57 protein-coding genes and 1 other RNA gene (1 of these 58 cut by a window edge) are annotated in these 56,635 nt (G+C 59.1%); 33 read left to right on the top strand and 25 right to left on the bottom strand.

The features are described from left to right. Together rapZ and npr are read left to right on the top strand one after the other, a co-directional pair. Positions 1-265 carry the 3' portion of an RNase adapter RapZ gene (rapZ, locus tag AB5Z02_RS11285; RefSeq protein ID WP_236295907.1) on the top strand. It extends 602 nt beyond the left edge of the window, so the window shows 265 of its 867 coding nt (coding positions 603-867); the start codon falls outside the window, past its left edge; it ends in the stop codon at positions 263-265. Positions 266-285: 20 nt separating this feature from the next. After that, the gene (gene npr, locus AB5Z02_RS11280; protein ID WP_005336318.1) at positions 286-558 is read left to right on the top strand and encodes a PTS phosphocarrier protein NPr; all 273 of its coding nucleotides are present in this window, start codon (positions 286-288) and stop codon (positions 556-558) included. A 17-nt stretch (positions 559-575) separates the two neighbouring features. Here the strand turns inward: npr and AB5Z02_RS11275 are convergent, their stop codons facing one another. The 12 genes from AB5Z02_RS11275 to AB5Z02_RS11220 form a co-directional block, all read right to left on the bottom strand. After that, positions 576-2,480 carry a transcription antiterminator gene (locus AB5Z02_RS11275; protein WP_368216010.1) on the bottom strand — a complete coding sequence of 635 codons (1,905 nt, stop codon included), beginning with the start codon at positions 2,478-2,480 and terminating at the stop codon, positions 576-578. 107 nt (positions 2,481-2,587) lie between these two features. Continuing rightward, positions 2,588-3,328, bottom strand: a complete 741-nt coding sequence (locus tag AB5Z02_RS11270) for a KDGP aldolase family protein (protein ID WP_157161838.1) — start codon at positions 3,326-3,328, stop codon at positions 2,588-2,590. Further along, complete coding sequence (locus tag AB5Z02_RS11265) at positions 3,328-4,443, bottom strand: DgaE family pyridoxal phosphate-dependent ammonia lyase (protein ID WP_368216009.1); 1,116 nt, start codon at positions 4,441-4,443, stop codon at positions 3,328-3,330. Before AB5Z02_RS11265 ends, AB5Z02_RS11270 begins: the two co-directional genes overlap by 1 nt. Beyond that, positions 4,427-5,566: an amidohydrolase/deacetylase family metallohydrolase gene (locus AB5Z02_RS11260; protein ID WP_368216008.1), complete on the bottom strand. Its 1,140-nt coding sequence runs from the start codon at positions 5,564-5,566 to the stop codon at positions 4,427-4,429. Before AB5Z02_RS11260 ends, AB5Z02_RS11265 begins: the two co-directional genes overlap by 17 nt. A gap of 42 nt (positions 5,567-5,608) precedes the next feature. Further along, a complete protein-coding gene (locus tag AB5Z02_RS11255; protein ID WP_005355144.1) occupies positions 5,609-6,259 on the bottom strand; it encodes a DUF4310 family protein in 651 nt (216 codons plus the stop codon). 11 nt (positions 6,260-6,270) lie between these two features. Continuing rightward, complete coding sequence (locus tag AB5Z02_RS11250) at positions 6,271-7,047, bottom strand: DUF4311 domain-containing protein (RefSeq protein ID WP_005341754.1); 777 nt, start codon at positions 7,045-7,047, stop codon at positions 6,271-6,273. A 39-nt stretch (positions 7,048-7,086) separates the two neighbouring features. Beyond that, complete coding sequence (locus AB5Z02_RS11245) at positions 7,087-7,383, bottom strand: DUF4312 family protein (protein ID WP_227272907.1); 297 nt, start codon at positions 7,381-7,383, stop codon at positions 7,087-7,089. Continuing rightward, on the bottom strand, positions 7,383-7,748 hold the full coding sequence (locus AB5Z02_RS11240) for an SFCGS family glycine-rich protein (protein ID WP_368216007.1): 366 nt from the start codon (positions 7,746-7,748) through the stop codon (positions 7,383-7,385). The genes AB5Z02_RS11245 and AB5Z02_RS11240 overlap by 1 nt, the downstream gene beginning before the upstream one ends. Positions 7,749-7,765: 17 nt before the next feature. After that, the gene (locus AB5Z02_RS11235) at positions 7,766-8,125 is read right to left on the bottom strand and encodes a transcriptional regulator (RefSeq protein WP_005355140.1); all 360 of its coding nucleotides are present in this window, start codon (positions 8,123-8,125) and stop codon (positions 7,766-7,768) included. A 315-nt stretch (positions 8,126-8,440) separates the two neighbouring features. Continuing rightward, positions 8,441-9,565, bottom strand: a complete 1,125-nt coding sequence (degS, locus tag AB5Z02_RS11230) for an outer membrane-stress sensor serine endopeptidase DegS (protein ID WP_231719996.1) — start codon at positions 9,563-9,565, stop codon at positions 8,441-8,443. A gap of 109 nt (positions 9,566-9,674) precedes the next feature. Then, complete coding sequence (locus AB5Z02_RS11225) at positions 9,675-11,036, bottom strand: Do family serine endopeptidase (RefSeq protein WP_005336295.1); 1,362 nt, start codon at positions 11,034-11,036, stop codon at positions 9,675-9,677. An 81-nt stretch (positions 11,037-11,117) separates the two neighbouring features. Beyond that, positions 11,118-11,498 (bottom strand): YhcB family protein, encoded by a 381-nt coding sequence (locus tag AB5Z02_RS11220; protein ID WP_005355138.1) that lies wholly within the window; start codon positions 11,496-11,498, stop codon positions 11,118-11,120. A 140-nt stretch (positions 11,499-11,638) separates the two neighbouring features. Between AB5Z02_RS11220 and zapE the strand changes: the two genes are divergently transcribed. The 8 genes from zapE to AB5Z02_RS11180 all read left to right on the top strand — a co-directional run bounded on the left by zapE (position 11,639) and on the right by AB5Z02_RS11180 (position 17,812). Further along, entirely contained in the window at positions 11,639-12,733 is a 1,095-nt protein-coding gene (zapE, locus tag AB5Z02_RS11215) for a cell division protein ZapE (RefSeq protein WP_368216006.1), read from the top strand. Between the two features lie 266 nt (positions 12,734-12,999). Continuing rightward, positions 13,000-13,428 carry a 50S ribosomal protein L13 gene (rplM, locus tag AB5Z02_RS11210; RefSeq protein ID WP_005336289.1) on the top strand — a complete coding sequence of 143 codons (429 nt, stop codon included), beginning with the start codon at positions 13,000-13,002 and terminating at the stop codon, positions 13,426-13,428. Positions 13,429-13,443: 15 nt separating this feature from the next. Continuing rightward, the gene (gene rpsI, locus AB5Z02_RS11205) at positions 13,444-13,836 is read left to right on the top strand and encodes a 30S ribosomal protein S9 (RefSeq protein WP_005336286.1); all 393 of its coding nucleotides are present in this window, start codon (positions 13,444-13,446) and stop codon (positions 13,834-13,836) included. 295 nt (positions 13,837-14,131) lie between these two features. Next, complete coding sequence (gene petA, locus AB5Z02_RS11200; RefSeq protein ID WP_005336284.1) at positions 14,132-14,722, top strand: ubiquinol-cytochrome c reductase iron-sulfur subunit; 591 nt, start codon at positions 14,132-14,134, stop codon at positions 14,720-14,722. 2 nt (positions 14,723-14,724) lie between these two features. Beyond that, complete coding sequence (locus tag AB5Z02_RS11195) at positions 14,725-15,942, top strand: cytochrome bc complex cytochrome b subunit (protein ID WP_019444835.1); 1,218 nt, start codon at positions 14,725-14,727, stop codon at positions 15,940-15,942. Then, entirely contained in the window at positions 15,939-16,673 is a 735-nt protein-coding gene (locus tag AB5Z02_RS11190) for a cytochrome c1 (protein ID WP_368216005.1), read from the top strand. Before AB5Z02_RS11195 ends, AB5Z02_RS11190 begins: the two co-directional genes overlap by 4 nt. Positions 16,674-16,760: 87 nt before the next feature. Then, the gene (sspA, locus tag AB5Z02_RS11185) at positions 16,761-17,390 is read left to right on the top strand and encodes a stringent starvation protein SspA (protein ID WP_005336279.1); all 630 of its coding nucleotides are present in this window, start codon (positions 16,761-16,763) and stop codon (positions 17,388-17,390) included. Beyond that, positions 17,387-17,812, top strand: a complete 426-nt coding sequence (locus tag AB5Z02_RS11180; protein ID WP_005336278.1) for a ClpXP protease specificity-enhancing factor — start codon at positions 17,387-17,389, stop codon at positions 17,810-17,812. The genes sspA and AB5Z02_RS11180 overlap by 4 nt, the downstream gene beginning before the upstream one ends. Before the next feature lie 45 nt (positions 17,813-17,857). Here AB5Z02_RS11180 and dolP read toward each other — a convergent pair whose 3' ends face one another. From dolP to AB5Z02_RS11160, 4 genes are read right to left on the bottom strand one after another with little or no spacing between them, the layout of a single operon-like run. Beyond that, positions 17,858-18,436: a division/outer membrane stress-associated lipid-binding lipoprotein gene (gene dolP / locus AB5Z02_RS11175; protein ID WP_005336277.1), complete on the bottom strand. Its 579-nt coding sequence runs from the start codon at positions 18,434-18,436 to the stop codon at positions 17,858-17,860. A gap of 4 nt (positions 18,437-18,440) precedes the next feature. Beyond that, a complete protein-coding gene (locus tag AB5Z02_RS11170; RefSeq protein ID WP_005336275.1) occupies positions 18,441-19,031 on the bottom strand; it encodes an SIS domain-containing protein in 591 nt (196 codons plus the stop codon). 9 nt (positions 19,032-19,040) lie between these two features. Further along, positions 19,041-19,412 (bottom strand): YraN family protein, encoded by a 372-nt coding sequence (locus tag AB5Z02_RS11165; RefSeq protein ID WP_005341723.1) that lies wholly within the window; start codon positions 19,410-19,412, stop codon positions 19,041-19,043. After that, on the bottom strand, positions 19,354-21,141 hold the full coding sequence (locus tag AB5Z02_RS11160) for a penicillin-binding protein activator (protein ID WP_231719993.1): 1,788 nt from the start codon (positions 21,139-21,141) through the stop codon (positions 19,354-19,356). Before AB5Z02_RS11160 ends, AB5Z02_RS11165 begins: the two co-directional genes overlap by 59 nt. 199 nt (positions 21,142-21,340) lie before the next feature. Here AB5Z02_RS11160 and rsmI point away from each other — a divergent pair, with 199 nt between their 5' ends. From rsmI to mutT, 20 genes are all read left to right on the top strand, one after another. Next, a complete protein-coding gene (gene rsmI / locus AB5Z02_RS11155) occupies positions 21,341-22,174 on the top strand; it encodes a 16S rRNA (cytidine(1402)-2'-O)-methyltransferase (RefSeq protein ID WP_047438714.1) in 834 nt (277 codons plus the stop codon). 157 nt (positions 22,175-22,331) lie between these two features. Continuing rightward, positions 22,332-22,718, top strand: an RNA gene (gene rnpB / locus AB5Z02_RS11150) — RNase P RNA component class A. Positions 22,719-23,160: 442 nt separating this feature from the next. After that, a complete protein-coding gene (mraZ, locus tag AB5Z02_RS11145) occupies positions 23,161-23,619 on the top strand; it encodes a division/cell wall cluster transcriptional repressor MraZ (protein WP_167571402.1) in 459 nt (152 codons plus the stop codon). Next, positions 23,620-24,558, top strand: a complete 939-nt coding sequence (rsmH, locus tag AB5Z02_RS11140) for a 16S rRNA (cytosine(1402)-N(4))-methyltransferase RsmH (RefSeq protein WP_005336168.1) — start codon at positions 23,620-23,622, stop codon at positions 24,556-24,558. A gap of 3 nt (positions 24,559-24,561) precedes the next feature. Then, a complete protein-coding gene (gene ftsL, locus AB5Z02_RS11135) occupies positions 24,562-24,876 on the top strand; it encodes a cell division protein FtsL (RefSeq protein ID WP_005336166.1) in 315 nt (104 codons plus the stop codon). Then, positions 24,873-26,627 carry a peptidoglycan glycosyltransferase FtsI gene (locus AB5Z02_RS11130; RefSeq protein ID WP_005336163.1) on the top strand — a complete coding sequence of 585 codons (1,755 nt, stop codon included), beginning with the start codon at positions 24,873-24,875 and terminating at the stop codon, positions 26,625-26,627. Before ftsL ends, AB5Z02_RS11130 begins: the two co-directional genes overlap by 4 nt. Beyond that, positions 26,560-28,092, top strand: coding sequence for a UDP-N-acetylmuramoyl-L-alanyl-D-glutamate--2,6-diaminopimelate ligase (gene murE / locus AB5Z02_RS11125; protein WP_236322457.1), 1,533 nt, complete (start codon positions 26,560-26,562; stop codon positions 28,090-28,092). The genes AB5Z02_RS11130 and murE overlap by 68 nt, the downstream gene beginning before the upstream one ends. Beyond that, positions 28,089-29,444 (top strand): UDP-N-acetylmuramoyl-tripeptide--D-alanyl-D-alanine ligase, encoded by a 1,356-nt coding sequence (gene murF, locus AB5Z02_RS11120; protein ID WP_323915167.1) that lies wholly within the window; start codon positions 28,089-28,091, stop codon positions 29,442-29,444. The genes murE and murF overlap by 4 nt, the downstream gene beginning before the upstream one ends. Beyond that, positions 29,438-30,520, top strand: coding sequence for a phospho-N-acetylmuramoyl-pentapeptide-transferase (gene mraY, locus AB5Z02_RS11115; RefSeq protein WP_005356635.1), 1,083 nt, complete (start codon positions 29,438-29,440; stop codon positions 30,518-30,520). Before murF ends, mraY begins: the two co-directional genes overlap by 7 nt. A 4-nt stretch (positions 30,521-30,524) precedes the next feature. Beyond that, positions 30,525-31,808, top strand: a complete 1,284-nt coding sequence (murD, locus tag AB5Z02_RS11110; RefSeq protein WP_202004356.1) for a UDP-N-acetylmuramoyl-L-alanine--D-glutamate ligase — start codon at positions 30,525-30,527, stop codon at positions 31,806-31,808. After that, on the top strand, positions 31,805-32,986 hold the full coding sequence (gene ftsW, locus AB5Z02_RS11105; protein ID WP_005336154.1) for a cell division protein FtsW: 1,182 nt from the start codon (positions 31,805-31,807) through the stop codon (positions 32,984-32,986). The genes murD and ftsW overlap by 4 nt, the downstream gene beginning before the upstream one ends. After that, a complete protein-coding gene (gene murG / locus AB5Z02_RS11100) occupies positions 32,986-34,068 on the top strand; it encodes an undecaprenyldiphospho-muramoylpentapeptide beta-N-acetylglucosaminyltransferase (protein ID WP_043821958.1) in 1,083 nt (360 codons plus the stop codon). Before ftsW ends, murG begins: the two co-directional genes overlap by 1 nt. Positions 34,069-34,179: 111 nt before the next feature. Beyond that, the gene (gene murC, locus AB5Z02_RS11095; protein WP_368216004.1) at positions 34,180-35,634 is read left to right on the top strand and encodes a UDP-N-acetylmuramate--L-alanine ligase; all 1,455 of its coding nucleotides are present in this window, start codon (positions 34,180-34,182) and stop codon (positions 35,632-35,634) included. Between the two features lie 97 nt (positions 35,635-35,731). Continuing rightward, positions 35,732-36,484, top strand: coding sequence for a cell division protein FtsQ/DivIB (locus tag AB5Z02_RS11090; protein WP_005336149.1), 753 nt, complete (start codon positions 35,732-35,734; stop codon positions 36,482-36,484). Then, positions 36,465-37,724 (top strand): cell division protein FtsA, encoded by a 1,260-nt coding sequence (ftsA, locus tag AB5Z02_RS11085; RefSeq protein ID WP_005336148.1) that lies wholly within the window; start codon positions 36,465-36,467, stop codon positions 37,722-37,724. The genes AB5Z02_RS11090 and ftsA overlap by 20 nt, the downstream gene beginning before the upstream one ends. 39 nt (positions 37,725-37,763) lie before the next feature. Then, positions 37,764-38,915, top strand: a complete 1,152-nt coding sequence (gene ftsZ / locus AB5Z02_RS11080; protein ID WP_005336147.1) for a cell division protein FtsZ — start codon at positions 37,764-37,766, stop codon at positions 38,913-38,915. 99 nt (positions 38,916-39,014) lie between these two features. Then, positions 39,015-39,938: a UDP-3-O-acyl-N-acetylglucosamine deacetylase gene (gene lpxC / locus AB5Z02_RS11075; protein ID WP_005336146.1), complete on the top strand. Its 924-nt coding sequence runs from the start codon at positions 39,015-39,017 to the stop codon at positions 39,936-39,938. A gap of 140 nt (positions 39,939-40,078) precedes the next feature. Beyond that, positions 40,079-40,984 carry a M23 family metallopeptidase gene (locus tag AB5Z02_RS11070; RefSeq protein ID WP_005355107.1) on the top strand — a complete coding sequence of 302 codons (906 nt, stop codon included), beginning with the start codon at positions 40,079-40,081 and terminating at the stop codon, positions 40,982-40,984. 58 nt (positions 40,985-41,042) lie between these two features. Continuing rightward, the gene (gene secA / locus AB5Z02_RS11065) at positions 41,043-43,763 is read left to right on the top strand and encodes a preprotein translocase subunit SecA (RefSeq protein ID WP_005336144.1); all 2,721 of its coding nucleotides are present in this window, start codon (positions 41,043-41,045) and stop codon (positions 43,761-43,763) included. A 75-nt stretch (positions 43,764-43,838) separates the two neighbouring features. Then, a complete protein-coding gene (gene mutT, locus AB5Z02_RS11060) occupies positions 43,839-44,243 on the top strand; it encodes an 8-oxo-dGTP diphosphatase MutT (protein ID WP_042079685.1) in 405 nt (134 codons plus the stop codon). 77 nt (positions 44,244-44,320) lie between these two features. Here the strand turns inward: mutT and yacG are convergent, their stop codons facing one another. The 9 genes from yacG to AB5Z02_RS11015 all read right to left on the bottom strand — a co-directional run bounded on the left by yacG (position 44,321) and on the right by AB5Z02_RS11015 (position 52,125). Beyond that, entirely contained in the window at positions 44,321-44,515 is a 195-nt protein-coding gene (gene yacG, locus AB5Z02_RS11055) for a DNA gyrase inhibitor YacG (RefSeq protein WP_005336142.1), read from the bottom strand. Positions 44,516-44,524: 9 nt separating this feature from the next. After that, entirely contained in the window at positions 44,525-45,247 is a 723-nt protein-coding gene (zapD, locus tag AB5Z02_RS11050) for a cell division protein ZapD (RefSeq protein ID WP_005336141.1), read from the bottom strand. A gap of 37 nt (positions 45,248-45,284) precedes the next feature. Beyond that, a complete protein-coding gene (gene coaE, locus AB5Z02_RS11045; protein ID WP_201952893.1) occupies positions 45,285-45,899 on the bottom strand; it encodes a dephospho-CoA kinase in 615 nt (204 codons plus the stop codon). 13 nt (positions 45,900-45,912) lie between these two features. Beyond that, positions 45,913-46,785: an A24 family peptidase gene (locus AB5Z02_RS11040; RefSeq protein WP_236317102.1), complete on the bottom strand. Its 873-nt coding sequence runs from the start codon at positions 46,783-46,785 to the stop codon at positions 45,913-45,915. A 61-nt stretch (positions 46,786-46,846) separates the two neighbouring features. Next, positions 46,847-48,088, bottom strand: a complete 1,242-nt coding sequence (locus AB5Z02_RS11035) for a type II secretion system F family protein (RefSeq protein ID WP_005336136.1) — start codon at positions 48,086-48,088, stop codon at positions 46,847-46,849. 239 nt (positions 48,089-48,327) lie between these two features. Beyond that, positions 48,328-50,034, bottom strand: coding sequence for a PilB family type IVa pilus assembly ATPase TapB (gene tapB, locus AB5Z02_RS11030; protein WP_368216003.1), 1,707 nt, complete (start codon positions 50,032-50,034; stop codon positions 48,328-48,330). Between the two features lie 6 nt (positions 50,035-50,040). Continuing rightward, a complete protein-coding gene (locus AB5Z02_RS11025; protein ID WP_368216002.1) occupies positions 50,041-50,472 on the bottom strand; it encodes a prepilin-type N-terminal cleavage/methylation domain-containing protein in 432 nt (143 codons plus the stop codon). A 315-nt stretch (positions 50,473-50,787) separates the two neighbouring features. Continuing rightward, entirely contained in the window at positions 50,788-51,651 is an 864-nt protein-coding gene (gene nadC, locus AB5Z02_RS11020; RefSeq protein ID WP_202004376.1) for a carboxylating nicotinate-nucleotide diphosphorylase, read from the bottom strand. A gap of 3 nt (positions 51,652-51,654) precedes the next feature. Then, positions 51,655-52,125, bottom strand: coding sequence for a TIGR02281 family clan AA aspartic protease (locus AB5Z02_RS11015; protein ID WP_158113353.1), 471 nt, complete (start codon positions 52,123-52,125; stop codon positions 51,655-51,657). 130 nt (positions 52,126-52,255) lie between these two features. Here AB5Z02_RS11015 and ampD point away from each other — a divergent pair, with 130 nt between their 5' ends. From ampD to aceE, 3 genes are all read left to right on the top strand, one after another. Beyond that, the gene (ampD, locus tag AB5Z02_RS11010; protein ID WP_069554218.1) at positions 52,256-52,831 is read left to right on the top strand and encodes a 1,6-anhydro-N-acetylmuramyl-L-alanine amidase AmpD; all 576 of its coding nucleotides are present in this window, start codon (positions 52,256-52,258) and stop codon (positions 52,829-52,831) included. A gap of 277 nt (positions 52,832-53,108) precedes the next feature. After that, complete coding sequence (pdhR, locus tag AB5Z02_RS11005; protein WP_005336127.1) at positions 53,109-53,873, top strand: pyruvate dehydrogenase complex transcriptional repressor PdhR; 765 nt, start codon at positions 53,109-53,111, stop codon at positions 53,871-53,873. 79 nt (positions 53,874-53,952) lie between these two features. Continuing rightward, positions 53,953-56,613, top strand: coding sequence for a pyruvate dehydrogenase (acetyl-transferring), homodimeric type (gene aceE, locus AB5Z02_RS11000; protein ID WP_040068936.1), 2,661 nt, complete (start codon positions 53,953-53,955; stop codon positions 56,611-56,613). The last annotated feature ends 22 nt before the right edge of the window (positions 56,614-56,635 follow it).

Below are 56,635 nucleotides of genomic sequence, written 5' to 3'. Positions count from 1 at the left end.
CGGCAAGGATGAGCCGGTCGCCAACTACCTCTCGGCGCAGGCTGACGTGATGCTGTTTACCCAGCAGATCGAAAACATGCTGGCGACCTGGTTGCCCCATCTGGAGCGCAACAATCGCAGCTACCTCACGGTCGGCATCGGTTGCACGGGTGGTCAGCACCGCTCGGTCTTTATTGCAGAGCGGCTGGCCAGTGCATTCCGTTTGCTTGGCAAGAACGTGCAGATCCGCCACCGCACACTCGACAAGAGTGCCTCCCAATCCTGACGGACCAATAGGACGACCCGATGACTGTTTCCGCCTCGGTTGAAGTGAAAAACAAACTGGGTATTCATGCCAGACCAGCCATGATGCTGTTCGAGCTGGTGCAGGGTTTCGATGCTCACGTGCTGCTGCGCAATGAAGATGGTGTGGAGGCCGATGCTGACAGCATCATCGGCCTGCTGATGCTGGATTCGGCGCAAGGGCGGCAGGTGGAAGTACAGGTTGAGGGGCCCGAAGAGGTCGAGGCCCTGGCCGCCGTGGTGGAGCTGTTCACCTCCGGCTTCAACGAGGAGTAGTCACTCCTCGTTTTATGTTATGAACCGGTACGCGCCAGTGCTTTGAAGCTGGCAAAATCCTGACAAGCCAGCAGATTCCTGCTGGCTTTTTCGTTCATCAGTGCCAGAAACAGGTCGTAGAGACCCATCGCCTCCTCGTAGTCGGCCTTGCTGATGGCCAGCACGAAGATGAGCGTCGCGATTTCACCATTCCCCCAGTCAATCCCCTGCGGGGCCAGCACGGTGTAAACCAGAGTGCGGCGCGCCAGCAGACCGAGGGAGTGGGGCAGGGCGATCCCTTCTCCCAACATGGTGGATACGATCCGCTCCCGCTCCTGCAGTGAGGCTCTGAAGCCGCTCTCCACCAGATCTTCCGCCTCCAGCTGATCACAGATGCGGGCAAACAGTTCGGCCTGGGTAAGGGGTTCTGTGACCACCATGAAGTGGTCGGCATCGAAATATTTGTCGAGCATGTAGGGGCGGGTGCGGTCGATCAGCACCAGCTTGCCAAGCTGCTCCAGCTGGTATTGGGTCGGGAAGGGGGCAACGAGTACCACGGGGGCGTTTTTTTCGTTCACCTTGACGGTACTGATGACAAAGTCCTGCGCGATCTGCGCCAGACCTTCGTAATCCCGCACCGACTCAAGCGTGGTCAGCTGCAACTGGGGATACTCCCGCTTGATGCGTGCTTCCAGCACCCGGAAGGTGGCGTTGCCCGCATCGCAAAGCAATAGCGCCTGCGGGCGGCGGGTATAGCCGATGTCGTAATGGCGCTCCAGCCCGACCCCGATATGGATCACCAGATAGCCGATCTCGTGATGGGTCAGTCGGTAGGGGGTCTGCTTGATCCACTCCGAAATGGCCGCCAGCGTGATGTCGTAGGCGAGGGGGTAGTACTGCTTGATATGATCTGCCAGCGGGTTGTGGTTGCCAATCTGGTATTTGACCCGTAGCAGCATGGCGCTGATATGGGTTTGCAGGTCGGCCCGCAGCTGTTGGTCGCCTCGCAGGTCGTAAGGGTAGTGTTGATGAATGTAGGTCAGCAGATGCTCCACCAACTGCTCGCTCTCGGCGGCCATTGCCGGGCTGAGCTGGGGAGTATCGGCAATCAGGCGCGCCTGGATCTGGATAGCGAGACCGGCGATCTCGTCCTCTACGGGGGGTATCAAGGTTGGCAATACCGCATATATATCGCGAGATACTGCCAGCAGCGGCAGAGTCAGATCCTCGCTGGCGAAGTGGCGCAACTCGTGACCGGATGCCTGACGCAGCAGGGCAACGGCGCAGTAGATGGTGAGCTGCTGCAGGCTCTCGTCAGCGAGACGCAGCTGATGTCGGGCAAGCTGGGCATGGATATGATTGCCCACTACCTCCATCGTCTTGCTGGGGCAGAGGTTGGGTAGCAGGGTTTGCAACTGGTTGTTGTGCAGCAACTCCTGATAGAGCAGTTGGGTCAAACAGGCCCGGATCGCCGTCTCCTCCCCCTGAATGCGCATCCCCAGGCGGGGTTTGCTCTCAACGCTGAGCCTGAAGTGGCTGAGCTGCTCGCGGACTTCCGCCATATCCCCCTGCAGTGCCGCCCGGCTCAGATACCAGGTATCAGCCAGCTCATCGAGCTTGATCCCCTGCTCTGCCGTCAATAGCAGGATCTGCAGGTGCAGAACCCGCTCGCGGCTGGTGCGTGGCAGGCCGCTATCCTGACCCTGGGCAGCCAGCAGGGCGTCGAACAGTCCCTGATTGTAGATCTTGAGCTGGTAGCCGCTGCCACGTTGGTGGATCAGGTGAGCGCCGTGCGTGGCAATCAGTTCGTTGAGGGTCGCCACATCGGTGCGCACCGTGCGAGTGGAGACATTGAGGCGGCGAGCCAGTTCCTCCTGTGGCAGTGGTTCGGCATGGAGCTGGATCAGCAGTTGATGGAGCCTGGGGTGTGGCAGCTTGATCATAGGGGGTATGCAAGACTCCTGTTGCGAGATAAAGGGTCGATGTTAACAAGTGGGTCATCAACAAGCCAGGCACCGGTCAGTGATTAAACCGGCGCCCGTGACTGCCATCAGGCCAACAGTCGTTTCACTATGGCCAGCAGAGTGCGCACATCCTCGGGGCGAGTGTGCCCGCTCGCGCTGTCGATGATGGAGCTGTAGACGTGCGGGATCACCTTCTCGACTCCGGCATCCAGCGCAATCCGCACTATCTCCTCGAAGTTCTCCAGATCGATGCCGCCGGTGGGCTCCAGCCAGAAGCCGTGGCGGGCACAAGCCTCGGCAACTGCCTGATACTCGTCGCGGCAGGCCAGCCCACCCATGGGGAAGAACTTGACCGAGCTGCCGCCCATGTCCTTGAGCAGGGCGATGGCGGTATCGATGGGCACGATGCCATCCGGCTGCCCGGCGCTGAGCGGGCCGGTGGAGATCTTCACCATGCCCGGCATGCCGGTAGGGGAGATCAGGCCGTTGATCAGTGTCTCTGACTGACCGAGCAGCGCCCGGCTGGCGCCGACACCGGTGAACACCTGATTGACGTGTTGGGGCTGCAGCTGGCAGGCCAGTTCGGCCACCATGGCGGATTGGCGCGGATCGCCGGCGCCCAGCCCGATGGAGAGGGCGTTGTCGATAAGCTTGGCGTACTCCTTCATATCGGCAACTGCGGAGGGAATATCCGGGTAGTTTTTGGAGAGCACACCGACCAGCACGTGGCCTTCGGCTGCGTCGTACACCTCGACGGCATTCTCCTTGGATCCAGCCAATACGTTGAGACAGACCCGATCACGGTAGTAGTTGGGGGTAAGGGACATCAGCGATTCTCCTGAACGAGGTTGGCAATGGCGGTGTGGATTTGGTCGAGCTGGGGCACGGTGACGCTGCGCACATCGATCTCGATGTGCCCCTCGTTGGCCTTGTAGCCGCGGCAGTAGATGGCAGGCGTGCCCTGCTGCAGACGGGTGACGATCTGCACTGTGGTCATGCCGATCTGCTGGTGGTCGAAGGCGATGTCGGTACGGGCGATGTCGCGCCCCGCGCTGTCCCACACCACCTTGGCGCTGACGCCGGGCAACTGGTTGAGGCGCTCGATGAAGGGGGTCATCTTGGCGACCATGGCGGCGCCGCTCTCCTTCTCTTTGGCCAGGTAGCGCTCGATGGCGTGGGTCAGGCCGAGGATCCCCTCCTTGCCCACCTTCATGGCGCGACCGATGCCATTGGCTTGCTGCTTGACCCACTCCACGTACTGACGCTTGCCAACTACCAGCCCGCTGGTGGGGCCTTCAATGGCCTTGGCGCCGCTGTAGATGACCAGATCCGCTCCCTGGTTGTAGTAGAGGCGCAGATCCTCTTCGGCAGCCGCATCGACGATGAGCGGGAGCCCGTGGGTCTTGGCGACCTCGGCGGCCTCTGCCACCGACAGAATGCTCTTCTGCACGCAGTGGTGGGACTTGATATAGAGGATCGCAGCGGTGTTGGCATTGATGGCGGCTGCCAGCTGGGAAGGGGAGCACTCGTTGGCGTAACCGGCTTCCACTACTTTGCCGCCACCCAGATTGACCATGGTACCGACCGGGGCGCCGAAGTTGACGTTATGCCCCTTGGGCAGCACGATTTCACTCGGCACCTCATGGTGATGGGCATGCAGGTGCTCGAGGCGGTAGGGATCGCCGCGTACTATCATGGCGGCGACTGACTGGGCGATGCCGGCACTGGCGCAGGAGACCACCACCGCATCTTCCACATCCAGTAAACCAGCCAGATAGGCGCCGGTCTTGTTGACCAGATCCTTGATCTCGAAGTAGTGGCCCAGGCCAAAATTGACCGCATCGACCACCTCCTGCTCGGGGGTGGAGACGCCGAGAATGGTCATGCGCCCGGAGGCGTTGATCACCGGTTTGAGCTGATATTTCTCATAAACAGAAGGCATGGTGTGATTTCCCATAGTGAGTCAGAACCAGTTCGCCACCGACCAGGGCGGCGAGAGGTTGCAGTTGTTGGTCACCGCTGCGGGACTGGGCTTCGGTATCCATAAACAGGGTCGGGCCGCTGGTGACCTCGAACAGGGTCAGATCGGCATCGGCGCCCACCTCGAGCCGCCCCTTGCCGGAAAGGCGCAGGGCATCGGCGGCCTGATGGGTGACGCAGGCAATCACCTGCTCCAGCGTCATGCCGATGGCGAGAAACTTCGACATCACGTGGGCCAGACTGTAGACCGGCCCCTTGATGCGGTTCTTGCAGTAGATGTCGGAGCTGATGGTGCGGGGCAGGATCCCCTGTCGGATAGCCAGCTCCGCCACCTCGAAGCTGAAGCTGGCGCCGCCGTGGCCGATGTCGAGCAACAGGCCCCGTTTCATCGCCTCGCGCACCGCGACCCGCAGCTCGCCAGCCGGAGTCAGGATGCGGTTCGGTTTGCCGTTGAAGCAGTGGGTCAGCAGATCGCCATCCCCCAGCAGGGCGACGATCTCGTCCAGATCCGGCGGTGTGTTACCCACGTGCACCATCAGCGGTAGCTGGCCGTGGGTCTGTTGCAGCGCCTTGGCCATGCGCAGCGGTTGCAGACCGTTTTCTCCGACCACGCTGCCGCTCATCCGCGCCTTGATGCCGACAATAAAGTCGGGGTGGCGGCGAATGGCTGCCGAGGCGAGATCCATATCGAGGTCCCGGCTATCCGCCAGCTCGTTCTGGCGCAGCAGACCGATACGGGAGATGTTGAGCAGGGCATGTACCCGGGTCTTGCAGCCCGCAGCGATCTGCTGGAAGTCATCCACATCGTCGGCCCCGGTGCTGCCGGCGTCGATGACGGTGGTGACGCCTGATTCGACCCCGACCTTGTCCGGCTCATCGTGATAGATAGGGGAGGCGGGGTAGCAGTGGGTGTGGCCGTCGATCCAGCCTGCGCTCACATGCACCTGGCCGCCGAGATCCAGGATCTGCCGCGCCGCTGCCGTCCCCGGCAGGGAGCCGATGGCGGCGATTTTGCCCTCCCTGATGGCGATATCGACGAGCTGGCCATCTCCCTGGCGCCCCGCTTTGATGATGATGTCGTACATGCTGAGAACCTCTGGCGAGCCGCCCCGCAGGGCGGCTGGTACTTACACAAGGGCGACCGGGAAGAAGGTACCCAGCAGCATGGCTCCCAGAATGGCACCGCCGGTGATGGGCTTGCCCCACACGTAGAACAGCAGCGCACCCAGCAGGGAACCGATACCGATGGGAATGGAGGCGCCCATGGCGGAGAGGATGATGAGGGGGCCGAGGAAGCGGCCAGAGCTGTTGCCAGCACCCATCATCACGTCAGCACCATAAGTGGAGTTGCTCTGGTTGATGGTGAACTTGCGCGCCAGAATGATGACGTAGCCGATGGCCAGACCAATCCCCATGCCTGTTGCCAGCGAGGCACCGAAGTTCTCCACCGGATAGACGATGCCGGCCCCCAACAGCAGGGCGGGAACGCCCAGTCCGACCCCGGTCTGGATGGCACCGCCGATATCCAGGATCCCCACCAGGGATCCCTCGATGATGCGGGCGAACAGGAAGCTGGCACCGAACGCGGCTACCGCGCCGTAGGCACCCGTGTCCATTCCGGCTTTCAGCATGGCGACGAAGGCTACCTCGTTGAAGGCACCGACCCCGTACAGATAGAACATGTGGGTACCAGCAAAGACCCCGGCCGAGAGCAGGCCGACGAAGATAGGGAATGACCAGTCGGCATACCAGAAGTTGTTTTTCAGTTTCTCATCCATGGTGTGACCCCTTATTTGCCGCTCAGCAGGTTATGGACGTTTTCCAGCCACAGGGGGACGCCCATATGGAAGGATTCAATCAGTTTCATGTCGAAGCCGCGGAAGAAGCCGCTCAGCACGAACAGCAGGACGATGGCTGCCATCATCACCTTGGTGACATGGTTCCAACCGCTCTCTTCCACACCCTTGCCGATCAGGATGCCGAGCACCAGACCCGGTACCGCGTTGCCCATGATGAGCTGTGCCAGACCGCCGAAGATGGTGGCCCAGAAACCGGATTTCTTGCCCGCCTCGATGGCGGCCAGCCAGAAGATCACCGGCATAACGGTGTTGACCAGCAGGTTGGCGGCCGGTACCAGCACCTTGACCGCAGTGACCTGCAATGCTGCAGGGACGGCTGCGGCCGTGCTGTTGAGGAAGGCAACCACGATGGCACCTATGATGCCGCCGGCGATGGCCATCTTTTTCGGGTCGTGCAGGGTGGTGGCGAGATCCCGATTTTTGAACAGCAGTGCCGCCGTGGCCCAGTGCGGGATGATGCGGTGATCCACATCCTGGGTGAAGGCGCCTGCCGCCACAGTCGAGGCCCAGGCGTTGAAGAAGAAGCCCAGACCAAACGAGAAGTGGGAAGCGGGATCCCCTTCGCAGGAGTTAAGTTCGCCCAGGGTGCGGAAGGCACCCATGCCCTGTACGGTCGGGGCGTGGAACATCCGCGCCGCGCCGGCCCCCACCCCGACGCCAACCAGGCCGCCAATGATGAGTGACTTGATAAAAATGATTAGAAACATCCAACGTATCCTTCTTGTGGGGTTGTGCCTGCGCAGGCATCACACCTGGGTGAATGTCACCTTGGCGACATCCAGACTGGTGACCTGAACCGTGATCTCCAGCTGGACGCGGTATTCGCGGCGCTGGCGCGGCAGGAAGAAGAACAGGAACTTCTCCACCCGGACCGACTCCTCGGCTTTGAGCACCTGTACATCGACCGGCTCAATGCGCAGCAGTACCTGCTGGTTGTCCTTGAGCAGTGTGGGTTGCACCTGGCTGAGGGCGGAGGCAAACGCCTGCTGGCGTGTCGTCCCCTTGCCGTTGACGATGACCTGGGTGGTGAAGTTCTCTTTCATCAGACGCGTCCGTGCTTCTTGGCGAAGGCTTCGACCAGCTTCTGGCCCAACTCTTCCTTGTCCATGAAACCGAAGCCCAGCACCACGCACCCTTCGTTGATGGCGGTGACGCCCTCTTCAACAGAGCGCATGCCGTAGCGGCACTTGTAGCCGTATTTGGTCTGGGCGGTGATCGCCCCGGCGCCGCCGCTGCCGCAGAAGGAGATGCCGAGATCCGCCTGTTCCTTGTTCATCACATCGCCGAGCTTCATGTCAGCGGCCATGCCTGGGATGATGGTCACGTTGGCTCCGGCGGCTTCCGCGCCTGCGCCCACTTTCTGACCCTTGCCGAGACGGTCTCCAATCACGAGTTTGATGGTTGTCATATCGATTTCTCCTTGAGTTACGGGTTCTGCACCGAGCTGAGTTCGTTTTCTTTGGCGACTTCAAAATGGACGGACAAGAGATGTGCCTCCTCATAAGCAAGCTGATCCAGCCAGCTGACGACCTGTTCGGCGAGACGCAGTGAGAGGGGGGAGATCTCTTCAAACAGGCTGAGGTCAACCTCTGGCAGGGGCTCGCCGCTGTGGGAGCGCCACACCATGGCTTTGACATGGGAGGCCAGCATCTGCCGTTGTACCTCGTTGGGGATGATGCCCTGTTCGGCCAGCAGGGGATAAATGCGCGCGAGGATATGATCGGTCTGGCGCAGCAACTCCGGGCTGTTCGGGGTCAGGGTCTGGTCGTGAGTCTCTGTTTGCAATGTCTGCTCTCCAAGGCTGGCAGAAGGTATGGCGTTACCCTAAGCCTGCGCGTCGATGTGGAGGAGGCAGTGTTTTTCCGATTCGAAGCGGAAATTCCTGAGGAAATGGCCCCGAAGTAATCGTTTGGATACTGAAAAGGTAAAAAAGAGTGCTTATTGGGACCGGTTTTGTGTGATCGGTAGCGCACAAATCGGGGGGCGGGGGCAGGGCAAGCGTTGCGGGAAACTGTGAGTCATCTCACGGTAAGAGACGTTGCCGAGAGGGCAGATATGGAAAAGGGCGGTTTCCCGCCCTTCTCATAACAAGGAGTGACGCTAGCTGGCCGATGCGGCGCTCGAGCTGGCTGTTCTCTGCTGATAGCGCAGGTCTTCTTCTATGGTGACCACCACTTCCAGCGGTTTGCCGGAGCGGAATACCGAGATGGTCAGCTTGGTGCCGGGGCGGCTTTCGACAATCTTGTCCATGGCGCTGCGTACGCCACTGATGGCCTCTCCGTTGATCTTGAGCAGCACATCCCCTCGCTGCAAACCACCTTTGGCCGCCGGGCCGTTGGGATCCAGACTCTCCACCACCAGACCACGCAGGTCGCCGAGGTTCATCATCCGCGCGACTATGGGGTTGATCTCGACGCTGGAGATCCCGAGGTAGCCGCGGATCACCCGGCCGTTGGCGATCAGTTCATCCATGATCCGTTTTGCCAGCCGGTAGGGGATGGCGAAGCTGATGCCGTAGCTCTCCTGATTGCCGTTGAGGTGATAGGTAGCGGTGTTGATACCCACCAGATCGCCACGGCCGTTGACCAGTGCTCCCCCCGAGTTGCCCTCGTTGATGGCGGCATCGGTCTGCAGCAGATCCTGACGGCCATTGCTGTCGGGCCCCATGCTGGAGAGGCCGGTACGGCCGGTCGCGCTGATAATGCCCTGGGTGATGGTCTGGCCGACGTTGTAGGGGTTGCCGATGGCGAGCACCACATCCCCCACTTCTGGCAGTCGCTCGGGATCCTGAGGGATCACCGGCAGGTTGTCTGACTCGATATAGAGCACGGCGAGGTCGGTGAGCTGATCGGTTCCGACCAGCTCGGCACTGAAGACCCGACCATCCTGCAACGCAACGATGATCTGGTCGGCATCGGCGATGACATGGTAGTTGGTCAGCACATAGCCGCGCTGATTCATGATGACGCCGGAACCCAGCCCTTGCGGGCGCAGTTCCCCCTGATTGCCCTGATTGGGGGCAAAGCTGCGGGTGTAGATGTTGACGACGGCAGGGCCTGCCCGATGGGCGGCATAGGAGAAACTCAGTTCACGGGCATTGCTGATGATGCCGGGCAGTTGGGCACCACCGCGAAAATGGGGAAACAGCAGCAACAGCAGCGCCGCGACGGTCAATCCAAAACCGACAGACTTGCCCAAGTAACTGACTAAAGGGGGGATTTTCATGTCATTCTCATCCGTACAGGCTGCGCGCAGAGAATAACACTATCGATGGATAAAAATCACCCGCGGTGAAGGCCGCGGGTGATGGATGGGCTGGCGAACAACTTGAGCGTTAGCGGATCACCAGATAGAGCGAGGAGTCGCCGCGCTGGATGTTGAGCGCCAGCACGTCAGGCTTGTTCTTGAGCGCCTTGGTCAGCTCGCCCAGGGTGTTGATGCGCAGGCGGTTGACCCCGATGATGATGTCACCCTTCTGCAGACCGGAAGCCGCTGCCGGAGAGCGAGGATCAATATCGGCCACCGCGACACCGGAGACCGGGTCGGTAGTGGTGCTCAGCTTGGCCCCTTCCAGTGCCGGATGCAGCGCGCTGGCGCGTACTTCGCTGTCATCGGCCTGCTTCAGGGTCACCTTGGCAGTTTGTGACTTGCCATCGCGGATCAGCCCCAGTTCGACCTGCTTGCCAGCGCCCATGGTGGCGATCTTGGCACGCAGCTCGCCGAAGGAGCGAACCGGTTTGCCATCGATGCTGACAATGATATCGCCGGCCTTGATGCCCGCCTTGTCGGCCGCCGAATCAGGCATGACCTGATTGACGAAGGCACCATCCTTCTTGTTGTAGCCGAAGGTTTTGGCGATGTCGGAGGTGAGCTCGGTGCCGGTAATACCCAGCTGGCCGCGACGCACTTCACCGTACTTGACGATCTGCTCGGTCAGATCCCGCACCATGTTGGAGGGGATGGCAAAGCCGATGCCGATGTTGCCGCCATTCGGGCCCAGAATCGCGGTGTTGATACCGATCAGCTCGCCACGCAGGTTGAGCAGGGCGCCGCCGGAGTTACCGGAGTTGATGGCCGCATCGGTCTGGATGAAGTTCTCCAGATTCTCGATGTTGAGGCCGCTGCGACCCAGCGCACTGACAATACCGGAGGTGACGGTCTGACCCAGACCAAACGGGTTGCCGATGGCCAGCGCATAGTCACCCACCCGCAGCTCATCTGAGTCGGCGAACTTGATCTGCACCAGATCCTCGGCCTTGATTTGCAGCAGAGCGATGTCGGACTGCTTGTCTTCACCAATCTTCTTGGCCGCATATTCACGACCATCCTTCAGGTTGACCTTGATCTCGTCCGCCTCGTGAACCACGTGGGCGTTGGTGATCACGTAACCCTTCTTGGCATCGACGATGACACCGGAGCCGAGCGCCTGGAATGGCTGCTCGCTCACCTGTTCATCGGGCATGTTGGGGCCGAAGAAGAACTTGAACTGTTCCGGCAGACGCTGACGGGTAATTTTTTTGCCAGAAACCGAGATATTGACCACCGCCGGGGTGACCTGTTCGAGAACAGGCGCCAGGCTTGGCATCTCCTGATTTGAACCTAACAGGGAAGGCAGTGCAGCCTGAGCAGGGGCCGCAGACATGGCGATACCGACACTGAGGGCTAGCACACTGAGCATGGAAAGAGGTTTACGCATATGAAAAACAGCTCCCAGAAAAAGTTGCATTGCAATCGTCAAGGTCAGACCACGGGACTGGCCAATTAGTTCCGCGAGGAACTAGTTTGGTTGCTTGAGCAGTCCGGAAGAGGCGCCAGCATAGTCGCGAGGCGGAACGCCCGGCTCTTCTGCCACATTGGCTGGGGCTTCTTCTACCAATGACTCGCGGAACAGCGGTTCCTGCGCCTTGGCCAGGAATTTGCTCTGCTCGGCCATGTGGCGATAGAGGGTCTGATACTGCTCGGCCAGTTGCTCCATCAGGGCGGCGCTGTCGGCGAAGTGGGTGTTGATCTGGCCCTGATAACTCTCGAGCTCCTTGTGGGCCTTCTTCAGTTCCTGTTCGAGACGGCCAGCATCGCGGCTACGCACCGAAAAACGGCCGAGAACGACACCGATAATCAAGGCCGCGACAGCCAGCAGGATCCCAGTTAACAGACTCATAGATGCTCCTTGTTACAGCTAAAACAGAGTGGGTTTATGCGGTCGTCATAACCGCCATGCCTTGATGGCACTATACCGTGCGTCCTGAGGCCGTGATACCATTTTGTCCTCGATTCAGGGACTTGGAGAGGCGCTCAAGGATGACACCGCAGCAAAAATACCAGCAGGATCTGCTGCGCCCCGGCTTTGTGGCCGACCCCGCGCAGGGGATGGCCATTAGCAGGCTGGAGCGACTGTATCAGGATTTGCTACGGCGCCCGACTCCGACCAGATCTCGAGGGCTGCTGGGTTGGCTGCAAAAGCCCAAGCCGCCGGAGCCTGTCCTCGGTATCTATATGTGGGGCGGAGTGGGCCGAGGCAAGACCTGGCTGATGGATACTTTTTTCGACAGCCTGCCTGGGACGCGCAAGATGCGCAGCCATTTCCACCGCTTCATGCACCGCATTCACGATGAGCTGCAGGGGCTGAGCGGGCAGTCCGACCCCCTCAAGCTGGTGGCCAGCAAGCTTGCCAGTGAAACAGACATCATCTGTTTCGACGAATTTTTTGTCTCCGACATCACCGATGCCATGTTGTTGGGCACGCTGTTTCAGGAGCTGTTTGGTCACGGTGTCGTGCTGGTCGCCACTTCAAATATTCCACCGCATGATCTTTATCGCAACGGGTTGCAGCGAGCCCGTTTTCTGCCTGCTATCGAGCTGATCGAGCGCCATTGTGAGGTACTTAACGTGGATGGTGGTATCGACTATCGCCTGCGTACGCTAGAACAAGCCGAGATTTATCACTGCCCGCTGGATTTGCAGGCAAAAGCCAATCTTGACCACTATTTTCAGCAATTAACCGGCGGACACACGGCTTACGAGGGGACGTTCGAGGTCAATCATCGTCAGCTGACGTCGCTCGGGATGGGGGAAGGGGTGCTCTATATGGAGTTTGAGCAACTTTGCTGTACTCCCCGCTCCCAGAACGACTATATCGAGCTGGCCAGACTGTTCCATACCGTTCTGCTGGCCAATGTGCAGCCAATGGGTACAGGCACGGATGACGCGGCTCGTCGCTTCATTGCCATGGTTGATGAGTTTTACGAACGGCACGTCAAACTCATCATGTCGGCGGCGGTTCCCATGACAGAACTTTACGGCGAAGGGCTGCTGAATTTCGAATTCAAACGCTGTCTTTCGCGGCTTCAGGAAATGCAATCGCACGAATACCTTGCCAGAGTGCACCTTCCTTAGTCACAATACCGCGCCTGCCAGTCGGATGGGCATCTGCGGCAGGTAGGGCCGGGCGACATTTGCTGGTTTCATGGCAGTGAAATTAGCAGGTGATATTTAAGGCAACTTCACTTATAATCGCCCGGCCCACGTTACAGCTGTCGATAAGACAGCAACACTTTAAGCTTTACTTGTATTCGAAGGGGTACAGGTAGGCCATCGTTTGTTGTTTGTGGGAGAGCCCCCATAAGCAATTGGGTCTGTAACAGGTAATTGGGTTTAACTTAATGAAAACTTTCGTTGCCAAGCCAGAAACCGTAAAACGTGACTGGTACATTGTGGACGCAGAAGGTAAAACTCTGGGTCGTATCGCAACCGAGATCGCTGCTCGTCTGCGTGGTAAGCACAAAGCTGAGTACACTCCGCACGTTGACACCGGTGATTACATCATCGTTGTAAACGCTGAGAAGGTACACGTAACCGGTAAGAAATTTACCGACAAAATGTACCACGCTCACTCCGGTTTCCCGGGTGGTATCAAGTCAATCAGCTTCGACAAGCTGATTCAGCGTAAACCGGAAATGGTAATCGAAGCAGCCGTCAAAGGCATGCTGCCGAAAGGTCCTCTGGGCCGTGCCATGTTCCGTAAACTGAAAGTTTACGCAGGCGCCGAGCATGCTCATGCTGCTCAGCAACCTCAAGTACTGGATATCTAATCGGGAACTGGCAACATGGCAGAAAATCAATACTACGGTACCGGCCGTCGCAAAAGCTCCACTGCTCGCGTATTTATCAAAGCGGGTAGCGGCAAGATCGTAATCAACCAGCGCTCTCTGGAGCAGTACTTCGGCCGTCCGACTGCCCGCATGGTAGTTCGTCAGCCGCTGGAACTGGTTGAGATGACCGAGAAACTGGACCTGTACATCACCGTTAACGGTGGTGGCATCTCCGGTCAAGCTGGTGCGATCCGCCACGGTATCACTCGTGCTCTGATGCAGTACGACGAAACCCTGCGTTCCGAACTGCGTAAAGCTGGCTTTGTTACTCGTGATGCCCGTAAGGTTGAGCGTAAGAAAGTTGGTCTGCACAAAGCTCGTAAGCGTCCGCAGTACTCCAAGCGTTAATTCGCTTTTGGTACTCACTCTTTCGAGTGTCAAAAAAGCCTGGCGGTTGCCAGGCTTTTTTTATTGGTAATATTACCGACATCAATGCTAACCACGCGTCACAAAAGACAAAAAATTGTTTCTTTATTGTTTTCATTGCTCACCGCTCTTTCTTGTCAAGTTGTTATCTTTTCTTTAAAATTTCCCCTGTTTTCTGTGGCAATTGTAAATCCAGCTTCCGCCGCTGTTGTCACGGGAAAAATGGGGAACAGGGACACTATAAGAATGTGCGGAGTCCACATGGGAGAGTTTTTGGATGAGCAATGCGCCAGTTGATACCGGTCGCCGCAGATTTCTTACCTGGTCAACGGTTGCCGTTGGTGGGGTAGGAGCTGCGTTTACCGCAGTGCCGTTTATAAAGTCATGGAATCCGAGCGCCAAGGCCAAAGCAGCCGGTGCGCCGGTTGAAGTCGATATCAGCAAGTTGGAACCGGGTCAGCTCATCCGTGTCGAGTGGCGAGGCAAGCCTGTCTGGGTGGTGAAACGCACCAAACAGACGCTGGATGCCTTGGCCGCGCATGATGACAAGCTGCGGGATCCCTCATCTGAAGAGCCGCAGCAGCCTGACTATGCCCATAACGGGTACAGATCGATCAAGCCCGAAATTTTTGTCGCGGTCGGTATTTGCACCCACTTGGGGTGTTCACCTTCCTATCTGCCTGATAGCTTTGGCGAGCAGGTGCAGGGCGTTACGTCCGGCTTCTTCTGCCCGTGCCATGGCTCCAAGTTCGACATGGCCGGCCGTGTGTTCCAGGGGGTGCCTGCACCGCTGAACCTGGTCATTCCGCCCTATCAATTCATTAATGACACCACCATCCAGGTCGGTGCCGATGGCAAGGAGGCCTGACCATGTTGAGTAAACTGATGGGCTGGATCGATTATCGATTCCCGCTCACGGCCATGTACAACGACCACATGGCCAAGTATCCGGCACCGAAGAACCTGAACTTCTGGTACTTCTTCGGCTCGCTGGCCATGCTGGTGCTGGTCAATCAGATCATCACCGGTATCTGGCTGACCATGAACTACAACCCCTCCGCGGAAGGTGCGTTTGCCTCCGTGGAGTACATCATGCGCGATGTGGAGTACGGCTGGTTGCTGCGTTACATGCACTCAACCGGTGCGTCTGCATTCTTCATTGTGGTCTACATGCACATGTTCCGCGGCATGATCTATGGCTCTTATCAGAAGCCTCGTGAGCTGCTGTGGATCTTCGGCATGCTGATCTTCCTAGTGCTGATGGCGGAAGCCTTTATGGGCTACTTGTTGCCCTGGGGCCAGATGTCATTCTGGGGTGCTCAGGTTATCATCTCGCTGTTTGGCGCCATTCCGGTCATCGGTGACGATTTGACCCTGTGGATCCGCGGTGACTACGTGATTTCCGGTGCGACCCTTAACCGCTTCTTTGCGCTGCACGTCATCGCGTTGCCGCTGGTGCTGGTGATGCTGGTTGCCATGCACATTCTGGCGCTGCACGAAGTAGGCTCCAACAACCCGGACGGTATCGACATCAAGAAGCACAAGGACGAAAACGGCTGGCCGCTGGATGCGGTGGCGTTCCACCCTTACTTCACCGTCAAGGATATGATCGGTGTGGCTGGCTTCCTGTTCTTCTTCTGCGCCATCATTTTCTTCAAGCCGGATATGTGGGGTTACTTCCTCGAGAAGCCGAACTTTGAAGTGGCCAACGGCCTGAAGACTCCTGCTCACATCGCGCCTGTGTGGTACTTCACGCCGTTCTACGCCATTTTGCGGGCGGTGCCGGACAAGCTGCTTGGCGTCATCATGATGGGTCTCTCCATCGTGGTGCTGTTCCTGCTGCCGTGGCTGGATCGTTGCAAGGTGCGCTCGGTGCGCTATCGTAGCAAGCTGCACAAGCTGAACATTGCCCAGTTTGTGGTGTGCTTTGTTATTCTGGGGATCCTCGGGGTGCTGCCGTCGACGCCGACTCTGACGCTGATTGCCCAAATTTGTACCTTGGGTTATTTCGGGTTCTTCGTCCTGCTGTTCTTCTATAGCAAGAATGAAAGCACCAAGCCGCTGCCGGAGAGGGTGACATTTAAATGAAAAGAATAATATTTGCAGTGCTGACCCTGCTGCCGTCACTGGTGTTTGCCAATGCCGGAGCCGTGCATCTGGACAAGGCCAACTATGACCTGAGCGACAAGGCTTCTCTGCAGCGTGGCGCAGCCACCTTCATGAACTACTGCTTTGGTTGCCACAGCACCCAGTACCAGCGTTACAACCGGGTGGCAGAGGATCTGGGGATCCCGGTCGATCTGATGGCTGACAATCTGATCGTCAACGGTGCCAAGATTGGTGACCTGATGGAAAACTCGGTCTCGGAGAAGGATGCCGCCAAGTGGTTTGGTGCGCCGCCCCCCGATCTTACTCTGGTTGCCCGGGTGCGCGGTGCAGACTGGATCTACACCTATCTGCGCTCCTTCTACGTGGATGAGACCCGTCCGTTCGGGGTGAACAACGCCGTGTTCCCGTCCGTGGGCATGCCCCATGTGCTGGAGCCGTTGCAGGGAACCCCCCGTGCCGAGTTCGCTACTCACACGGTCGACGGAGTGGAAACCCAGCAGGTTGTCAGCATCAAATCTGACGGTAATGGTGAAATGGATGACGAAGAGTATGATCAGACGGTACTGGATCTGGTAAACTTCTTGGTCTACTCGGCTGAACCGGTACAACAGGAGCGTGAACGCATGGGCTTCTGGGTGCTTGGTTTCATCGTGATCTTCTTCATCTTCACTGTGCTGTTGAAGAAGGAATTCTGGCGCGACGTTCACTAAGCGACCAGATCCGGGTAATATAATGCACGGCAATGAAGACCAAGATGCTTCATTGCCGTTTCTGCTTTTTAATGACGGGAGGGTTCAATGGCTGTAGCTGCCAATAAGCGTTCGGTAATGACGCTGTTTTCCGGTGCCAACGATATGTTCAGCCATCAGGTGCGTATTGTCCTGGCGGAGAAGGGTGTTAGCGTGGATATCTGCCAGGTTGATCCAGCCAATCTGCCGGATGAGCTGGCCGAGCTGAACCCGTACAACTCTGTACCGACCTTGGTTGATCGTGAGCTGGCACTCTACACCTCGCGCATCATCATGGAGTATCTGGACGAGCGCTTCCCGCATCCGCCCCTGATGCCTGTTTACCCGGTTGCCCGTGGTAACAGCCGTCTGATGATGCACCGCATTGAGCTGGACTGGTACTCCCTGGCCGACAAGATCATGGCCGGTACCGATGCTGAAGCTGCACGCAACGAACTGCGTGACAACCTGCTGGCCATCGCGCCGATCTTCGGTGAAATGCCCTATTTCATGAGCGAAGAGTTCGGTCTGGTGGATTGCTACATGGCACCGCTGTTGTGGCGTCTGCCGAGCCTTGGCATCGACCTGACCGGTCGTGGCGCCAAAGAACTGAAGGCCTACATGGTTCGTCTGTTCGAGCGTGAGTCCTTCCAGGCTTCCCTGACCGAAGCCGAACGCGAGATCCGTGCTGGCGTATGAGCATGGAACCGACAATGACACCGAGCCGCCCGTACTTGTTACGGGCATTCTTTGACTGGTTGCTGGACAACGATCTGACCCCTCATCTGGTGGTCAACGTCAACATTCCCCATGTGATGGTGCCGATGCAGTTTGCTCAGGACGGGCAAATTGTACTGAACATCGCGCCCCGAGCCGTGATGCAATTTCACATGGATAACGAGGCTATCAGCTTCAGTGCCCGTTTTGGCGGGGTCTCCCAGCAGGTTTACATCCCGATGGCGGCAGTGTTGGCTATCCATGCCCGGGAGAACGGTGTGGGCACCATGTTCCCGCCCGAGCCGGGTTACGATATCTGGCTTGAGCAGGCTGAAGCGCCGGTGGAGCCTGAGCCGGAACCGCCGCGTCCAAGCGGTCGTCCGACCCTGAAGGTAATCAAATAAAAAACGCAGCCGATTGGCTGCGTTTTTTTTTATGTGCGGTCGGGCTTAGTTCTGGGCGAACTCGAAGGCCTTGATCACGCGCTTCACGCCGGTGACATGGCGGGCGATGTTGACTGCCTGCTCTCCCTCCTGGCGAGTCACCAGACCAATCAGGAACACCTCGCCGTTCTCGGTGACCACCTTGACCTTGGTGCTGTCGAAGTTCTTGGTGCCGAACATGTCGGCTTTCACCTTGGAGGTGATCCAGGAGTCATTGCTGCGAGTGGTGAAACTGGCAGGTTGGCCGATGCGCAATTCGTTGTAGACGTGGCGCACCCCTTCGATGCGACTGACAATTTTGCCCGCCTCAATCTTGTAAACGTCAGAAGGTGTCTGTCCGACCAGCAGGACGCGGCCATTGTTGCTGTAGACGCTGATCTTGCTGGCTGCACTGAGGGGTTTGTTGTCGGCCAGCAGATTGGCCGCTTTCAGCTCGATGGTCTGGTCATCCCACTGCGCGCCCAGGGTTCGGCGATCGCCAGAGGCCTTGGCAGTCCCTGCGGCGCCACCAACAACCAAGGCTGCGCAGCCTTGCAGCAGCAGGGTGCTAACCAGCAGACCGAGCAGGATAGTGTGCTTTTTCATGGTTTCAATCTTCCTGTTGCGGGAAAAGTGTCTGGTCGATGAGATCACACAGGCAGTGCAGGGTCAACAGGTTCACTTCCAGAATGCGAGGGCGACGGGCGGAGGGAACACGGATCTCCACATCGTTCGGGCCGAGCAGACCTGCCATTTCGCCACCGTCCCCCCCGCTCAGCACCACTATGGTCATGTCACGGGAGAGGGCAGCCTCGGCGGCCTTGATCAGGCTGCGGCTGTGGCCGGAGGTGGTGATGACCACCAGAATGTCGCCAGGCTGGCCCAGCGCGCGGATCTGCTTGGCGTAGACCTCTTCAAAACCGTGATCGGTGGCTATGGCGCTGATGGTCGCCATGTCCGGGGTCAGGGCCATGCCGGGCAGGGAGGGGCGCTGAGTCTCGTAGCAGTTGACCAGCTCGGAGATAAACAGCTGCGCCAGTGCGGCAGAAGGACCGTTACCGCATGCCAGCACCTTGTGGCCATTGAGCAGGCAGATGGTGATCATCTGGGCTGCAGTATGGATGGCATCCGGCAGCGCCTCGGCGGCGGCTATCTTGGTCTGGATGCTTTCGGTGTAGTTCTCTTTGATGCGGTCAGTCATAGGGTCCTCTTAAAATGCGTTCTGGATCCAGGCTGGCTGGTCGCCCTCGAACGCAATCACATCGAATCGGCAGGCCTGATTGGCCTCGTTGATGGCATGTTGCTTCAAATAGTGGCGCGCTGCCAGCATGATCTTGTGCTGTTTGCTGCGGGTGACCGAGCTGGCGGCCCCGCCATGGCTGCCGGTGGCCCGGTAGCGCACCTCAACAAACACCAGGGTCTGGCCCTGGTGCATGATGAGATCTATTTCACCGCCACGACAGCGGTAGTTGCGAGCTACCGGTTGCAGGCCCTGAGCCTGCAACCAGCGTTCAGCGACTTGTTCAAAGTGCTGTCCCTTGCTCGTTGGTGAGGGGAACAGGCTCGGCAACTGCTGGCGCATCCGTTTCCATAGTTCCTTCATTGGAGGGCTCCTCCAGTTGCTGAACGGCGTTCTCGTCGACCAGTTTGCCATTCTGGTAAGTACCCCAGCTCAGCATCCGCACGATATTGCCCTGGGCATCCACGCTCAGCTGACCGCTCATGCCAGCCTGCTGCATGCCGCCTACCTTGCGCATCTGCTGCAGGTTTTCTGCCAGACTGACGGCATCGTAGCCCATGGCAAACAGACGCAGCAGGTCGCCCTGGGTCTGCGGCCAGAGCAGGGCGATCTGCTCGCGCTGTTTCTCGTAGCCGCCTAGCAGCAGCGGCATATCTGCGATGTGCATGCCATTGAGCTCGGAGGCGACCTCGGTGGCTGCGCTGTCGTAACCACGGGAGCTGGTGTAGATGGGTAGGCTGCCCATCGGATTGACCGAGACATCCACGTAGGGCTTGATCATCCGGGTTTCCAGGCTGTTGGCCACCACATAAACGGCATCGATGCTGCGCGGTGCGGCATCAGAGAGTTGCACTACCTCGCCAGCACGGGCGGTAGAGCGGCCGCTAAGGGCATTTTTGACCATCCCCTGTACTTCGTTGCGGGCACCGAAGGTGGCAACGACCGGCTTATCCTGGCTCAGGGTGGCCCAGCTCTGCTCGAACGCCTTGATACTGCTGTAACCGATCCGCCCCTGGGCGGCGATTAGCAGCGGTTTGCGGTAGCCCTGGGTGTAGAGGTACTGGGCTGCCTGTGCGGCATCTGCGGCAGCAGAGAGGGAGAAGTAGTAGGTGGTGTCGTTGACGACCGGCTTGTCCAGCTCGTTGAGTGCCAGTACCGGCACGGTCGGATTGGCTTTGAGCAGCTCCTCGACCCGGTCTTTCAGCAGCGGACCGATGATCATGTCTGCCCCTTCCTGAATCGCCTGCTTGTAAAGGTCGCCGGTCGACTTGCTCTGGGTGTCGTAGAAGTTCAGGGTGAATTGCCCCTGATTTTCCTTATAAGACATCAGCATACCGTTACGGATAGCGGCGCCCTGCGGCTCCAGATTGCCTGAGAGGGGCAGCAGCACAGCGATCTGTTGCACCGAGGTGCTGGCAGTAGCAGCCAGATCGCCCAATCCTGCCGGCATATCCTTCTGGGCTGGATGGTTGGGGAAGTCGCGCTTCCAGCCTGCCAGCTGGCGGGCCAGCAGGTTCGGCTGGGCGCCAAACTCGTTGACCAGTGCCGCCAGTCGCAACCAGCCGGTGGTCACATCAGGGGCCGGAGCCTCTTCCAGCGCCTGCAGGGTGGAGGGGGTCATGCTTTTGAGCAACGACCAGATTTGCTGATGGTTGGTCGCCTGCTCGCTCTGATTGAGGTAGGGCTCCAGTGCAATCAACGACTTGGCTGCGCCAAACTTGTTGTTGATGTCGAGCTGCAGCACCACGCGCTGGCGATACCAATCCTTCTGGGTATCGGCATCCAGCACCGCCTCGGGTTTGCCTTCCAGCAGGATCAGCGCCTGATTGGCGTGGCCTTGTGCCAGCAACAGATGGGCTTGCAGCAGTTGCAACTGCGCCTTCTGGGCGGGGTCTTTGGCCTGCTTCTGCAATTGCTGGAACAGTGCCGAGGCCGGTTTGGCCTGGCCCAGCGCCAGATAGCTGCGTGCCGCCAGCATCTGCCAGGTAAAGGCCTCAGCCGGCTTGGCCGGGTCCACCTGCTCAAGATACCACTGGGCATTCTTGGTCAGATTGGAGAACGCAGAGGGCATGCCTGACGGCCCTGACGGTTGATTGGGCTCCGACGCACAGGCGGCGAGCAGTACTGCCGCGAGTATGATGCCGAAGAGTCGTGATACACTTAGCTGCTTTGTAACCCGGTTCAAGTTCATTCCCCGACCAGTGTTGAAGTTCCCCATAGTGTAAACGGGCCAATATGGCGACACAATTGTCGGGGCACTCGGAGATCCCATGAGTGACATCCCAACCCTGTATATAGTCCCCACTCCGATCGGCAATCTGGCGGACATCACCCAGCGTGCATTGGACATTTTACGCAGTGTCGATCTGGTGGCAGCCGAAGATACCCGTCATACCGGTATCCTGCTCAGCCACTACCAAATCTCGGTGCCGACCTTCGCCCTGCACGATCACAACGAGCAGCAGAAGGCCGATGTACTGATCGGTCGGATCAAAGAGGGCAAGAGTGTTGCGCTGGTCTCCGATGCCGGCACTCCGCTCATCAGCGACCCCGGTTATCACTTGGTCACCCGCTGTCGTGAAGCCGGGGTCAAGGTGGTGCCGCTGCCCGGTCCCTGTGCTGCCATCACCGCCCTGAGCGCGGCCGGTCTGCCCACCGATCGATTTGCCTTTGAGGGCTTCCTGCCTGCCAAGAGCAAGGGACGTGACGATCGCCTGCAAGCCGTTATTGAAGACACCCGCTCGCTGGTGTTCTACGAATCCCCGCGCCGTGTGCAGGATACAGTGGAAGCGATTGCTCGCATTCTCGGCGAGCGTCAGGTGGTGGTGTGCCGTGAGCTGACCAAGACCTTCGAGTCGATCCACGGTCTGCCAGCGTCCGAAATGCTGACCTGGCTTGGCGAGGATGACAACCGCTGCCGCGGAGAGATCGTGCTGGTCGTGGCTGGCGCTTCCAAAGAGGAAGAGGATCTGCCAGCCGAGGCGATCCGCACTCTGGGGCTGCTGGTAACCGAGCTGCCACTGAAAAAAGCGGCCGCCCTGACCGCTGAGATCCACGGCGTGAAGAAGAATGCCCTCTATAAATACGGTCTCGAGCACTATTGAGCCGATGAAATAGGCCAGTAGACTTTTTTCTGACCTGTGCAATCCCCCGAACCGGCGAGCATTCACCCTGTAAACGGGGACCAAAGCGCGATAAATGGCTGTAAACGGGAATTGCCGGTTTACCCCGTGCGTATCGCAAGGCTATAATCCGCGCCTCGGAGTTGGCTGGGCAATCGCTGCTTCGTCGTTGTGTCCCTCGGGACAGACGGGCGGAGGGGAGGAAAGTCCGGGCTTCACAGGGCAGGGTGCCAGGTAACGCCTGGGGGGCGTGAGCCTACGACCAGTGCAACAGAGAGCAGACCGCCGATGGCCCGCAAGGGATCAGGTAAGGGTGAAAGGGTGCGGTAAGAGCGCACCGCGCGACTGGCAACAGTTCGTGGCACGGTAAACTCCACCCGAAGCAAGACCAAATAGGCCCCTATTGGCGCGGCCCGCGTTGGGGGCGGGTAGGTTGCTTGAGCCAGCGAGCGATTGCTGGCCTAGAGGAATGATTGCTACCCGGGGCAACCCGGTACAGAACCCGGCTTACAGGCCGACTCCGACCTCATTCCGAAGAGCCCTGCGATTTATCGCGGGGCTCTTTTTTATGCATGAGAAAATATGGCTTCGTTGGCAGGATATTTTCGACCTTGTCATTTTGCATGAAAATATATGTTTTAAATCAATCGAATAGTTTTGTATTTGGCACGATGGCAGCGATAGATGGTGATAGAACCCAGGATGGTTGTTCGCACCCACATATTGTGTGTGTTCTCAGTTCATTCACTTATTTCAATTAATCACCAGAGTTTAACGCCAAATAACTTGTGGAAAATCAACCCACTCAATCCGCGGTATGCAATTGCTGCGTCAATATGTTCCCTCTGTCCCATCTCCTTGCTTGAAAAGCCCCCTGCACGTCCTTAAACTTCAAGGTGGGGAAAAGTGGATCAAAGTGGTTTTTAGAGGGGCAATCTGCCTGCTCACTCACCTTCAGGGACTGCAATTTGTTGCGTGGCGCTCATGCCATCAGCCTGGACAGTAAAGGGCGGCTGGCAATTCCGACCAAATTCCGTGATTGGCTGCGCGACGAAAGCGACGGCCAGCTGGTCTGCACCATCGATATTGCCCATCCCTGTCTGCTGCTTTATCCCCTGAATGAATGGGAAGAGGTCGAGCGCAAGCTCAAGACTCTCTCCAGCATGAATCTGCAAGAGCGCCGTTTGCAGCGCCTGCTGCTGGGACATGCAACCGAATGCGAGCTGGATGGCAATGGCCGCCTGCTGCTCAGTCAGCCACTGCGCAACCATGCGGGGCTGGACAAGAAAATCATGCTGGTGGGCCAGCTCAACAAGTTTGAGCTGTGGGATGAAGCCCGCTGGCAACAACAGGTCAATGACGACATCTTGGGTCTGCCCGGGGACGATTGGGCAAGCTCACCACGACTACAGGATTTCTCTTTATAAATGACCCAAGCTGCTGAACACATCACAGTGCTGCTGCACGAAGCCGTTGAAGGTCTGGCCATCAAGCCGGACGGTGTCTACGTCGACGGTACTTTTGGCCGTGGTGGTCATTCTCGTCTGATCCTGCAGCACCTAGGCCCCAATGGCCGCCTGATCGCCATCGACCGCGATCCCCAGGCGATTGCCGAAGCAGCCAAGATCCAGGATCCCCGTTTCGAAATCGTGCACGGCCCCTTCTCCGGCATCGCCTCCTATCTGGATGAGCGCGGTTTGCTGGGCAAGGTGGATGGCTTCCTGCTGGATCTGGGGGTCTCTTCACCCCAGCTGGATGATGCCGAGCGTGGCTTCAGCTTTATGAAAGATGGTCCGCTCGATATGCGGATGGACCCCACCTCCGGTCAGAGCGCCGCCGAGTGGCTGGCCAAGGCCGATGTGGATGACATCGCCTGGGTGCTGAAGACCTTCGGTGAGGAACGTTTTGCCAAGAAGATCGCCCGTGCCATCGTGCACGACCGAGTGACCGAGCCTTATGTGCGTACTCGCCAACTGGCGGAGATGATTGCCCGGGTCAATCCGAGCAAGGAGAAGGGCAAGCATGCGGCAACTCGCAGCTTCCAGGCCATCCGCATCTATATCAACAGCGAGCTGGACGAGATCGAAACCGCGCTCAACGGTGCACTGGAAGTGTTGGCACCACATGGCCGTCTGTCAGTGATTAGCTTCCATTCGCTGGAAGACCGCTTGGTGAAGCATTTCATCCGCAAGCACGAGAAGGGGCCGGAAGTGCCTTACGGCATTCCGTTGACCGAGGCCCAGCTGGCTGGCGGTCGCAAATTGAAGTCGGTCGGCAAGGCACTCAAGCCTTCTGATCATGAAGTATCTGAAAACAGCCGGTCACGCAGCTCGGTGCTGCGGGTTGCCGAACGGCTGGCGGAGTAAGCGATGAGCGAAGTGCGTGTTCATCTGGCCAAGGAGATCGTTGCTGATCTCTGGCGGCACAAGCTGCAGATTTTTCTGTCGGTCGCCGTGCTGGTGACCGCGTTTGCCGTGATCCTGGTGACCAACATGACCCGTGGTCTGACGGCCAAGCAGAACGATCTGATGGCGGAAGAGGATCGCCTCAATATCGAATGGCGCCACCTGTTGCTGGAACAGGGCACCCTGGCTGAACACTCCCGGGTGGCGAGTCTGGCGATGGACAAGTTGCAGATGGGTCGTCCGCTGGTGACCACCGAGAAGGTAATTACCCAACCATGAAACGCAAGGCTACAGCCAAAGCTGCCAAAGCGAATGTCAAAGCGCCATCGATCTATCCGTGGCGCTTTCGCACGCTTGCGGTGTTTATCGGCATCGCGTTTGTGGGTCTGATCCTGCGTCTGGCCTGGATCCAGGTGATCAATCCGGATCGCCTGCGTCAGGAAGGGGACATGCGCTCCCTGCGTACCACCTCTACCCAGGCGGTGCGCGGCATGATCACCGATCGCAACGGTGAGCAACTGGCAGTATCGGTACCGGTCGAAGCGGTCTGGGCCGATCCCAAGACCGTACACGAATCCGGTGCCATCAATAACGAGCGGGCTTGGCTGGCGCTTTCCGCCGTGCTCAAGCTCGACATCAATACCCTCAAACACCGCATCGCCAACCCCAGCAAGCGCTTCGTCTATCTGCAGCGTCAAGTTACTCCTGCGGTGGCGGAATATATCAAGGGGCTCAAGCTGGGTGGCGTCTACCTGCGCCCAGAAGCGCGCCGCTTCTATCCGACCGGCGAGATCAGCGCCCATCTGGTGGGGGTGACCAACATCGATGGCAGCGGTATTGAAGGGATTGAGCGCAGCTACAACGAGTGGCTGACGGCGACACCCGGCGAAATGCGGGTGCGCAAGGATCGGCAGGGGCGCGTCATCGAACGGCTTGGCATCGTCAAAGAGGGCAAGAACGCCAACGATCTGCAGCTCAGTATCGATCAGCGGGTGCAGGCACTGGCCTACCGTGCCCTCAAGCGGGCAACCGACGAGAACAAGGCGACCTCCGGCTCCATGGTGATGCTGGATATCAAGACCGGTGAAGTACTCGCCATGGTCAACACCCCCTCCTATAACCCGAACAACCGCGGCCAGTATCAGAGCTTTCGGGTACGCAACCGGGTGGTGACCGATACTTATGAGCCGGGTTCGACCGTCAAGCCATTGATTTTGCTCAGTGCCTTGCAGGCAGGTGTCACCAGCTGGAAAGATTTCATTCCTGGTGGGCCGCTCTTTATCGGTGCCAAGCAGATCAAGGACGTTAGTATCCACAAGGCGACCAACCTCTACGACATCCTGCGCTACTCCTCCAACATCGGTATGTCGCGCATCGCGCTGCGGATGCCGGCGCAGGAGATGATCAATACCCTCAGCATGTTCGGTTTCGGCATGGATACCGGCAGCGGGCTGATGGGCGAGAGCAGCGGCATGCTGCCCCAGCGTCGTCGCTGGTCCGATATCGAGCGAGCGACCCTCTCGTTCGGTTATGGTCTGCGAGTCACCCCGCTGCAGCTGGCTTCCGCCTACGCCACCCTGGCCAACAAGGGCAAACGGGTGCCGCTCTCCATCGTCAAGGTGACTACGCCGCCCAAGGGTGAGCAGGTGATTGATCACAACAACGCCGCTGCCATGTTGCAGGCGCTGGAGTATGTGGTCGACAACGCTATTCCAAAAGCCAAGATCCCGGGCTATCGGGTCGGTGGCAAGAGTGGTACCGCCAAGGTCGCCGTCGCCGGTGGCTATGGCAAGGATTACATGGCCTGGTTTGCCGGTTTCGCACCCGCCAGTGATCCCCGTTTCGTCATGGTGGTGGTGATCAACGAGCCAAAAGGCAGCGCCTATTATGGCGGCGCCGTGGCGACCCCACCGTTTGCAGAGGCCATGGGCGGGGTGCTGCAGCTCTTCAATATTCGTCCCGATGCGGTGCCGCCAGCGGTGCCCACCAAACTTGCCCGTACGGAGGCTTCTCTTGTCCCGCGCACTTGATGCATTACTGCGCCCCTTCGGTATCCAGGCGCCGGCTCTAACCCTGACCGATATCCAGCTGGATAGTCGGCGGGTTGGCCCCGGCTCGCTCTTCGTGGCCATTTGCGGCCATCAGGTGGATGGCAGACGGTTTATCGAACAGGCGGTGGCTCAGGGAGCGACCGCTGTTGTGTTTGAGGAGGATGGAGAATTTATCCCACCATCGACTCCGGTTCCCTGTATCGGGATGCGGGATCTGCCCGCTCACCTCTCAGCACTCGCAGGTACCTTCTACGACCAGCCAGCGAAAAAACTGGCGCTGGTCGGGATCACCGGCACCAACGGCAAGAGCACTACGGCACTGCTGGTCGCCAACTGGCGCACCCTGCTGGGCGGCAAGGCGGGTGTGATGGGCACCATCGGCAACGGCCTGTTTGGCAATTTGATCGAAGCGGAAAATACCACCGGTAGCGCCGTGCAGGTGCAAGCCAATCTGGCTGCGCTGCAAGCACAGGGGGCGGATCTGGTGGCGATGGAGGTCTCCAGCCACGGTCTGGTGCAGCACCGTGTTGCCGCACTGCAGTTTGCCGCTGCCGTTTTCACCAACCTGAGCCGGGATCACCTCGACTACCACGGCACCATGGAAGCCTATGGTGCGGCCAAAGAGCAGTTGCTGCAGCTGGTCGATGAGTCGAATGCGGTGATCAACCGCGAGGACGAGCTGGGTGCCAAGTGGCTCGAAAAGTACCCGGCAGCGGTGGCGTTCAGCGTTAATGGCCCGATTGAACACCATTCTGGCCGTCAATTAACGGCGCAGCAGCTCGATTTTCACCAGCAAGGTTTTCGCGCGCAGATTAACTCCAGCTGGGGGAATGGTGTATTATCCGCCCCCTTGCTCGGGCGCTTCAACGTCAGCAATGTGCTGGCCGCGATGGGCGTGATGCTGGTGCTTGGTTATGACTTCAACGAGCTGCTGGCAACTGCCCCGAAATTGCAACCAGTGACCGGTCGCATGGAGTGTTTTGGCGGTGGCGATACGCCGCTGGCGGTGGTCGATTACGCCCACACCCCGGATGCGCTGGAGAAGGCATTGCAGGCCCTGCGGGTGCACTGCACAGGGCAGCTCTGGTGTCTGGTCGGTTGTGGTGGCGACCGCGATCGCGGCAAGCGCCCCATGATGGCCGCCATGGCCGAGCAGTATGCGGATCGCGTGATCCTGACCGACGACAATCCCCGTACCGAGGAGCCGGCCCGGATCATGGCCGACATGGTGGCGGGGCTTCGCGATCCTGCTGCGGTGCATGTGGAGCACGACCGGGTCAAGGCGATTTCGCTGGCCATCGGTCAGGCGAGCAAACAGGACATCATCCTGGTGGCCGGTAAGGGTCACGAGGATTATCAGATCATTGGAACCGACAAGCGGCACTACAGCGACCGGGAAACCGTTGCGGCCGCCTTGCACACATTATTGGAGTCATTCAAATGATGACCCTCAGGCTTGCCGAGCTGGCGCAGGTACTCGATGCCCGTCTGATTGGTAACGATGGCGAGATCACCGTCGTCAGTACCGACACCCGCACTCTGGGCGCTGGTGCCCTGTTCGTTGCCCTGCGCGGCGAGCGCTTCGATGCCCACGATTTTTGCGAGCAGGCCGTTCAGGCAGGGGCCTCTGCCCTGCTGGTCGAGCGTGAACTGCCGCTGGCCATCCCCCAGCTGGTGGTGACCGACACTCTGAAAGGACTGGGCCGCCTCGGCAAACTGGTGCGCGAGCGCATCAACCCGAAAGTGCTGGCCATTACCGGCAGCTGCGGCAAGACCACGGTGAAGGAGATGGCAACCGCCATCCTGCGCAACGAAGGGGAAGTACTGGCCACCGCTGGCAACTTCAACAACGAGGTGGGCGTGCCGCTCACCCTGCTGCGCCTCGAGCCGCAGCACAAGTTTGCGGTGATGGAGCTGGGTGCCAACCATCCGGGCGAAATCGCCTGGACTACCTCGCTGGCCAAACCCGATGCCGCCATCATCAACAACGTGGCGGCGGCCCATCTGGAGGGCTTCGGCTCGCTGGAAGGCGTGTTTCACGCCAAGAGCGAAATCTTTGAGGGGCTGAGCGAAGGCGGCACCGCCATCGTCAATGCCGACAACGAATTCTGGCCGAAGTGGCGGGAACGCGGCATTCAGTGCGCCTTCTCCATCGACGATCAGAGCCAGCCGTTCCACGCGCGCAACCTTGTGCTCAACGAACAAGGCTGCGCCGAGTTCGTGATGGTGACCCCGCAGGGTGAGCTGAGCCTGACTCTGGCTATCCCGGGTCGCCACAACGTGGCCAATGCGTTGGCTGCCGCCGCGGGCTGTCTGGCCCTCGGCGCATCCCTCGCCTGTGTCAAGGCGGGGCTGGAGCAGATGGCACCGGTCAAGGGGCGCTTCTGCGTGCAGCGCTGGGGCGGTCTGACCCTGGTGGATGATACCTACAATGCTAGCGTGGAATCCGTGCTGGCGGGCATCGATGCCCTGACCGCCATGGGCGGCTTCAAGGTGCTGGTGTTTGGTGATATGCGGGAACTGGGTGAGGAGTCTGCCGAGCAACACGCCCGGGTTGGCCGTCATGCCCGCGAGCGCGGTCTGGATGCCGTGCTGACAGTGGGGGAAGAGAGTCGCCACACCGCAGATGCCGCGGTTGGCCGACATTTCGATAACAAGGCGTCGTTGTTTGAAGTGCTTGCGCAAATGATAAATACACATCAGGAAATTTCGATTCTGGTCAAGGGGGCACGTGGCTCCCGCATGGAAGATATCGTCGAGATGGTCAAAGACCGTCAGGAGTCAGCCACATGCTAGTCTGGCTGGCCGAACTGCTCACCCCGCACTTCACCTTCTTCAACGTCTTCTCCTACCTGACGTTTCGCGCCATCCTGTCGATCATTACCGGACTGGGGGTTGCCCTCTGGATGGGGCCACGCCTGATCCGTCGCCTGCAGATCCTGAAATTCGGTCAAGTGATCCGCAACGACGGTCCCGAGTCCCACCTCAGCAAGCGGGGTACCCCGACCATGGGTGGCCTCATGATCATTGCTGCGATTTTCACGTCTGTGCTGCTCTGGTGCCGCCTCGACAACCCCTATGTCTGGCTGGTGCTGTTTGTGCTGGGTGCCTATGGCGCCATCGGCTTTGCCGACGACTACCTCAAGGTGGTGCGCAAGAATACCGACGGCCTGATCGCGCGCTGGAAGTATTTCTGGCAATCCGCGGTAGCGCTGGCGGTGGCGGTGTTCCTCTATGCGACCGCAACCCATGAGGGGCAGACCCAGCTGGTGGTGCCTTTCCTCAAGGATGTGATGCCGCAGCTTGGCCTGATGTTTATCGTGCTGACCTACTTTGTCATCGTCGGTACCTCCAATGCGGTCAACCTGACCGACGGTCTCGACGGCCTGGCCATCATGCCGACCGTGATGGTGGCGGGGGGCTTTGCCCTGATCGCCTGGGCTACCGGTAACGTCAACTTTGCCAGCTACCTGCACATTCCCTACGTGCCCTATACCTCCGAGCTGGTGATCGTCTGTACTGCCATCGTCGGGGCGGGTCTGGGTTTCCTCTGGTTCAACACCTATCCGGCGCAAGTATTCATGGGGGACGTTGGTTCCCTGGCACTGGGCGGCGCGCTCGGTACCATCGCCGTGTTGGTCCGTCAGGAGTTCCTGCTGGTGATCATGGGCGGCGTCTTCGTGATGGAGACCGTTTCGGTGATCCTGCAGGTGGGTTCATACAAGCTGCGCGGCGTGCGGATCTTCCGCATGGCGCCGATCCATCACCACTACGAGAAGAAGGGCTGGCCGGAGCCGCGCGTCATCGTGCGCTTCTGGATCATCACCCTCGTGCTGGTGCTGCTGGGTCTTGCCACCCTGAAGGTGAGGTAAGGCCATGGTCATCATCATCGGATTGGGCAAAACCGGACTCTCCTGTGTCGATTACTTCCTCGGCCGTGGCGTGACGCCACTGGTGATGGATACCCGCGCCAACCCGCCCGGCAAGGATCAACTGCCGCCTGAGGTAGAGCTCATTCACGGTCTCGACGAGGAGCTGCTCAAGCAGGCGCACATGATCGTCGCGAGCCCGGGTATCGCGCTGGCGACCCCCGAACTGAAAGCGGCTGCCGAGTGTGGTGTGCAGATTGTCGGTGATATCGAACTGTTTGTTCGCGAGACCCAGACTCCGGTCATCGCCATCACCGGCTCGAACGGCAAGAGCACCGTCACTACCCTGGTGGGCGAGATGATTGCCGAAGCCGGCCTCAATGTCGGTGTGGGCGGCAATATCGGCACGCCTGCGCTGGAGCTGCTCAAGCAGCCGATGGATCTCTGCGTGCTGGAGCTCTCCAGCTTCCAGTTGGAAACTACTCACAGTTTGCGTGCTGCCGCCTCCGTGGTGCTGAACCTCTCAGAAGATCACATGGATCGTTATCAGGGCATGGCCGACTATCGCGCCGCCAAGATGGAGATCCATCAGCACTCCAAACACATTCTGGTCAATCGTGACGATGCCCAGACCCTGCCCGATGTGGGTCAGGTGTGGCAGAGCTTTGGTCTCGATTGCAATGGCTATGGCCGTTGCCTGCTGGATGGTCGCTACTGGTTGACCCTGCACGGCGAACCGCTGCTGGCGGTGGACGAGATGAAGATCGTCGGTGCCCACAATCAGGCCAACGCCCTTGCGGCCATGGCGCTGTGCGATGCGGTCGGTATTCCCCGTGCGGCTCAGCTTACCGTGCTGCGTCGTTTCGAGGGCTTGCCCCATCGTGCCCGCTTCGTGCGCGAGGTGAACGGGGTGCGCTGGATCAACGACTCCAAGGCCACCAACGTGGGAGCCACACTGGCTGCCGTTGCCGGTGTGCGCGAGTCGGTCAAGGGGCGCCTGCTGCTGCTGGCCGGTGGTCAGGGTAAGGGGCAGGATTTTGGCCCGATCCAGGCGCTGTTGGGCAACCAGATCGATCACATGTACTGCTTCGGTCAGGATGCCGAGGTGCTGCTGGCACTGGGCGAGCAGACCGAACGGGTGGCCGACCTGGCCGCTGCGGTTGCCAAAGCGGCGGCCGATGCCAAGCCCGGTGACTGGGTGCTGCTGGCGCCAGCCTGTGCCAGCCTCGATCAGTTCAAGTCGTTCGAGGTGCGCGGCGATCGCTTCACCGAAATGGTGCTGGCGCTATGAACGCCCTTCGCGCAGCAGCAGGTCTGTTCCAGCGCTGGTTGTTACCGGCGCGTCCTGCCGGTCTCTACGATCGGCAGCTGGTACTGCTGGCGCTCTCCCTGATGGCGGTCGGGGTGGTCATCGTGGCCTCGGCGTCGATCCCCGAAGGGATTGCGCTGGGGGATGACCCCTTCATGTTTGTGAAGCGTCACGCCCTGTTTCTGGTGATGGCGCTCGGTATCTCCTGGTTTGTGTTGCAGGTGCCGATGGCGCGCTGGCAACAGCACAACGGCCCCATGCTGCTGCTGGCGATCTTGATGCTGGTGCTGGTGCTACTGGTGGGCCGCAACGTTAACGGTGCGGTGCGCTGGTTGCCGCTTGGCCCCTTCAACCTGCAGCCTGCCGAGTTTGGCAAGCTGGCGCTGTTTGTCTATCTGGCCGGTTATCTGGTGCGGCGCCAGAGCGAAGTGCGCGAAGCCTGGATCGGCTTCCTGAAACCGCTGGCAGTGTTCGGGGTGCTGGCGGTCTTGCTGCTGTTGCAGCCTGACCTGGGTTCCACCGTGGTGATGTTCGTTACCTCGTTCGGCATGCTGTTTCTGGCCGGTGCCCGACTGGGACAGTTTTTGACCCTGATCGGCGCGGGTCTCGGCTCTGTGGTGATGCTGATCATCGTCGAGCCCTACCGGATGCGGCGGGTGACCTCCTTTATGGATCCCTGGGCCGACCCGTTCGGCAGCGGCTACCAGTTGACCCAGTCGCTGATGGCGTTTGGTCGTGGCAGCTGGTTTGGCGAAGGGCTTGGCAACTCTATCCAGAAGATGGAGTACCTGCCGGAAGCGCACACTGACTTCGTGTTTGCGATCCTCGGTGAAGAGCTGGGTTACGTCGGGGTGCTGGGCGCCCTGTTCCTGATTTTTGCGCTGGCGGTCAAGGCGCTCAAGCTGGGGCATCGCGCGCTGGTGGCAGAGCGGCTCTATGACGGTTATCTGGCGATCGGCATCGGCATCTGGTTCAGCTTCCAGACCTTCGTCAACGTCGGCGCGGCCAGCGGCATGATGCCGACCAAGGGCTTGACCCTGCCGCTGGTCAGTTACGGTGGTTCCAGTCTCATCATCATGTCGGTGGCGGTGAGCATGTTGATTCGAATCGATTTTGAGTTGCGTCAGGCGACAGCCCAGGCGCGCGTGCGGGAGGTTTAGTGAGCAAGACTCTGTTGGTGATGGCAGGTGGTACCGGTGGGCATGTGTTCCCCGGTCTGGCCGTGGCCGATCGCCTGAAGGCCCAAGGCTGGACTGTCCACTGGCTCGGCACTGCCGACCGGATGGAGGCGGAGCTGGTGCCCGCCCATGGTTATCCCATCTCCTTCATCGATATTCAGGGGGTGCGTGGCAACGGCATCAAACGACTGCTGGTTGCGCCCTATCGCATCGTCAAATCGATCCTGCAGGCGCGTCAGGTACTCAAGACCGTTCGTCCTGATGTGGTGCTCGGCATGGGCGGTTTTGCCTCCGGCCCGGGTGGCGTGGCGGCCTGGTTCTCCGGCATCCCGTTGCTGCTCCATGAGCAAAATGCTGCTGCAGGCATGACCAACAAGCTGCTGGCCCGTATCGCCAGGCGGGTGTTGATGGCATTTCCGGGCGCCTTCGCGCCGAGCCGTCGCACCGCCGTGGTCGGTAATCCGGTGCGTCCCGAAGTGGTCGCACTGCCGGATCCGCAATTGCGCAGCGGAGCCGAGCCGCTCCATCTGCTGATCGTGGGTGGCAGTCTGGGGGCGCGGGTGCTCAACGAGCAGGTACCTGCTGCGGTGGCGGCATCCGGCGTGCCCATTGAAGTGCGTCACCAGTGTGGCAAGGGCAATGCCGAGGCTGTCTCTGCTGCCTATGCCCAGCACGGCATCAATGCCGAGGTGAGCGAATTTATCAAGGATATGGCCAGCGCCTACGCTTGGGCCGACCTGGTGGTCTGCCGTGCCGGTGCGCTGACTGTTTCCGAAGTGGCTGCCGCCGGTGTGGCTGCCATTTTCGTGCCGCTGCCCCATGCGGTGGATGATCACCAGACCCGAAACGCCTTGACCCTGGTCGACGGCGGTGCAGCCGAGTTTCTGCCCCAGTCCGAGCTGAATACCGCTTCACTTGCGGCACGCCTGACCTGGCTGGCTGGTCGCCGGGAGACCCTGTTTAACATGGCGAAAGCGGCTCGTCGCGTCGCCATTACCGATGCGGCCGAGCGGGTTGCGGATGAGTGCAAACAGCTCGCAACCGGGCAGCGTGGTAAAGATTGATGAGCAAGGTTGCAGCGGTGACACCGTGCAGCCTTGTACCTGTATGTATTGATGCCGCCGTGCAGCCGCGCTTTGACGGCACATGGCCTGCGGCAGACTAAAGAGACGATTATGACCAAGGTTGAACTGGCAAAACTGCGTACTGTGATCCCCGAAATGCGCCGCGTGCGTCGCATCCACTTTATCGGTATCGGTGGTGCCGGTATGGGCGGGATCGCCGAAGTGCTTGCCAACGAAGGGTATCAGGTAACGGGTTCTGATCTGACTCGCAACGCTGTGACCGAGCGGTTGGCCGGACTGGGTGCTCACATCTTTGTCGGCCACAGTGCCGAACACGTTGAGGGTGCCAGCGTGGTGGTGGTTTCTACCGCCATCAAGCAGGACAACCCGGAGCTGCTGGCTGCCCGCGAACTGCGGATCCCGGTGGTGCGCCGCGCCGAGATGCTGGCCGAGCTGATGCGTTTCCGTCACGGCATCGCCATTGCCGGTACCCACGGCAAGACCACCACCACCAGTCTGGTGGCGAGTATCTATGCCGAAGCCGACCGCGATCCGACCTTCGTCATCGGTGGCCTGCTCAACAGTGCCGGCACCAATGCCCGCCTGGGCAGCAGCCGCTACCTGATTGCCGAAGCGGACGAGAGCGACGCATCTTTCCTGCATCTGCAGCCGATGGTCTCTATCGTGACCAACATCGAAGCGGATCACATGGACACCTACGGCGGTGATTTCTCCAAGCTGAAGGCCACCTTCATCGAGTTTTTGCACAATCTGCCCTTCTACGGACTGGCGGTGGTCTGCATCGATGATCCGGTGATCCGTGGCATGTTGCCCGAGATTGCCCGTCCGACCTTGACCTACGGTCTCTCTGACGATGCCGATGTGCAGGTGCTGGATTTTGTCCAGACCACCAACCACAGCTGCTTCCGTGTTCGCCGCAAAGAGGCCGGTGAGCTGCAGGTGACCCTCAATTTGCCGGGTATTCACAACGCATTGAACGCCGCAGCGGCGATAGCTGTCGCGACAGAGGACGGTGTTAGCGACGAGGCCATCATCTCTGCTCTGGCCAAATTTGAAGGGGTTGGTCGTCGCTTCCAGCAGTATGGCGAGTTTGAAACCGGTCGCGGCAAGGCGATGCTGGTGGACGATTACGGTCACCACCCGAGCGAAGTGAAGGTCACCATCAACGCCGCCCGCGCCGGTTGGCCCGAGAAGCGTCTGGTGATGGTGTTCCAGCCCCACCGTTATACCCGCACCCGCGACCTCTACGAGGACTTCGCCGATGTACTCTCCAAGGTAGACGTGCTGGTGATGCTGGAGGTTTATGCTGCCGGTGAGGAGCCGATCCCGGGCGCTGATGGACGGGCACTGTGCCGCTCCATTCGCTCGCGTGGCAACCTGGAACCCATCTTCGTCGCCACGCCAGATGACGTGCCAGCCGTGCTGGCCGACCTGATCGGCGAGGGGGATTTGGTGCTGACTCAAGGCGCCGGGAACGTCGGGGCACTTGCCCGTCGTCTCGGAGAGATGAAATTGAGCATAGATAGCATGAAATCTGGCGCCTGAGGGCCCAATGAGTATTTTGACCGCCAAGCCGGGGCCTATATAATGGCGAACCGGTCTGTCAAAGGCCGGTTTAGCGCGTTACACGGGGATCGATCGGGTGGAGGCAAGGGCACAGGGGCGCACCAAGGGTGGCTTCATCGCAGGGGTAGCATTTTTCCTGCTGGTGATATGGGGCTGCTACCGGACGGCGCTGGATGTTAAAGGTTGGCTGACAGATGCCAACCGGTTGCCCATGAGCGAGCTGTTGCTGCAGGGGCAACACCAGTATTTGCAAACCGAAGAGCTGCGGATGGCCGTGCTGGATGGCGCCGAGCTGCGCAACTTCTTCGAATTGGACGTCAACGAATTGCAGGCAAGGCTCAACGCCCTGCCATGGGTGGCCTCGGTCTCGGTACGAAAGAAGTGGCCGAACAAGATCAAGATCTACCTCACGGAACAAGATGTGGCGGCGCGCTGGAATGGCAACCGCTTCGTCAACACCAAGGGCAAGGTATTCAGTGCCCCGGATCGGGTCAAGACGCCGCTGTTGCAGCTGTCAGGGCCGGATGACCAGGCCGCCCGGGTGTTGAAAGAGAGTCGGCAGTACGAGTCGCAACTGGCTGCCAAGGGATACAAGTTGCTGGGGGTGAATCTGACCCCCCGCCATGCCTGGGAACTGACCCTGGATGGCAATATCAAGCTGTTCCTGGGACGCAATGACATTGCGCTCCGGCTGCAGCGGTTTATCGATGCCTTCCCGGTTATCGAACCCCGTGCGCAAGTCGCCTACGTGGATCTTCGATACGACACCGGAATGGCAGTTGGCTGGAAGAAGAGCGAAGAGAAAGTGCATGACCAACACCGCAGATAGGAATTTGATTGTCGGACTGGATATCGGCACAACCAAGGTGGCGGTTCTGGTCGGGGAAGTATTGCCGGACGGTGAACTGAACGTCATCGGTATGGGCAGTCACGCTTCTCGCGGAATGGAGAAGGGCGGGGTCAATGACCTCGACTCCGTGGTCAAGTCACTGCGCCGCGCGGTGGAAGAGGCCGAGATGATGGCAGATTGCCAGATCAGCTCGGTCTATCTGGGGTTGTCCGGCAAGCATATTGATTGCCGCAACGAGACCGGTATGGTGCCCATCTCCGATGAAGAGGTGACCCAGGAGGATGTGGACAACGTGATCCACACCGCCAAGTCGGTTCGCCTCTCCGACGAGCTGCGCGTGCTGCATGTGCTGCCTCAGGAGTTTGCCATCGATTATCAGGAAGGGATCAAGAATCCGGTCGGCCTCTCCGGTGTAAGGATGGCAGCCAAGGTTCACCTGATCACCTGCCACAACGACATGGCTCGCAACATTGAGAAGTGTGTGGAGAAGGTCGGTTTGCGCGTGGATCAACTGATCTTCTCCGCGCTGGCCTCCAGCTATGCCGTGTTGACCGAAGACGAGAAAGAGCTGGGTGTCTGCGTGGTGGACATCGGTGGCGGCACCATGGACATGTCGCTGTTTACCGGCGGTGCCCTGCGCCACACCAAGGTGATCCCGTACGCTGGCAGTACTGTGACCAGCGACATCGCCTATGCCTTCGGCACGCCGCCGCTCGACGCGGAAGCGATCAAGGTGCGCTACGGTTGCGCCCTCGGTCGTCTGGTCAGCAAGGAAGACAATATTGAAGTACCCAGTGTCGGCGGTCGTCCGGCGCGCAGCCTGCAACGGCAGACACTGGCTGAAGTGATTGAGCCCCGTTACACCGAGTTGCTCTCCATGGTGAATGATGAGCTGGTGCGGGTACAAAGCGAGTTGAAAGCGCAGGGGGTCAAGCATCAGCTGGCAGCCGGTGTGGTCTTGACCGGCGGCGCTGCCCAGATTGAAGGCATTGTGGAGTGTGCAGAGCAGATCTTCCAGAGCCAGGTCCGGGTGGGAGAGCCCATGAACATACGTGGTTTGAGTGATTACGTGCAGGCACCGGTGTACTCGACTGCGGTCGGGTTGCTGCAATATGGCCGCACCCATCAAGCCACAGGTAGCAACAAAGAATATGCCGCCAAGGCAAGCGTCGGTGGCCTGGTCAAACGGGTTAGCAACTGGCTGCGTGGCGAGTTCTAAGAATTTTGCTGAGTCAGGCAAATAAAGCGGAGAGACAACATGTTTGAATTTATGGATAGCCACACTGACGAAGCCGTCATTAAAGTGATCGGTGTAGGTGGCGGCGGCGGTAACGCTGTCGAGCACATGGTTCGTCAAAATATTGAGGGTGTTGAGTTTATTACCGTCAACACCGATGCCCAGGCACTGCGTAACTCCAGCGCCAACACTACCCTGCAGATCGGCGGTGGGATCACCAAGGGTCTGGGTGCCGGCGCCAATCCGGAAGTGGGTCGTGATGCGGCCATGGAAGATCGCGAAGCGCTACGTGAGCTGCTGACCGGTTCCGACATGGTGTTCATCGCCGCCGGTATGGGTGGTGGTACCGGTACCGGTGCTGCGCCGATCGTGGCCGAAGTGGCGCGCGAGATGGGCATCCTGACCGTTGCTGTGGTGACCAAGCCGTTCTCCTTCGAAGGGAAGAAGCGGATGGGCTTCGCCGCGCACGGTATCGAAGAGCTCTCCAAGAACGTCGACTCCCTGATCACCATTCCCAACGACAAGTTGCTGAAGGTGCTGGGTCGCGGTATCTCCCTGCTGGACGCCTTCAAGGCGGCCAACGATGTACTGCTTGGCGCGGTACAGGGCATTGCCGAGCTGATCACCCGTCCGGGTTTGATCAACGTCGACTTCGCGGACGTGCGTACCGTAATGCGCGAAATGGGTACTGCCATGATGGGTACCGGTTCCGCCTCTGGTGATGACCGTGCTGAAGAAGCGGCCGAGAAAGCCATCTCCAGCCCGCTGCTGGAAGACGTGGATCTGGCTGGTGCCCGTGGCATCCTGGTCAACATCACCGCCGGTATGGACATGACCATCGAAGAGTTCGAAACCGTGGGTAACGCGGTCAAGGCCTTCGCTTCCGAGAACGCCACTGTAGTAGTGGGTACCGTAATCGATCCGGAAATGCACGACGAACTGCGTGTGACTGTGGTTGCTACCGGTATCGGTGCCGAGCGCAAGCCGGACATCACTTTGGTCAAGAGCAGCCAGGTGCAAGAGCGCCCTGTGCGTCAGCCGCTAGTTAGCGACATGATGCAAGGCCGCGTGATGGACGAAGCCCCGGCCAAGGTGGTCAACGCCGAGCCGCAAGCTCGTCGTGAACCGGATTACCTGGATATTCCGGCGTTCCTGCGCAAGCAAGCTGACTAAGCCTCTTATGGCTCTCGTTTGTTTGTTGTTCAAGGAATGTGCTAAGATGGCCTGCCAACGACCATCTGGTCCGGATTTTAAGCTGTTTAGGGTACACCCATGATTAGACAAAGAACCTTGAAAACGAGTGTACAGGCGACTGGTGTCGGCCTGCATTCGGGCCGGAAAGTCACCATGACGTTCCGTCCGGCGCCTGTGAACACAGGGATCGTTTACTTGCGTACCGACCTGAATCCTGTGGTGGAGCTGCCAGCCAATGCCGATCAGGTGCGCGATACCGTGCTCTGTACCGCTCTGGTCAACGAAGCCGGTGTCCGTGTCTCTACCATTGAGCACCTCTCTGCCGCGCTGGCCGGGATGGGGATCGACAACCTCTACGTTGAGGTTGACGCACCCGAGATCCCGGTAATGGACGGTAGTGCGCATCCCTTTATCTACCTGCTGCAGGAAGTCGGGATCCGTGAGCAGAATGCTGCCAAGCAGTTTGTGCGGATCAAGAAGAGCATCCGGGTTGAAGACGGCGACAAGTGGGCGGAATTCCACCCCTATCGCAACGGCTTCAAGATGGATCTTGAGATCGATTTCCAGCATCCGGTCTTTGAAGGGCGCAATCAGCGTTGCGTACTGGACTTCTCCGGTGCCTCCTTCGTGAAAGAGATCAGCCGTGCCCGTACCTTCGGGTTCATGCGCGATATCGAGTACCTGCGTTCCCAGAACCTGGCGCTGGGCGGAAGCCTGGAAAACGCCGTGGTACTGGACGACTATCGGGTGCTGAACGAAGACGGTTTGCGTTATGAGGACGAGTTCGTCAAGCACAAGATGCTGGACGCGATCGGTGACCTCTACATGTGTAACCGCAGCATCATCGGTGAGTTCCGTGCCTACAAGACCGGGCATGCCCTGAACAACAAGCTGCTACGTGCCTTGCTGGCCGAGCAGGAGGCTTGGGAACTGGTGACCTTCGAGGGTGAGGGCGACAAAGCGCCTATCGCTTACTACGATAACGGTCTGGTTCTGGCCTGATAGCTGTGCAACGGAACGTCGGTCCTCTCTCCGCACCGACGTTCCGTCATTTGTTTACTCCATCCTTTAATACCGATTATCTCCCGGTTTTATTTCCCGTGCTGGCTCCTGGCCGCACCTGACCGAGCAGACTGATTTCTATGAGCATTACCCTGATCCTCCACGGCAAGCAGCGACGCAAGTTGCACCTGCCCAAACAACGTCTGGCCTGGGTCGGCGGTATTCTCTTCTCCCTGTTGGCCCTTGGTGGTGGTTGGCTCTGGCAGAGCTGGCACCAGAAAATGGAGGCGCTGGAAGTGGCGCTTGCCGTTGCCGAGCAACAGTCCGTCGACCAGAGTGGCGACGAAGCCCGTGAACAGTTGGCAATGCTGGCTGCTCAGGTAGGCACCATGCAGGGCCAGCTTGGCCGTCTCAATGCCCTCGGCGAACGATTGACCGAGCAGGCCGATCTCGATCCCGACGAGTTCAATTTCAAAGAGCTGCCCCCCATGGGCGGCCCTTCTTATGATGAAGAGCTGGAAGTGAGCCTCAACGAGCTGCAAGCATCGATGAAACACCTCAGCCAGCAGCTCAGCAGCCGCGAAGAGCAGCTGTCGGTACTTGAATCTTTCATCATGAATCACCATATCACCGATGCCGGTTTTATTTCCGGCACGCCAGTCAAACAGGAGCGAGTTTGGGTCTCGTCCGGGTTTGGTGGACGGGTCGATCCGTTCAACGGGCGTGCCAAGATGCACAAAGGGGTCGATTTCCGTGGCAAACCCGGAACCCCGATTCTGGCCACCGGGCCCGGCATTGTCAGCTGGGCGGGCCGTCATCCGGAATTTGGCAATATGGTGGAGATTAATCACGGCAATGGCCTGGTCACCCGCTATGCCCACAACTCCAAGTTGCTGGTCGAGGTGGGCACCCTGGTTGATCAGGGTCAGAAGATTGCCTTGATGGGACGCACCGGTCGCGCGACCGGGGTCCATCTGCATTACGAAGTGTTGAAAGATGGTCGTCAGGTCAACCCCGCACGCTTTCTCAGTGCCAGACGGGGTTAGGTTTTTTCTTCAGGTTCCAGTGACGGAACGCTTTTATAACCAGAAATAGTTGGTACCCATGATTAGCACACTGCTTACCAAGATTATCGGCAGCCGGAACGACAGAACGCTCAAGGCTTTGCGCAAAATTGTAAAACAGATCAATGCCATGGAGCCGCAGTTCGAGGCTCTCTCCGATGCCGAGTTGCAGGCCAAAACGGCTGAATATCGTCAGCGTATCGAGCAGGGTGAGACCCTGGAGCAGTTGCTGCCGGAAGCGTTCGCGACCGTGCGTGAAGCCTCCAAGCGGGTGTTTGGCATGCGCCACTTCGACGTGCAGCTGATCGGCGGCATGGTGCTGAACTCCAACCGCATCGCGGAAATGAAAACCGGTGAAGGTAAGACTCTTACTGCGACTTTGCCAGCTTACCTGAACGCCCTGAGTGGCCGTGGTGTGCACGTGGTGACGGTGAACGACTACCTGGCCAAGCGTGATGCGGAAGCGAACCGTCCGCTGTTTGCCTTCCTCGGCATGACCGTTGATTGCAACGTGCCCGGTATGGATGCGTCCCAGAAGCGTGACGCCTACGCCGCCGACATCACCTACGGTACCAACAATGAATTCGGTTTCGACTACCTGCGCGACAACATGGCGTTCTCGCCGGAGCAGCGCGTGCAGCGTCCGCTCAACTACGCGCTGGTGGATGAGGTGGACTCGGTGCTTATCGATGAAGCCCGTACTCCGCTCATCATCTCCGGCCCGGCCGAAGATAGCTCCGAGCTCTATATCCGCGTCAACAAACTGATCCCGCTGCTGGTCAAGCAGGACAAGGAAGACACCGAAGAGTACACCGGCGACGGTCACTACACAGTAGACGAGAAGAACCGTCAGGCCCTGCTGACCGAAAACGGTCAGATCTTCGTGGAAGAGCTGCTCAAGAAAGAGGGGCTGCTGGACGAGAACGACTCCCTGTTCTCCGCCTCCAACATCAGCCTGCTGCACCACGTCAACGCCGGTCTGCGCGCTCACACCCTGTTCGAGCGCAACGTGGACTACATCGTCCAGAAAGACGAGATCGTCATCGTCGACGAGCACACCGGCCGTACCATGCCGGGTCGTCGCTGGTCCGATGGTCTGCATCAGGCCGTTGAAGCGAAGGAAGGGGTGAAGATCCAGAACGAGAACCAGACTCTGGCTTCCATCACCTTCCAGAACTACTTCCGTCTCTACAACAAGCTGGCGGGGATGACAGGTACTGCGGATACCGAAGCCTTTGAATTCCAGCAGATTTATGGTCTGGATACCGTGGTTATCCCGACCAACAAGCCGATGGTGCGCAAAGACATGGGCGATCTGGTCTACCTGACCGCCAATGAGAAGTATGCCGCCATCATCGAAGATATCCGTCAGTGTGTGGCCAAGGGCCAGCCTGTACTGGTCGGTACCGTCTCTATCGAGAACTCCGAGCTGCTCTCCGGCATCCTGACCAAGGAAAAGATCCCGCACAAGGTGCTGAACGCCAAGTTCCACGCCATGGAAGCGGAGATCGTTGCCCAGGCCGGTCAGACTGGTGCGGTCACCATCGCGACCAACATGGCCGGTCGTGGTACCGACATCGTGTTGGGCGGTAACTGGCAGGCAGAGATTGCCAAGCTGGAGAACCCGACCAGCGAGCAGATTGCCGAGCTGAAAGCCGCCTGGCAGGTGCGTCACGATGCGGTGCTGGCCGCCGGTGGTCTGCACATTATCGGTACCGAGCGTCACGAGTCCCGCCGTATCGATAACCAGCTGCGCGGCCGTTCCGGTCGTCAGGGTGACCCGGGCTCCTCCCGTTTCTACCTCTCCATGGAAGATACTCTGATGCGGATCTTCGCCTCCGATCGCGTGACCGGCATGATGAAGAAGCTGGGCATGGAAGAGGGCGAAGCCATCGAGCACCCATGGGTCACCAAGGCGATCGAAAACGCCCAGCGCAAGGTGGAAGGTCGCAACTTCGACATCCGCAAGAGCTTGCTGGAGTTTGATGACGTGGCCAACGACCAGCGCAAGGTGGTCTACGAGCAGCGTAACGAGCTGCTGGATACCAACGACATCTCCGAGACCATCCACGTTATCCGTGACGACGTCTACGGCGCGGTGATCGACGAGTACATCCCGCCCCAGTCTCTGGAAGAGATGTGGGACGTGCCGGGCCTGGAAGCGCGCCTGAAGGCGGACTTCGCGCTGGATCTGCCGCTGCAACAGTGGCTGGCGGAAGATGACAAGCTGTACGAAGAGAAGCTGCGCGAGCGCATTCTGGACGAAGCCACCAAGCTCTATGCCCACAAGGAAGAGCTGGTCGGCAAAGAGGTGCTGCGCAACTTCGAGAAAGCGGTGATGCTACAAACTCTGGATGGTCTGTGGAAAGAGCATCTGGCGGCCATGGATCACCTGCGTCAGGGCATCCATCTGCGCGGTTACGCCCAGAAGAACCCCAAGCAGGAGTACAAGCGCGAATCCTTTGATCTGTTCACCCAGATGCTGGAAACTCTCAAGCGTGACGTGGTCAGCATCCTGAGCCGTGTTCAGGTGCAGGAGCGCGATGTGGAAGCGATGGAAGAGCAGCAACGCCAGCAGGCGGAAGCCGCTCCCCGTACCTATACCCACGCCGCTGCCGAGAGCCAGCTGGCCGATGAACAGGCCGCAGGCGAAGAGGGTCACACCACTTTCGTGCGCGACGAGCAGAAGGTTGGTCGCAACGATCCCTGCCCGTGCGGTTCCGGCAAGAAGTACAAGCACTGCCACGGTCAGTTGACCTGATCGACGCTATGCCATAACAAGGCGGGCCAAGTGCCCGCCTTGTTATTGGTGGCAACAAGCGAACAGAGGTAATTGATGGAACAGAAAAAACGGATCTGGGTGGCGGTTGGTGTCATCGAGAATGAACGGGGCGATATCTTCATCGCCAGACGCTCCTCCGAGCGCCATCAGGGGGATCGCTGGGAGTTTCCCGGTGGCAAGGTAGAGTCGGGCGAGGATCTGCTCACCGCGCTGGATCGGGAGCTGTGGGAAGAGATCGGCATCCGGGTATTGGATTGTGCCCCCTTTATGGAACTGCAGCACGACTACCCCGAGAAGCAGGTGTTGCTGGATATCTGGAAGGTGACCCGTTTCAGCGGCGAGCCGTTCGGCAAGGAGGGGCAGGAGTGTCTGTGGGTGCCGGTGGCAGAGCTGCATAACTACCACTTCCCCGATGCCAATGGCCCGATTGTAGCGCGGCTTCAAGGCCTGCTGGCGTGAGCCGGTAGTAATCAACAAGCATCAAAAAAGGGCCAATCGGCCCTTTTTTGATTTTGCAGAGGTGAGTGATCTGGGACTTATAGCCACTGATCACCCTCTTCCGGCTCAGGCAGCAGATCCGGGTTGATCTCCCCCGGGATCCGCTTCTCTTCATCGGCCCACTCGCCAAGATCGATCAGCTGGCAGCGCTTGCTGCAGAAGGGGCGGAACGGGCTCTGCGGGCCCCATTCCACTTCGCTCTGACAGGTCGGGCACTTTACCTTGGTGACCATAAGCGCTCCTTAGCAGCAGGCGAGCTGGAACGGCACGTCGCCAATCGGCTGTTCTGCGGTGGGCAGAAAGCGCAGGGCGAAGCGGTTCTTGTGGCCGCTCAGGGTTGGGTAGCAGAACAGATTGCCCGGCAGCTTGATGCGGATCAGCTCGGCGCTCTCGGCGGTGTCCTGGAAGAAACCGTTGCTGGCAACCTGCTCACTGAAGCTGCCTGATTCACGCCACAGGCGCAGCAGGAGCGTGATGGCATTCATCAGCAGGTTAATATCGCTCAGCCAGCCCTGCATCTGCTGGTGACGGGTGATGGCCGGGGTGCCGAGCCAGTGGTGCAGCTGCGGCACATCGAAGGCACACAGACCACCCGGGATGGAGAAGCGCTGGCGGATGGAGCCGAGCAGACGATCCTCTTTCAGGCGGGCACCCGGGCGTGGCGAATTGAGCAGGTTGCGGGAGAGCTGGCTGCTCTCTTGCTGCATCAGTTTGATCTGCTCCAGATCGACATCGGGCAGGCTGGCCCAGTGGCTCAGACGCTGGCCGAGACGCTCCAGATCCTTGATGAGGTCGGCGCGCAGGTCACCACGCTCCAGCAACTCCTGCAGATCGAACAGCCCCTTGAAGAAGGCGATATGTGCCCAGGATTGTTCACTCTCCAGATTGTCGCGGATCTGGGAAAACAGGGACTCCAGACGAAGATAGGTCCGGCTTTTTTCATTGAGGGGGAAATCGTAAATCATGCCTAATCCTGGCCAGCCATAAACCGGCCTAGTGTACTCACACTTGGCGGCCTTGTTGAGAGGCAATTGCCAGATATGTCTCGTGCAGCGCCAAAATCCGCGTTTTAATCGCCATTTCGCTGCCATTGTAGTTTTCGATGACATCATCCGCCGCCGCGAGGCGCTCCGACCGACTCGCTTGGGCGGCGATGATGGCCTTGGCTTGCTCGGCCGATACCCCATCACGGCGACAGGTGCGCTCAATCTGGGTGGCTTCATCCACATCGATCACCAGCACCCGGTTGGCGAGGCCAGTGAGTTTGTTCTCCACCAGCAGCGGCACCACCAGCAGGCAGTAAGGAGAACTGGCTGCGGCACACTGGCGCAGCATTTCGCTGCGAATGAGCGGATGGAGCAGGGCATTGAGCCACCCCTTGGCCTGCGGGTCGCTGAAGACCCGCTCGCGCAGGGCACGACGGTCGAGTTGACCGCTAGGTTCAATCACATCAGGGCCAAAATGGTCGGCGATGGCGGCAAGGGCCGGGGTGCCCGGCTCGACCACTTCGCGGGCGATCACATCGGCATCCACCACCTCGATACCCAGCGCGGCAAACTGATTGGCGATAGTGGTCTTGCCGCTGCCGATACCACCTGTGATAGCAACTACATACATGGGGGCCTCTTGCTCAAAGCAGGGTAGAGAGATACCAGCGGGTGATGGTATCGCCCCACAACAGCGCAATCCAGCCCGCGATGGCGAGGTAGGGGCCGAAGGGGATGGGCTTGCCCTGATGGTGTTTGTGCAAGGCGATCAGGCTGATGCCGATCACGGCGCCTACCAGGGATGAGAGCAGCAAAATAATGGGCAGTGCCTGCCAGCCGAGCCAGGCGCCCAGCGCCGCCAGCAGCTTGAAGTCGCCATAGCCCATCCCCTCCTTACCGGTTAGCAGCTTGAAGGCCCAGTAGAGGCTCCAGAGCACCAGATAGCCCGCCATGGCGCCGATCACCGCATCCGCCAGCGGCACGAAGCCACCTGCCAGATTGAACAGCAGCCCGCCCCACAGCAGGGGCAGGGTGAGCTGGTCGGGCAGCAACATCTTGTCGAGATCGATGAAGGTGAGGGAGACCAGCACCCAGGTCAGCAGCAGGGCAGCCAGTGTGCCCCAGCCCGGGGTTATGACCATGGCTACGGCCACCGAGAGCAGGGCGGTCAGCAGCTCTACCAGCGGATAGCGGGCCGAGATGGGCGCCTGACAGTCGCGGCAACGCCCTTTGAGCCAGAGCCAGCTCAGCAGCGGGATGTTCTCCAGCGCAGTGATGGCGTGGCCACAGTGAGGGCATGCGGAGCGGGGGACCATCAGGTTGTAGCGCTCTGGCGCAGTAGCCTCCTCATCGGGGGCGAAGTAGCTGCGATATTCGGCCTGCCATTCCCGTTCCAGCATGATGGGCAAGCGGTGGATCACTACGTTAAGGAAGCTGCCGATCATCAGGGAGAAGAGAAAAACCAGCGAGAAGTAGAGCCAGGGCAAGCCGTGAGCCAGCTCGAGAAGAAGTGTCATAACCAACCGTCAGTTATTGGATGAGGGGGAGGGCATGGCGGTGGTGCCATGCCCTGATAAATCAGCCTACCACGTCGCCAAGCTTGAAGATGGGCAGGTACATGGCGATAACCATGCCGCCGACCAGCACCCCGAGCACCACCATGATAAGGGGTTCCAGCAGGCTGGTGAGGCCATCGACCAGATCATCCACCTCCTGTTCGAAGATGGTGGCGACCTTGGAGAGCATATCATCGATGGCGCCGGACTCCTCACCGATCATCACCATCTGGATCACCATGTCGGGGAAGAGATCGACGGTGCGCATTGCCACGTTGATCTGCATACCGGCCACCACCTCGTTGCGGATCGCCATGACCGCGGTGCGATAGACATAGTTACCCGAGGCCCCAGCCGCCGAAATCAGCGCATCCACCAGCGGAATACCGGCGGAGAAGGTGGTCGACAGGGTGCGAGCAAAGCGAGCCATCGCCGCCTTGTGCAGGATCATCCCGACCACCGGAATGGTGAGGACGAACTTGTCGGTATTGTCTTTCACCTTCTGGGAGGCCCGCCAGGCCCGCACATAGAGGAAGATGCCAAGGGCCGTGCCACCAAAGAAGACATACCACCAGTTCTGCATAAAGCGGGAGATGCCGATAACAAACTGGGTGAACACCGGCAGCTCGGCACCGAAGCTCTTGAAGATATCCTCGAACTGCGGAATGACGAACAGCAGCAGGATGGAGGTAACCACGATGGCGACCAGAATGACCATGGTGGGGTAGAACATCGCCTTCTTGATCTTCGACTTGAGCGCTTCCGACTTTTCCCGATAGGTGGCGATACGGTCGTAGATGGTCTCCAGCGCACCGGATTGCTCACCGGCTTCCACCAGATCGCAGTAGAGATCATCGAAATAGAGAGGATGGCGACGCAGCGCCTCCGACATGGGGGTACCGGTCTCCACATCGGCGGCAATCTGCCCCATCAGCTCGCGCATCGAGGCTTTCTCGTGACTGCGGGCGATGATCTGCAGGCTCTGCACCAGTGGTACGCCGGCGGAGAGCATGGTGGTGATCTGGCGTGAGACGATGGCGATATCCATCGGCTTGATCTTGGCGCCGCCCTTGGAGAAGAGCCCCTGGGATTTCTTGGCTACCTTGGTGACGTTGACCCCCTGCTTGCGCAGTTCTGTCTTGACGGTGTTGATGCTGTCGGCCTGCAGCTCGCCGGAGACCTTCTGCCCCTTGCGGTTTACCCCGTGCCAGCGGAAGGCGAAGACTTTCTTGGGGGCATTGTTCTTTTTCGTTAGGGTTGCCATCTTTGCATCCTGCAATGGGGTTGGTTGTCAGAGTCGGGCTCTGCACGTCACCAACCTGGTCAAGGTGCCCGACTGGCTTGATGCCTGCGGGGTACTGATAGGGTGGGTGGTGCCTTCTTGGCGCCAACCCGGTCACTTGAATATCTGATTACTCTGTTGGCCTGACAATCATCCTTTCCGTGTTCGTGAACGACGAATTCGCTCTGCCAGCCAAATCGGCGGGTCGTTCCGCACACGGATCAGTTGGTGGTGACCCTGTTGACCTCGGCCAGACTGGTGACCCCGAGCCGGGCCTTCTCCAGCCCCGAGGTGCGCAGAGTGCGCATCCCCTCCTTCTGCGCGATAGCGGCGATTTGCAGGGAGTTTGCGCCCTGCATGATCAATTTGGCGATGTTCTCCGACATCAGCATGATTTCGTATATGCCGACCCGCCCCTTGTAGCCGCCGGAACACTCCTTGCAGCCGACCGGTTTGAACAGTCGCAGTCCGGCTGCCAGCTGCTGTGGCGTAAAGCCCAGCTCCAGCAGTTCGGTTTCCGGCACCACCTCCGGTGCCTTGCAGTGATCGCACAGCTTACGGGCCAACCGCTGGGCCATGATCAGGGTTACCGAGGAGGCGATGTTGAAGGCCGGAACCCCCATGTTCATCATTCGGGTCAGGGTCTCGGCGGCGGAGTTGGTATGCAGGGTGGAGAGCACCAGGTGGCCGGTCTGGGCTGCCTTGATGGCGATTTCGGCGGTTTCGAGATCGCGGATCTCCCCCACCATCACCACATCCGGGTCTTGCCGCAAGAAGGAGCGCAGGGCGCTGGCAAAGGTGAGCCCCGCCTTGGGGTTGACCTGCACCTGGTTGACGCCGGGCAGGTTGATCTCCACCGGATCTTCGGCGGTGGAGATATTCACCTCGGTGGTGTTGAGAATATTGAGGCCGGTATAGAGCGAGACTGTTTTGCCCGAGCCGGTGGGGCCGGTCACCAGGATCATCCCCTGTGGCTTGGAGAGGGCGCGCAGGTACTGCGCTTTCTGCCGGTCATCAAAGCCGAGTTGCTCGATATTGAGGCGTGCCGCCGAAGAGTCGAGCAGACGGATAACGATCTTCTCCCCCCACATGGTGGGCAGGGTGTTGACCCGCATATCCATCGACTTGTTGCGCGACAGCTTCAGCTTGATACGGCCATCCTGTGGCAGCCGCCGCTCGGCGATATCGAGCCGCGCCATCACCTTGAGGCGAGCGGAGAAGCGGTTGGATAGATTGACCGGCGGTGTGGCGATCTCATGCAGAATGCCATCGATGCGAAAGCGGACCCGATACTTGAACTCATAGGGCTCGAAGTGCAGGTCGGAGGCACCGCGCTTGATGGCGTCCATCAGGATCTTGTTGATGTACTTGACGATGGGAGCATCGTCATCGGCGGTATTGACGCTTTCGTCCAGCCGACTGTTCTCGTCGGAGACTTCGAGATCCGAAATCTCGGCCTCGTCGATATCCTCCATGCCGAGGGCGTCGTTTTCGCTCTCCAGCAGCTTGCCTATGGCGGCGGTGAGCTTGTTCTCCTCCACCAGCAGCGCCTCGGTATGGAGCCCGAAGCTGAAGCCAAAGTCCTCCAACGCCGAGACATTGGTCGGATCCGACATGGCGATATAGAGGGTGTGGCCCTGAGTGTAGATGGGCAGGACGTGGTGCTTCTCAATCAGCTTCTGATTGAGGTACTTCTGCGGGATCTCGGCCAAATCGAAGGCGGCAAGATCCAGCAGAGGTACCCCATACTCCAGCTCGCAAAAATCGGCGAGCGCCTTGCTGTCGAGGATGTCGTTCTCAATCAGAAATGTCACAAAGGGCTTGCGCTGGGCCTTGGCCTGGCTCAGATAGCGCTGGGAGTCCTCTTCACTGATCAGTGAAGAGGCGGCCAGGCTTAACGCCAGGCCGCTATTAGGGCTAGAGGTCATTTGTTATCAGCAAATGCCGGCTGCAACACAACTACCAACTGCACCACTTGGGTTTGCCTCCCATTTGACTCGTCCATTCTCTTCTGTGCCCTTCAAGATATAATCTTCTTTAACAGGGTCTTTACCGATTGCTTTGATCTCATACGTAGCAGAACCTTGGGTCCCGCTATTTGTGATCTCAACCTTATCAACGATAGCGGTACCCACCGTGCCACTTACAGCGGTTTCGGCGGCAGTATCACATACTGAAGGTGTACCACCAGCTTGACTGCAGATTTCTATCGCGGTTTTCGCTGCACCTGTCGCAGTGATAACCTCTGTAAATTTCGCTTTTTTGGTATAAGTCTGATATGCCGGCAGCGCGACTGCCGCCAGAATGGCCACGATTGCGACCACGATCATCAGTTCAATAAGGGTAAAACCCGATTGTTTCTTCATTTGAAATATCCTTTTATCCTTGGTTCCTGGGAAGTGTCGGTAGAAAATCGTCCGAACGTCAGTATCTTATCCGAGCTGTCAGGGGTGGCAACAGAGATTGCTGCCTTTGTTAACCACTTTCATGTCATTTACCAAAAACTTGATGCGAGTCATAAAATAAGTGGCTTCTTATGACTCTTTGTTACGGGTGAAAGCGGGTCCGTCATTACACTCCTTTGCTGAGGGATCCTGCATAAAGAAAAGGCGCCCATGGCGCCTTTTGCAAGTTGTTTATCCGGTTAGCTCGAGTATTTGCTCAGGCCTGCGGGGTGAATCTCACTGCTGGATAAAGCGCATGGAGAGATCGAGCGCCCGCACATGCTTGGTCAGCGCCCCGACCGAGATAAAATCGACGCCGGTGGCGGCAAACTCGGCCAGAGTATCGAGGGTGACATTGCCCGAGACTTCGAGCTTGGCGCGGCCCTGATTGATGGCGACCGCTTCCCGCATCATGGTCACGTCGAAGTTGTCGAGCATCACGATATCGGCCTTTGCCGCCAGTGCCTGTTCCAGCTCTGCCAGCGATTCGACTTCCACCTCCACCGGTTTGCCCGGATTGAGATGACGAGCCTCATTGATCGCTTCGGCAATGCCGCCACAGGCGAGGATATGGTTCTCTTTGATGAGGTAGGCGTCGTAGAGACCGATGCGGTGATTCTTGCCGCCGCCACAGGTGACTGCGTACTTCTGGGCGGTGCGCAGCCCGGGGATGGTTTTGCGGGTGTCGAGCAGGCGGCAGTCAGTGCCCTCCAGCTCTGCCACATAGCGAGCGGTGAGGGTGGCGACGCCGGAGAGGGTCTGGACAAAGTTCAGGGCATTGCGCTCGCCGGTCAACAGCAGACGGGCAGGGCCATGGAGGCGGAACAGCTCCTGATTGGGGGAGAGCACTTCCCCATCCTGCACCTTCCACTCCACCTTCACCTCGCCGCCGAGTTGTACGAACACTTCATCCACCCAGGGCTGGCCGCAGAACACACCGGCCTCACGGGTGATGACCCGGGCGCTGGCCATCCGATCCGCCGGGATCAGCTGGGCGGTGATATCGGCGCTGGCGTCCGGTTGGTCCAGCGTGGTGAGGGCATCGCCCAGATCTTCGAGTAGTGCGGCGCGCACGGCGCGGCTGACATCCTGTTGAAACATGCCTTATTCCTGCAAGGGTCTGAGCAGCAGTTGCCGCTCCTTTTGAACCAGCTCCAGCCGACCGAGGGCGTTCATGCCAACCAGCACTTCGTCACCGTCTGCCACCGGATTGATAAAGATGGCCAGATCGTACAAGGTCAATGGCCCCATCGCCAGCGTTTCGATGGTGCCGTTGCCGACCCGGATCTGCCCCGCGGCGGTATTGACCTGGCTGCTGCCGTGAGCGGTCAGGCCGAGCCGCTCGGCAACCTGCTGCGGGATGGTGATACGGGTGGCGCCGGTATCGAGCAGCAGTTGCACCGGCTGGCCGTTGATGGCACCCTCCAGACGATAGTGGCCGCTCTGGTCGGCCCGCAGCAACAGCTCGCCGCTGGCGGTGACGCTTGGTTGGTTGCGGGAGTGAAAATAGAGGGTCAGCAGGCCCATCAAAGAGAGCCAGGCCAGTAACCACATCCAGCGTGCCGTGTGCTGCATACCCCATCCATATCGAGCGGAAGATGACTCAGCCTAACATACCATTTCCCGTTGATTCAGTGAGTTGGTGCCGGGTTGCCTATCGCGTATCTTCGTTTTTTCGCCATTTATCAGCCAACTCGAGTAGCCGATGACTCAACTCGCTTCGCAACCTTGTTTCTCTATCGATGCCGCTGGCTGGTGCCAGCAGGCGCGCCGGGTGCCTTCTCCCCATCACAACGAACGGGCCGCCCCGGACGATATCTCCCTGCTGGTGGTGCATGGCATCAGCCTGCCGCCGGGGGAGTTTGGCGGTCCCTTTATCGACGATCTCTTTATGGGGCGGCTTGACCCCGAGGCTCACCCCTATTTTGCCGGTATCCATCAGCTGCGGGTTTCGGCACACTGCCTGATCCGCCGTGATGGCGAGCTGGTGCAGTATGTACCGTTTGGCGCGCGCGCCTGGCATGCAGGTGTCTCGAGCTGGCAGGGGAGGGAGGCATGTAATGACTTCTCCATTGGCATCGAGCTGGAAGGGACTGACGAAATCCCCTATACCGAGGCTCAATACCGGGCGCTGGCGGGGCTCACCCGAGCCATCTCGGAGCGCTATCCGGCCATCACCCACGAAAAAATTGTCGGCCATTGCGATATCGCACCAGGGCGCAAGACGGATCCCGGAGCCAGTTTCCAGTGGGATTACTACCGGCAATTACTAAACAGCTAAAGTAAATATTCAAATTTAGTTTGGGTTTTAAAATCAATGGCTTGCCTATCTGGCAGGCCATTTTTGCCTCTGGTTGCGCAAATGTTATTTTGAGCGCGGTCAAGAATATTGGTCAGACCATTTTCTATGAGCTAAATCATGTTTCCCCTGCTTTACCTCTTAAGTGGCAGGGCTGATTCTTGACTCAGATCATCTTTTGAGTGGACTTTTCAAAAGGCCTCTGCTAATTTTCGCCCCATCCATAAAATTGGTAATACCAATTTAACAAAGTAGCCTCATGCCCTATCGCAAGATTACGCAACCCAAGTTGGCCGACTCCATTGTCGCTGAGCTGGAACAGATGATTCTGGAAGGCAGCCTGCAGCCGGGGCAGAAATTGCCTCCCGAGCGGGAACTCGCCATCCAGTTTCAGGTATCGCGCCCCTCATTGCGCGAAGCCATCCAGCGACTGGAAGCGCGCGGATTGCTTTATCGCCGTCAGGGCGGCGGCACTTATGTGCAGAATGCCCTGAGCAAGGGGATCGCCGATCCTCTGTTCGAACTGCTCAGTACCCACCCGGAAGCCCAGTATGACCTGCTGGAGTTTCGCCACGCGCTGGAAGGCATCTGTGCCTACTACGCGGCCTTGCGGGGAACCGGGTCTGATTTCGAGCGCATTCGTCAGGTGCAAACCACCATCGAAGAGGCGGGCCAGCTGGGCTCGCTGGTGGCCGAATCGGCAGCCGTGACCCAGTTCTATCTGGCGGTGGCCGAGGCGTCCCACAACGTGGTGCTGCTGCACCTGCTGCGGGCCATGAGCCCGATGCTCGAGCAGAACATTCTGCAGAATAACGAGATTTTGAATCGCCGCCCGGGAGTGGTAGCCAAGATACGTCGCCATCGCGCGAATCTGATCGAGGCTATTCTTTCGGGGGCTCCGGAGCGGGCCAGAACAGCTTGTCATGAGCATCTGGCCTTTATCGAGGACACCTTGTTGGATATGCAGAGGGAAGACAGCCGGATCCAGCGATCCATGCGTCGGATCCGTCAGCAGGAAAACTAATCCCACAAGGCTCTATTGTCGAATGCTTGCGCCCTTCGCCGTGCAATGCCGTGCAATCACAACAACATAGGAACCAGCCATGTCTGATATCCTGAAGAACGATGTGGACCCGATAGAAACGCTGGAGTGGCTTGCCTCTCTGGAATCCCTGCTGCGTGAAGAGGGTCCGCAACGCGCTCAGTTCATCCTTGAACAGTTGGCCGAGAAAGCCCGCGTAAGCGGTGTGGACGTGGCTGCCAAGGCAAATCGCGATTACATCAACACCATCCCGTCCAGCGATGAGCCGGACTACCCGGGTGACCTGGAGATGGAACGCCGCATTCGCGCCATCATCCGCTGGAACGCCATGATGATCGTGCTGCGCGCGTCCAAGAAAGACCTGGACCTGGGTGGTCACATGTCTTCCTTCGCTTCTTCTGCGACCATCTATGATGTCTGCTTCAACCACTTCTTCCGTGCTCGCAACGAGAAGGATGGTGGCGATCTGGTTTACTTCCAGGGTCATATCTCCCCGGGCATCTATGCTCGCGCCTTTGCTGAAGGTCGTCTGACCGAAGAGCAGCTGGACAACTTCCGTCAGGAAGTGGACGGCAAGGGTATCCCTTCCTATCCGCACCCGAAACTGATGCCGGACTTCTGGCAGTTCCCGACCGTCTCCATGGGTCTGGGCCCTATCGCCGCCATCTATCAGGCTCGTTTCCTGAAGTACCTGACCGACCGTGGCATCAAGGATTGCTCCGAGCAGACCGTTTACGCCTTCCTGGGTGACGGCGAGATGGACGAGCCGGAAGCCAAGGGTGCCCTGACCGTTGCCGTGCGTGAAAAGCTCGACAACTTGGTGTTCGTGGTTAACTGCAACCTGCAGCGTCTGGATGGTCCGGTTGTCGGTAACGGCAAGGTCATCAACGAGCTGGAAGGCTTGTTTGCTGGCGCCGGCTGGGACGTGACCAAAGTGATCTGGGGTCGCAAGTGGGATGAGCTGCTGAAGAAAGACACTTCCGGCAAGCTGATCCAGCTGATGAACGAGACCGTGGACGGTGACTACCAGACCATGAAGTCCCGCGACGGTGGCTACATCCGCGAGCACTTCTTCAACCGTTATCCGGAAACTGCCGCGCTGGTCAAAGACATGACCGACGAGGAGATCTTCGCCCTGAACCGCGGTGGTCACGATCCTCGCAAACTGTTCGCCGCATTCAACAAGGCGACCCAGACCAAGGGCAAGCCGACCGTTATTCTGGCCAAGACCATCAAGGGTTACGGCATGGGTGAAGCGGCCGAAGGCAAGAACATCGCTCACCAGGTCAAGAAGATGGAGCTGGACTCCGTGCGTCACCTGCGTGACCGCTTCAACCTGCCGGTGGCCGACGAGCAGTTGGCCGATCTGCCGTACCTGAAGATCGAAGCCGGTTCTGCCGAGCACAAATACCTGCACGACCGTCGCACCGCCCTGAAAGGCTATGTGCCGACCCGTCTGCGCGAAAGCACCACCAAGCTGGAAATCCCGGCACTGGATGCCTTCGGCCCGCTGCTGGGTGAGCAGGCGCGCGAAATCTCCACCACCATGGCGTTCGTGCGTTCCCTGAACGTGATGCTGAAAGACAAGTCCATCGGCAAGCGCATCGTCCCGATCCTCGCTGACGAAGCCCGTACCTTCGGTATGGAAGGTCTATTCCGCCAGATCGGTATCTACAGCCCGCACGGTCAGCAGTACACCCCGCAAGACCGCGACATCGTCTCCTACTACAAGGAAGACAAGCAGGGTCAGGTTCTGCAAGACGGTATCAACGAGCTGGGCGCCATGTCCTCCTGGCTGGCTGCTGCGACCTCTTACAGCACCAACGATTGCCCGATGATCCCGTTCTACATCTACTACTCCATGTTCGGCTTCCAGCGGATCGGCGACATGGCGTGGGCAGCCGGTGACCAGCAAGCCCGTGGCTTCCTGCTGGGTGCGACCTCCGGTCGTACTACCCTGAACGGCGAAGGTCTGCAGCACGAAGATGGTCACAGCCACATCCTGGCGAACACCATCCCGAACTGCATCTCCTACGATCCGTCCTACGCCTATGAAGTGGCGGTGATCGTACAGGACGGCCTGCGCCGCATGTACGGTGAGAACCCGGAGAACGTGTTCTACTACATCACCACCCTGAACGAGAACTACGCCATGCCGGCCATGCCGGAAGGCGCCGAGGAAGGCATCCGCAAGGGTATCTACAAGCTGGAATCCGTCGCCGGTGCCAAGGCGAAAGTTCAGCTGCTGGGTTGTGGTTCCATCCTGGGTCACGTGCGCAAGGCTGCCCAGATCCTGGCCAGCGAGTACGGCATCGGTTCCGATGTGTTCAGCGTCACCTCCTTCAACGAGCTGGCTCGTGACGGTCAGGACGCGGATCGCTGGAACATGCTGCACCCGACCTCTGAGGCGCGTGTTCCCTACATCGCTCAGGTACTGGGTTCCGAAGCCACCATCGCTGCGACCGACTACATGAAGTCCTTCGCCGATCAGGTTCGCGCCTTCGTTCCGACCGAGAACTACCGCGTGCTGGGTACCGACGGTTACGGCCGTTCCGACAGCCGTGCCAACCTGCGTCGTCACTTCGAAGTGAACGAGTTCTACGTGGTGGTTGCTGCTCTGACCGAACTGGCCAAGCGCGGCGAGGTAGACAAGCAGGTTGTGGCCGACGCCATCGCCAAGTACGGCATCGATGCCGACAAGGTCAACCCGCTGTACGCGTAAGTGGATCAAGGGTCGCGCCGTC

It is taken from the genome of Aeromonas sp. R2-3 (assembly GCF_040908375.1).
GTDB classification, from domain to species: Bacteria; Pseudomonadota; Gammaproteobacteria; order Enterobacterales; family Aeromonadaceae; genus Aeromonas; species Aeromonas veronii.
This window is presented reverse-complemented; position numbering and strand designations above follow the sequence as displayed.

Coding starts and splice junctions, on each gene's coding strand:
- npr (WP_005336318.1), top strand. CDS start 286: ATGACTGTTTCCGCCTCGGTTGAAGTGAAAAACAAACTGGGTATTCAT.
- AB5Z02_RS11275 (WP_368216010.1), bottom strand. CDS start 2,480: ATGATCAAGCTGCCACACCCCAGGCTCCATCAACTGCTGATCCAGCTC.
- AB5Z02_RS11270 (WP_157161838.1), bottom strand. CDS start 3,328: ATGTCCCTTACCCCCAACTACTACCGTGATCGGGTCTGTCTCAACGTA.
- AB5Z02_RS11265 (WP_368216009.1), bottom strand. CDS start 4,443: ATGCCTTCTGTTTATGAGAAATATCAGCTCAAACCGGTGATCAACGCC.
- AB5Z02_RS11260 (WP_368216008.1), bottom strand. CDS start 5,566: ATGTACGACATCATCATCAAAGCGGGGCGCCAGGGAGATGGCCAGCTC.
- AB5Z02_RS11255 (WP_005355144.1), bottom strand. CDS start 6,259: ATGGATGAGAAACTGAAAAACAACTTCTGGTATGCCGACTGGTCATTC.
- AB5Z02_RS11250 (WP_005341754.1), bottom strand. CDS start 7,047: ATGTTTCTAATCATTTTTATCAAGTCACTCATCATTGGCGGCCTGGTT.
- AB5Z02_RS11245 (WP_227272907.1), bottom strand. CDS start 7,383: ATGAAAGAGAACTTCACCACCCAGGTCATCGTCAACGGCAAGGGGACG.
- AB5Z02_RS11240 (WP_368216007.1), bottom strand. CDS start 7,748: ATGACAACCATCAAACTCGTGATTGGAGACCGTCTCGGCAAGGGTCAG.
- degS (WP_231719996.1), bottom strand. CDS start 9,565: ATGAAAATCCCCCCTTTAGTCAGTTACTTGGGCAAGTCTGTCGGTTTT.
- AB5Z02_RS11225 (WP_005336295.1), bottom strand. CDS start 11,036: ATGCGTAAACCTCTTTCCATGCTCAGTGTGCTAGCCCTCAGTGTCGGT.
- AB5Z02_RS11220 (WP_005355138.1), bottom strand. CDS start 11,498: ATGAGTCTGTTAACTGGGATCCTGCTGGCTGTCGCGGCCTTGATTATC.
- zapE (WP_368216006.1), top strand. CDS start 11,639: ATGACACCGCAGCAAAAATACCAGCAGGATCTGCTGCGCCCCGGCTTT.
- rplM (WP_005336289.1), top strand. CDS start 13,000: ATGAAAACTTTCGTTGCCAAGCCAGAAACCGTAAAACGTGACTGGTAC.
- rpsI (WP_005336286.1), top strand. CDS start 13,444: ATGGCAGAAAATCAATACTACGGTACCGGCCGTCGCAAAAGCTCCACT.
- petA (WP_005336284.1), top strand. CDS start 14,132: ATGAGCAATGCGCCAGTTGATACCGGTCGCCGCAGATTTCTTACCTGG.
- AB5Z02_RS11195 (WP_019444835.1), top strand. CDS start 14,725: ATGTTGAGTAAACTGATGGGCTGGATCGATTATCGATTCCCGCTCACG.
- AB5Z02_RS11190 (WP_368216005.1), top strand. CDS start 15,939: ATGAAAAGAATAATATTTGCAGTGCTGACCCTGCTGCCGTCACTGGTG.
- sspA (WP_005336279.1), top strand. CDS start 16,761: ATGGCTGTAGCTGCCAATAAGCGTTCGGTAATGACGCTGTTTTCCGGT.
- AB5Z02_RS11180 (WP_005336278.1), top strand. CDS start 17,387: ATGAGCATGGAACCGACAATGACACCGAGCCGCCCGTACTTGTTACGG.
- dolP (WP_005336277.1), bottom strand. CDS start 18,436: ATGAAAAAGCACACTATCCTGCTCGGTCTGCTGGTTAGCACCCTGCTG.
- AB5Z02_RS11170 (WP_005336275.1), bottom strand. CDS start 19,031: ATGACTGACCGCATCAAAGAGAACTACACCGAAAGCATCCAGACCAAG.
- AB5Z02_RS11165 (WP_005341723.1), bottom strand. CDS start 19,412: ATGCGCCAGCAGTTGCCGAGCCTGTTCCCCTCACCAACGAGCAAGGGA.
- AB5Z02_RS11160 (WP_231719993.1), bottom strand. CDS start 21,141: ATGCCCTCTGCGTTCTCCAATCTGACCAAGAATGCCCAGTGGTATCTT.
- rsmI (WP_047438714.1), top strand. CDS start 21,341: ATGAGTGACATCCCAACCCTGTATATAGTCCCCACTCCGATCGGCAAT.
- rsmH (WP_005336168.1), top strand. CDS start 23,620: ATGACCCAAGCTGCTGAACACATCACAGTGCTGCTGCACGAAGCCGTT.
- ftsL (WP_005336166.1), top strand. CDS start 24,562: ATGAGCGAAGTGCGTGTTCATCTGGCCAAGGAGATCGTTGCTGATCTC.
- AB5Z02_RS11130 (WP_005336163.1), top strand. CDS start 24,873: ATGAAACGCAAGGCTACAGCCAAAGCTGCCAAAGCGAATGTCAAAGCG.
- murE (WP_236322457.1), top strand. CDS start 26,560: ATGCGGTGCCGCCAGCGGTGCCCACCAAACTTGCCCGTACGGAGGCTT.
- murF (WP_323915167.1), top strand. CDS start 28,089: ATGATGACCCTCAGGCTTGCCGAGCTGGCGCAGGTACTCGATGCCCGT.
- mraY (WP_005356635.1), top strand. CDS start 29,438: ATGCTAGTCTGGCTGGCCGAACTGCTCACCCCGCACTTCACCTTCTTC.
- murD (WP_202004356.1), top strand. CDS start 30,525: ATGGTCATCATCATCGGATTGGGCAAAACCGGACTCTCCTGTGTCGAT.
- ftsW (WP_005336154.1), top strand. CDS start 31,805: ATGAACGCCCTTCGCGCAGCAGCAGGTCTGTTCCAGCGCTGGTTGTTA.
- murC (WP_368216004.1), top strand. CDS start 34,180: ATGACCAAGGTTGAACTGGCAAAACTGCGTACTGTGATCCCCGAAATG.
- ftsA (WP_005336148.1), top strand. CDS start 36,465: ATGACCAACACCGCAGATAGGAATTTGATTGTCGGACTGGATATCGGC.
- ftsZ (WP_005336147.1), top strand. CDS start 37,764: ATGTTTGAATTTATGGATAGCCACACTGACGAAGCCGTCATTAAAGTG.
- lpxC (WP_005336146.1), top strand. CDS start 39,015: ATGATTAGACAAAGAACCTTGAAAACGAGTGTACAGGCGACTGGTGTC.
- AB5Z02_RS11070 (WP_005355107.1), top strand. CDS start 40,079: ATGAGCATTACCCTGATCCTCCACGGCAAGCAGCGACGCAAGTTGCAC.
- secA (WP_005336144.1), top strand. CDS start 41,043: ATGATTAGCACACTGCTTACCAAGATTATCGGCAGCCGGAACGACAGA.
- mutT (WP_042079685.1), top strand. CDS start 43,839: ATGGAACAGAAAAAACGGATCTGGGTGGCGGTTGGTGTCATCGAGAAT.
- yacG (WP_005336142.1), bottom strand. CDS start 44,515: ATGGTCACCAAGGTAAAGTGCCCGACCTGTCAGAGCGAAGTGGAATGG.
- zapD (WP_005336141.1), bottom strand. CDS start 45,247: ATGATTTACGATTTCCCCCTCAATGAAAAAAGCCGGACCTATCTTCGT.
- coaE (WP_201952893.1), bottom strand. CDS start 45,899: ATGTATGTAGTTGCTATCACAGGTGGTATCGGCAGCGGCAAGACCACT.
- AB5Z02_RS11040 (WP_236317102.1), bottom strand. CDS start 46,785: ATGACACTTCTTCTCGAGCTGGCTCACGGCTTGCCCTGGCTCTACTTC.
- AB5Z02_RS11035 (WP_005336136.1), bottom strand. CDS start 48,088: ATGGCAACCCTAACGAAAAAGAACAATGCCCCCAAGAAAGTCTTCGCC.
- tapB (WP_368216003.1), bottom strand. CDS start 50,034: ATGACCTCTAGCCCTAATAGCGGCCTGGCGTTAAGCCTGGCCGCCTCT.
- AB5Z02_RS11025 (WP_368216002.1), bottom strand. CDS start 50,472: ATGAAGAAACAATCGGGTTTTACCCTTATTGAACTGATGATCGTGGTC.
- nadC (WP_202004376.1), bottom strand. CDS start 51,651: ATGTTTCAACAGGATGTCAGCCGCGCCGTGCGCGCCGCACTACTCGAA.
- AB5Z02_RS11015 (WP_158113353.1), bottom strand. CDS start 52,125: ATGCAGCACACGGCACGCTGGATGTGGTTACTGGCCTGGCTCTCTTTG.
- ampD (WP_069554218.1), top strand. CDS start 52,256: ATGACTCAACTCGCTTCGCAACCTTGTTTCTCTATCGATGCCGCTGGC.
- pdhR (WP_005336127.1), top strand. CDS start 53,109: ATGCCCTATCGCAAGATTACGCAACCCAAGTTGGCCGACTCCATTGTC.
- aceE (WP_040068936.1), top strand. CDS start 53,953: ATGTCTGATATCCTGAAGAACGATGTGGACCCGATAGAAACGCTGGAG.